Origin of the sequence: Ignatzschineria sp. F8392, from assembly GCF_002252045.1 — a bacterium.
Taxonomy (GTDB): Bacteria; Pseudomonadota; Gammaproteobacteria; order Cardiobacteriales; family Wohlfahrtiimonadaceae; genus Ignatzschineria.
The window spans coordinates 1-57,671 of record NZ_NEFF01000004.1 but is presented as its reverse complement, the minus strand read 5'-3'; the positions used below and the strand labels follow the sequence as shown (position 1 = coordinate 57,671).

Annotated in this window: 50 protein-coding genes, 1 tRNA gene, 3 pseudogenes and 1 riboswitch (1 of these 55 running past the window's edge); of the genes and pseudogenes, 20 read left to right on the top strand and 34 right to left on the bottom strand. The window is 41.4% G+C overall.

Going from position 1 to position 57,671, the window contains the following annotated elements:
- A protein-coding gene (locus B9T19_RS07530) for a CopY/TcrY family copper transport repressor (RefSeq protein ID WP_094568015.1) crosses the window boundary here: on the top strand, positions 1 to 603 show its 3' portion. It extends 24 nt beyond the left edge of the window; the window shows 603 of its 627 coding nt (coding positions 25–627); its start codon lies off the left edge, out of view; it ends in the stop codon at positions 601 to 603.
- A 178-nt stretch (positions 604 to 781) separates the two neighbouring features.
- On the opposite strand, the gene hydA is transcribed toward B9T19_RS07530, so the two are convergent.
- Complete coding sequence (hydA, locus tag B9T19_RS07525) at positions 782 to 2,188, bottom strand: dihydropyrimidinase (RefSeq protein WP_094568014.1); 1,407 nt, start codon at positions 2,186 to 2,188, stop codon at positions 782 to 784.
- 242 nt (positions 2,189 to 2,430) lie between these two features.
- Between hydA and cobB the strand changes: the two genes are divergently transcribed.
- Both cobB and nhaA read left to right on the top strand, forming a co-directional pair.
- A complete protein-coding gene (gene cobB / locus B9T19_RS07520; RefSeq protein WP_094568013.1) occupies positions 2,431 to 3,222 on the top strand; it encodes a Sir2 family NAD+-dependent deacetylase in 792 nt (263 codons plus the stop codon).
- A 225-nt stretch (positions 3,223 to 3,447) separates the two neighbouring features.
- Complete coding sequence (gene nhaA, locus B9T19_RS07515; RefSeq protein WP_094568012.1) at positions 3,448 to 4,611, top strand: Na+/H+ antiporter NhaA; 1,164 nt, start codon at positions 3,448 to 3,450, stop codon at positions 4,609 to 4,611.
- A gap of 385 nt (positions 4,612 to 4,996) precedes the next feature.
- Here nhaA and B9T19_RS07510 read toward each other — a convergent pair whose 3' ends face one another.
- The gene (locus B9T19_RS07510) at positions 4,997 to 6,460 is read right to left on the bottom strand and encodes a catalase (protein WP_094568011.1); all 1,464 of its coding nucleotides are present in this window, start codon (positions 6,458 to 6,460) and stop codon (positions 4,997 to 4,999) included.
- 366 nt (positions 6,461 to 6,826) lie between these two features.
- Between B9T19_RS07510 and B9T19_RS07505 the strand changes: the two genes are divergently transcribed.
- The gene (locus B9T19_RS07505; RefSeq protein ID WP_094568010.1) at positions 6,827 to 7,870 is read left to right on the top strand and encodes a CNNM domain-containing protein; all 1,044 of its coding nucleotides are present in this window, start codon (positions 6,827 to 6,829) and stop codon (positions 7,868 to 7,870) included.
- A 167-nt stretch (positions 7,871 to 8,037) separates the two neighbouring features.
- Here B9T19_RS07505 and B9T19_RS07500 read toward each other — a convergent pair whose 3' ends face one another.
- The 7 genes from B9T19_RS07500 to B9T19_RS07470 form a co-directional block, all read right to left on the bottom strand.
- Complete coding sequence (locus tag B9T19_RS07500; protein WP_094568009.1) at positions 8,038 to 8,256, bottom strand: glycine zipper 2TM domain-containing protein; 219 nt, start codon at positions 8,254 to 8,256, stop codon at positions 8,038 to 8,040.
- Positions 8,257 to 8,502: 246 nt separating this feature from the next.
- Positions 8,503 to 11,178 (bottom strand): aconitate hydratase AcnA, encoded by a 2,676-nt coding sequence (acnA, locus tag B9T19_RS07495; protein ID WP_094568008.1) that lies wholly within the window; start codon positions 11,176 to 11,178, stop codon positions 8,503 to 8,505.
- 179 nt (positions 11,179 to 11,357) lie between these two features.
- Positions 11,358 to 11,822 carry a 6,7-dimethyl-8-ribityllumazine synthase gene (gene ribE / locus B9T19_RS07490; RefSeq protein WP_094568007.1) on the bottom strand — a complete coding sequence of 155 codons (465 nt, stop codon included), beginning with the start codon at positions 11,820 to 11,822 and terminating at the stop codon, positions 11,358 to 11,360.
- A 251-nt stretch (positions 11,823 to 12,073) separates the two neighbouring features.
- The gene (gene ribB / locus B9T19_RS07485; RefSeq protein WP_094568006.1) at positions 12,074 to 13,315 is read right to left on the bottom strand and encodes a 3,4-dihydroxy-2-butanone-4-phosphate synthase; all 1,242 of its coding nucleotides are present in this window, start codon (positions 13,313 to 13,315) and stop codon (positions 12,074 to 12,076) included.
- An 84-nt stretch (positions 13,316 to 13,399) separates the two neighbouring features.
- Positions 13,400 to 14,029 carry a riboflavin synthase gene (locus B9T19_RS07480; RefSeq protein WP_094568005.1) on the bottom strand — a complete coding sequence of 210 codons (630 nt, stop codon included), beginning with the start codon at positions 14,027 to 14,029 and terminating at the stop codon, positions 13,400 to 13,402.
- Positions 14,030 to 15,265 (bottom strand): bifunctional diaminohydroxyphosphoribosylaminopyrimidine deaminase/5-amino-6-(5-phosphoribosylamino)uracil reductase RibD, encoded by a 1,236-nt coding sequence (gene ribD / locus B9T19_RS07475; protein ID WP_094568004.1) that lies wholly within the window; start codon positions 15,263 to 15,265, stop codon positions 14,030 to 14,032.
- 435 nt (positions 15,266 to 15,700) lie between these two features.
- Positions 15,701 to 15,825, bottom strand: a riboswitch (FMN riboswitch).
- A gap of 199 nt (positions 15,826 to 16,024) precedes the next feature.
- Positions 16,025 to 16,564 (bottom strand): HdeD family acid-resistance protein, encoded by a 540-nt coding sequence (locus B9T19_RS07470; RefSeq protein WP_094568003.1) that lies wholly within the window; start codon positions 16,562 to 16,564, stop codon positions 16,025 to 16,027.
- A gap of 583 nt (positions 16,565 to 17,147) precedes the next feature.
- Here B9T19_RS07470 and B9T19_RS07465 point away from each other — a divergent pair.
- Positions 17,148 to 18,491: a DASS family sodium-coupled anion symporter gene (locus B9T19_RS07465; RefSeq protein WP_233146826.1), complete on the top strand. Its 1,344-nt coding sequence runs from the start codon at positions 17,148 to 17,150 to the stop codon at positions 18,489 to 18,491.
- 102 nt (positions 18,492 to 18,593) lie between these two features.
- Here B9T19_RS07465 and B9T19_RS07460 read toward each other — a convergent pair whose 3' ends face one another.
- The 3 genes from B9T19_RS07460 to B9T19_RS07450 form a co-directional block, all read right to left on the bottom strand.
- Positions 18,594 to 19,211: a bifunctional 2-polyprenyl-6-hydroxyphenol methylase/3-demethylubiquinol 3-O-methyltransferase UbiG gene (locus B9T19_RS07460; protein ID WP_094568002.1), complete on the bottom strand. Its 618-nt coding sequence runs from the start codon at positions 19,209 to 19,211 to the stop codon at positions 18,594 to 18,596.
- Between the two features lie 88 nt (positions 19,212 to 19,299).
- Positions 19,300 to 19,761, bottom strand: a complete 462-nt coding sequence (locus tag B9T19_RS07455) for an META domain-containing protein (protein ID WP_094568001.1) — start codon at positions 19,759 to 19,761, stop codon at positions 19,300 to 19,302.
- Positions 19,762 to 20,051: 290 nt separating this feature from the next.
- Positions 20,052 to 20,489, bottom strand: coding sequence for a molybdopterin-binding protein (locus B9T19_RS07450; protein WP_094568000.1), 438 nt, complete (start codon positions 20,487 to 20,489; stop codon positions 20,052 to 20,054).
- 406 nt (positions 20,490 to 20,895) lie between these two features.
- On the opposite strand from B9T19_RS07450, the gene B9T19_RS10935 reads away from it, so the two are divergent.
- Complete coding sequence (locus tag B9T19_RS10935; protein ID WP_369828081.1) at positions 20,896 to 21,579, top strand: response regulator transcription factor; 684 nt, start codon at positions 20,896 to 20,898, stop codon at positions 21,577 to 21,579.
- A 47-nt stretch (positions 21,580 to 21,626) separates the two neighbouring features.
- Here B9T19_RS10935 and B9T19_RS07440 read toward each other — a convergent pair whose 3' ends face one another.
- From B9T19_RS07440 to B9T19_RS07425, 4 genes are all read right to left on the bottom strand, one after another.
- Entirely contained in the window at positions 21,627 to 22,907 is a 1,281-nt protein-coding gene (locus B9T19_RS07440) for a PLP-dependent transferase (RefSeq protein ID WP_094567999.1), read from the bottom strand.
- Positions 22,908 to 23,349: 442 nt separating this feature from the next.
- The gene (gene bioD / locus B9T19_RS07435; RefSeq protein WP_094568136.1) at positions 23,350 to 24,069 is read right to left on the bottom strand and encodes a dethiobiotin synthase; all 720 of its coding nucleotides are present in this window, start codon (positions 24,067 to 24,069) and stop codon (positions 23,350 to 23,352) included.
- A 104-nt stretch (positions 24,070 to 24,173) separates the two neighbouring features.
- Positions 24,174 to 25,136, bottom strand: coding sequence for a methyltransferase domain-containing protein (locus B9T19_RS07430; protein ID WP_094567998.1), 963 nt, complete (start codon positions 25,134 to 25,136; stop codon positions 24,174 to 24,176).
- Positions 25,129 to 26,478, bottom strand: a complete 1,350-nt coding sequence (locus B9T19_RS07425; RefSeq protein ID WP_304441096.1) for an 8-amino-7-oxononanoate synthase — start codon at positions 26,476 to 26,478, stop codon at positions 25,129 to 25,131. The genes B9T19_RS07430 and B9T19_RS07425 overlap by 8 nt, the downstream gene beginning before the upstream one ends.
- A gap of 448 nt (positions 26,479 to 26,926) precedes the next feature.
- Between B9T19_RS07425 and bioA the strand changes: the two genes are divergently transcribed.
- From bioA to B9T19_RS07410, 3 genes are all read left to right on the top strand, one after another.
- Positions 26,927 to 28,300, top strand: coding sequence for an adenosylmethionine--8-amino-7-oxononanoate transaminase (gene bioA, locus B9T19_RS07420; RefSeq protein WP_094568134.1), 1,374 nt, complete (start codon positions 26,927 to 26,929; stop codon positions 28,298 to 28,300).
- Positions 28,301 to 28,454: 154 nt separating this feature from the next.
- On the top strand, positions 28,455 to 29,423 hold the full coding sequence (locus tag B9T19_RS07415; protein WP_158214382.1) for an alpha/beta fold hydrolase: 969 nt from the start codon (positions 28,455 to 28,457) through the stop codon (positions 29,421 to 29,423).
- Positions 29,424 to 29,588: 165 nt separating this feature from the next.
- Positions 29,589 to 31,295 (top strand): amidohydrolase, encoded by a 1,707-nt coding sequence (locus B9T19_RS07410; RefSeq protein ID WP_094567996.1) that lies wholly within the window; start codon positions 29,589 to 29,591, stop codon positions 31,293 to 31,295.
- A 357-nt stretch (positions 31,296 to 31,652) separates the two neighbouring features.
- Here the strand turns inward: B9T19_RS07410 and B9T19_RS07400 are convergent, their stop codons facing one another.
- Positions 31,653 to 31,928 (bottom strand): hypothetical protein, encoded by a 276-nt coding sequence (locus B9T19_RS07400; protein WP_094567994.1) that lies wholly within the window; start codon positions 31,926 to 31,928, stop codon positions 31,653 to 31,655.
- A gap of 116 nt (positions 31,929 to 32,044) precedes the next feature.
- On the bottom strand, positions 32,045 to 32,935 hold the full coding sequence (locus B9T19_RS07395) for a LysR family transcriptional regulator (RefSeq protein WP_094567993.1): 891 nt from the start codon (positions 32,933 to 32,935) through the stop codon (positions 32,045 to 32,047).
- Positions 32,936 to 33,190: 255 nt separating this feature from the next.
- On the opposite strand from B9T19_RS07395, the gene B9T19_RS07390 reads away from it, so the two are divergent.
- Together B9T19_RS07390 and B9T19_RS07385 are read left to right on the top strand one after the other, a co-directional pair.
- Positions 33,191 to 34,297, top strand: coding sequence for a DMT family transporter (locus B9T19_RS07390; RefSeq protein WP_094567992.1), 1,107 nt, complete (start codon positions 33,191 to 33,193; stop codon positions 34,295 to 34,297).
- A gap of 64 nt (positions 34,298 to 34,361) precedes the next feature.
- On the top strand, positions 34,362 to 34,991 hold the full coding sequence (locus B9T19_RS07385; RefSeq protein WP_094567991.1) for a bifunctional 2-polyprenyl-6-hydroxyphenol methylase/3-demethylubiquinol 3-O-methyltransferase UbiG: 630 nt from the start codon (positions 34,362 to 34,364) through the stop codon (positions 34,989 to 34,991).
- Between the two features lie 72 nt (positions 34,992 to 35,063).
- Here the strand turns inward: B9T19_RS07385 and B9T19_RS07380 are convergent, their stop codons facing one another.
- The 11 genes and pseudogenes from B9T19_RS07380 to B9T19_RS07335 all read right to left on the bottom strand — a co-directional run bounded on the left by B9T19_RS07380 (position 35,064) and on the right by B9T19_RS07335 (position 44,897).
- Positions 35,064 to 35,411, bottom strand: coding sequence for an arsenate reductase (locus B9T19_RS07380; protein ID WP_094567990.1), 348 nt, complete (start codon positions 35,409 to 35,411; stop codon positions 35,064 to 35,066).
- Positions 35,412 to 35,533: 122 nt separating this feature from the next.
- Positions 35,534 to 35,610: transfer RNA gene (locus tag B9T19_RS07375), tRNA-Met, on the bottom strand.
- Between the two features lie 79 nt (positions 35,611 to 35,689).
- Entirely contained in the window at positions 35,690 to 36,358 is a 669-nt protein-coding gene (hisIE, locus tag B9T19_RS10930; protein WP_255406358.1) for a bifunctional phosphoribosyl-AMP cyclohydrolase/phosphoribosyl-ATP diphosphatase HisIE, read from the bottom strand.
- Positions 36,356 to 37,120: pseudogene (hisF, locus tag B9T19_RS10925) on the bottom strand (imidazole glycerol phosphate synthase subunit HisF); the annotation flags it as partial. The gene hisIE and the pseudogene hisF, both read right to left, overlap by 3 nt.
- A complete protein-coding gene (gene hisA / locus B9T19_RS07365; RefSeq protein ID WP_094567988.1) occupies positions 37,105 to 37,836 on the bottom strand; it encodes a 1-(5-phosphoribosyl)-5-[(5-phosphoribosylamino)methylideneamino]imidazole-4-carboxamide isomerase in 732 nt (243 codons plus the stop codon). The pseudogene hisF and the gene hisA, both read right to left, overlap by 16 nt.
- 152 nt (positions 37,837 to 37,988) lie before the next feature.
- Positions 37,989 to 39,077, bottom strand: a complete 1,089-nt coding sequence (hisB, locus tag B9T19_RS07360) for a bifunctional histidinol-phosphatase/imidazoleglycerol-phosphate dehydratase HisB (protein ID WP_094567987.1) — start codon at positions 39,075 to 39,077, stop codon at positions 37,989 to 37,991.
- Between the two features lie 58 nt (positions 39,078 to 39,135).
- Positions 39,136 to 40,293, bottom strand: a complete 1,158-nt coding sequence (gene hisC / locus B9T19_RS07355) for a histidinol-phosphate transaminase (protein WP_094567986.1) — start codon at positions 40,291 to 40,293, stop codon at positions 39,136 to 39,138.
- A 200-nt stretch (positions 40,294 to 40,493) separates the two neighbouring features.
- Positions 40,494 to 41,786, bottom strand: coding sequence for a histidinol dehydrogenase (hisD, locus tag B9T19_RS07350; RefSeq protein WP_094567985.1), 1,293 nt, complete (start codon positions 41,784 to 41,786; stop codon positions 40,494 to 40,496).
- A 76-nt stretch (positions 41,787 to 41,862) separates the two neighbouring features.
- Positions 41,863 to 42,759, bottom strand: a complete 897-nt coding sequence (hisG, locus tag B9T19_RS07345; protein ID WP_094567984.1) for an ATP phosphoribosyltransferase — start codon at positions 42,757 to 42,759, stop codon at positions 41,863 to 41,865.
- A gap of 204 nt (positions 42,760 to 42,963) precedes the next feature.
- The gene (locus B9T19_RS07340; protein ID WP_094567983.1) at positions 42,964 to 43,806 is read right to left on the bottom strand and encodes a MetQ/NlpA family ABC transporter substrate-binding protein; all 843 of its coding nucleotides are present in this window, start codon (positions 43,804 to 43,806) and stop codon (positions 42,964 to 42,966) included.
- 386 nt (positions 43,807 to 44,192) lie between these two features.
- A complete protein-coding gene (locus B9T19_RS07335; RefSeq protein ID WP_094567982.1) occupies positions 44,193 to 44,897 on the bottom strand; it encodes a TIGR04211 family SH3 domain-containing protein in 705 nt (234 codons plus the stop codon).
- 239 nt (positions 44,898 to 45,136) lie between these two features.
- Here B9T19_RS07335 and B9T19_RS07330 point away from each other — a divergent pair, with 239 nt between their 5' ends.
- Entirely contained in the window at positions 45,137 to 45,859 is a 723-nt protein-coding gene (locus B9T19_RS07330; RefSeq protein WP_158214381.1) for an SDR family NAD(P)-dependent oxidoreductase, read from the top strand.
- 149 nt (positions 45,860 to 46,008) lie between these two features.
- On the opposite strand, the gene htpG is transcribed toward B9T19_RS07330, so the two are convergent.
- The 4 genes from htpG to B9T19_RS07310 all read right to left on the bottom strand — a co-directional run bounded on the left by htpG (position 46,009) and on the right by B9T19_RS07310 (position 51,047).
- Positions 46,009 to 47,904, bottom strand: coding sequence for a molecular chaperone HtpG (gene htpG / locus B9T19_RS07325; protein ID WP_094567980.1), 1,896 nt, complete (start codon positions 47,902 to 47,904; stop codon positions 46,009 to 46,011).
- Positions 47,905 to 48,524: 620 nt separating this feature from the next.
- Positions 48,525 to 48,803 (bottom strand): hypothetical protein, encoded by a 279-nt coding sequence (locus tag B9T19_RS07320; RefSeq protein ID WP_094567979.1) that lies wholly within the window; start codon positions 48,801 to 48,803, stop codon positions 48,525 to 48,527.
- A gap of 275 nt (positions 48,804 to 49,078) precedes the next feature.
- Positions 49,079 to 50,014 carry a pirin family protein gene (locus B9T19_RS07315; RefSeq protein WP_094567978.1) on the bottom strand — a complete coding sequence of 312 codons (936 nt, stop codon included), beginning with the start codon at positions 50,012 to 50,014 and terminating at the stop codon, positions 49,079 to 49,081.
- A gap of 16 nt (positions 50,015 to 50,030) precedes the next feature.
- Positions 50,031 to 51,047 carry a lipoate--protein ligase gene (locus B9T19_RS07310; RefSeq protein WP_094567977.1) on the bottom strand — a complete coding sequence of 339 codons (1,017 nt, stop codon included), beginning with the start codon at positions 51,045 to 51,047 and terminating at the stop codon, positions 50,031 to 50,033.
- A gap of 92 nt (positions 51,048 to 51,139) precedes the next feature.
- On the opposite strand from B9T19_RS07310, the pseudogene B9T19_RS10920 reads away from it, so the two are divergent.
- The 8 genes and pseudogenes from B9T19_RS10920 to B9T19_RS07275 form a co-directional block, all read left to right on the top strand.
- Positions 51,140 to 51,466: pseudogene (locus B9T19_RS10920) on the top strand (carboxymuconolactone decarboxylase family protein); the annotation flags it as partial.
- A 125-nt stretch (positions 51,467 to 51,591) separates the two neighbouring features.
- Entirely contained in the window at positions 51,592 to 51,909 is a 318-nt protein-coding gene (locus B9T19_RS07305) for an acyl-CoA dehydrogenase family protein (protein ID WP_094567976.1), read from the top strand.
- Positions 51,888 to 52,397, top strand: a pseudogene (locus B9T19_RS07300) (ABC transporter permease); the annotation flags it as partial. The gene B9T19_RS07305 and the pseudogene B9T19_RS07300, both read left to right, overlap by 22 nt.
- A 291-nt stretch (positions 52,398 to 52,688) precedes the next feature.
- Positions 52,689 to 53,348, top strand: coding sequence for an ABC transporter permease subunit (locus tag B9T19_RS07295; RefSeq protein WP_094567974.1), 660 nt, complete (start codon positions 52,689 to 52,691; stop codon positions 53,346 to 53,348).
- On the top strand, positions 53,329 to 54,000 hold the full coding sequence (locus B9T19_RS07290; protein WP_094567973.1) for an amino acid ABC transporter permease: 672 nt from the start codon (positions 53,329 to 53,331) through the stop codon (positions 53,998 to 54,000). The genes B9T19_RS07295 and B9T19_RS07290 overlap by 20 nt, the downstream gene beginning before the upstream one ends.
- A gap of 102 nt (positions 54,001 to 54,102) precedes the next feature.
- Positions 54,103 to 54,837 carry an amino acid ABC transporter ATP-binding protein gene (locus B9T19_RS07285; protein ID WP_094567972.1) on the top strand — a complete coding sequence of 245 codons (735 nt, stop codon included), beginning with the start codon at positions 54,103 to 54,105 and terminating at the stop codon, positions 54,835 to 54,837.
- A gap of 171 nt (positions 54,838 to 55,008) precedes the next feature.
- Entirely contained in the window at positions 55,009 to 55,848 is an 840-nt protein-coding gene (locus B9T19_RS07280; RefSeq protein ID WP_094567971.1) for a cysteine ABC transporter substrate-binding protein, read from the top strand.
- 342 nt (positions 55,849 to 56,190) lie between these two features.
- Complete coding sequence (locus tag B9T19_RS07275; protein WP_094567970.1) at positions 56,191 to 56,826, top strand: hypothetical protein; 636 nt, start codon at positions 56,191 to 56,193, stop codon at positions 56,824 to 56,826.
- Between the two features lie 14 nt (positions 56,827 to 56,840).
- Here the strand turns inward: B9T19_RS07275 and B9T19_RS07270 are convergent, their stop codons facing one another.
- Entirely contained in the window at positions 56,841 to 57,245 is a 405-nt protein-coding gene (locus B9T19_RS07270; RefSeq protein WP_094567969.1) for a hypothetical protein, read from the bottom strand.
- Between the last annotated feature and the right edge of the window lie 426 nt (positions 57,246 to 57,671).

Here is a 57,671-nt window from a genome sequence, read left to right as displayed (position 1 = left end):
GCTGAATATAGCATTATGCAGGTTTTATGGTCCCAAAACCAAGCCACTAGCCAGGAAATGATCACCATTTTAAGCAAATCGACCGACTGGAAACCTAATACGATTCAGGTAATGCTCTCTCGCTTAGTGAGTAAAGGGGTTGTCGGCATTCGAAAACGGGGTCGCTACAATGTCTACTTTCCTACTATTGCCGAAGGTGAGCGCAGTCGCCATATTGGAGAAAATGCCGGCCATATCTGTGCAAGAAAGATTGGAAGCCGTATTGTCGAGATGATTGAGAATAGAGTTCTCTCTTTTGAAGATATTGCCAAGATTGAAAAGGCGCTCGAGGCGAAAAAAGCCTTTGCTGTTGAGGAGGTGATGTGTGATTGCCCGCCGGGAACCTGTACCTGTAAAAATTGTAACTGTAAGCGAGAAGATCGAAAATTTGCCCTAACGCCAGCCAATAGCCAGGTAGAAGATCTTGCTAAAAGTAGCATAGTAGATCAAGGGCTTGCAACGGCATTGATGACAGAGCTAGATAATAGCGCTGGCAATGCGAAAAATAGCGCTGAAAATAATCCCGCAAAAGCAACCGTTAAAAGTAGCTGTTGTGGTGGATAGAGAAAACCCACTTTTGACTATTTTAAGCTTAATCTCCAATAAATCTATTAAGGAATCTATTAAGGAATCTATTAAGGCCATTAAAAACAGATCGAAAGTGGGAGGACTATACTTCTCTTACTCTCTTAAATTAACTTATTACACTTATTGCAAATGATGATGAGATCGAATCATCAAACTAAGTTAGAGGTTCTGGAGAATGTTTTAAGTAATCGAAGCAGCGACCAAAGGGTTTTGCATATTGGCGTTTTCCTTGCCCTTTCTCACCAACAAATTTCCCCTTCTCCGCCATCAATTTTCCCCGAAGGAAAACTTTATCTGCACGCCCTTTAATTTTAAATCCTTCAAATGCAGAATAGTCGATTCCGTGGCAGAGATCGCTATTATGAATCACACCTTCATAATTTTGATCCCAAATTAAAATATCCGCATCACAGCCCACAGCAATACGCCCTTTATGCGGAAGGTTGATCAATTTTGCGGGATTACTTGCCGTAATCTCTACAAATTTTTGCCGGCTAATATGGCCTGCTTCAACACCATAGGTCCAAAGCATCGACATCCGCTCTTGCATGCCGGGAACGCCATTAGGAATTTTTGCAAAATCGCCATATCCCTCCTTCTTCTTCTGAAATCCGCCCACTAAAGCACAGTGATCGGAACTTGCTGCCGTTAACCAACCTCGGCGAAGCCCTTCCCAGAGAGGTGCTTGATTCGATTTATCCCTCAATGGGGGCGCACAGACATATTTAGCACCTTCAAAATAAGGAAGCCCTAAGTAGGACTTATGCAGTGTGAGATAGTGTGTACATGTTTCGCCATAGATCGGATATCCCTTCTGATAGGCATCGCGAATCGCTAACATCGAATCTTCGAGCGTCACATGAACTATAAAGAGCGGCGCTCGTGTTAAGATCGCCATATCGATCCCCCGACGTGTTGCCTCTACCTCAGTAATAGGAAGGCGTGAGTAGTAGTGATCAATTGTCTGTTCCGGATCTTCCTTCTCTAAGATCTCTGTCAAATAGGAGATCATATCGCTATTTTCACAATGGAGCATGGTGGTGATCCCATATTTTCTCGCTTCTCGCATACAGTGCATAATGGTTTCATCATTTGAGTAATACTCACTACCTTTATACCCCATCAATAATTTAATAGTGGAGACCCCATGTTTTGGGAGGTTTTTTATATCATCAAAGAGCCCTTTATGCCCACCGCCCATTACCATTGAGTGAAATGCATAATCACAGCTTGCTATCCCCACCGCTGTTTGATCATGCGCTTCAATCGCATCACTAAATGTTTCACCTTCATGCATCGGTGCAAAATCGATCACCATCGTTGTACCACCAGCAAGTGCGGCATGGGTTGTTTCAAAGCCCATACCACCAAAGGAGCCTAAATGGGTATGCTCATCAATACCGCCGGGAAGGATATACTTTCCCTCGGCATCAATGACTTCATCGGCATTTGGAGTTTGATCAGTAATTGCAATGATCTTCTCCCCTTCAATCAGCAGGTTTGCCCGATACTCATGGTCAGTATCAACAATGATGCCATTTTTAATCAGAATAGTACCCATAACTCTTTTACCCTAATATCTTATAAATTTTAAAAATTTAATAATCTTTGCTCAGAAAATGTCGACATTCTAGACGTTCTTTCAATTAATGTCATTATCCTACATATAAATTTTGATAAATAAAGCTATTAGGTCAATTAAAGTGATTTTAAATCAAATAGATAAAAATGAGTAAAGAAACCATAACAGATGCTAACCTTAATCTAAGATTGAAAAAATGAAATTTAGAAAGGAGAGTCTGTATGGAGAATATGAAGAAGAAAAAGATCAATGACGAAAAGATCAAGAATAAAAAGATCGGTCACGAACAATCTGAAAAACTATTCCCTCAAAAGAAGCCGAGAATCGTTGTTTTGACCGGTGCCGGCATTTCAGCAGAATCTGGTATTCGCACCTTTCGTGCCACCGATGGTTTATGGGAAAATCATCCTATTGAAGAGGTCGCCTCTCCTGCAGGATTTCGGCAAAATCCGCAATTAGTACAACAATTCTATAATGATCGCCGGGCGCAATTACAATCGGAAATGGTAAAGCCCAATGCAGCACATTTTGCGCTCGCTCATTTAGAAGAGCAATTAGGGGATCATTTCCTCCTTGTCACACAAAATGTCGATAATCTCCATGAACGTGCCGGATCAAAGAGATTGATTCATATGCATGGAGAACTACTTAAGGTTCGCTGTTTAACAAGTGGAATGATCTTCGATTGGAAAAGTGCCATAACAGAGGAGAGCCTCTGCCCTTGCTGCCAACGACGAGGTTATCTGCGCCCTCATATCGTTTGGTTTGGGGAGATGCCGCTAGAGATGGAGAGAATCTACCAAGCTTTAGAAGAGGCTGATCTTTTTCTCTCTATTGGTACCTCTGGAAATGTCTATCCTGCTGCCGGCTTTGTAGAGATTGCGAAGATGGTGGGGGCACATAGTGTAGAACTCAACCTCGAACCGACCCAAGGAGCAACGCTCTTTGATGAAGCTTATTATGGACCTGCTTCTGAAATTGTCCCGCAATATTGTAACAAAATCATCAGTTAAGCCTTGTAAAATCGGGAATTTGCATGAGGCATGGATATTCGCTAGCCCCTTCTAGGAGAGTTGAGATGGTCGATTGGATACCATTTTGAGGTTTATATTGCTTAATTTTTAACCATAAACTGTATAAATTTCCATATTTTGTCGCTAAAAATTTTAGTACACTGATTTTTCGCGTTGAAAATATCAATGAAAATTACAAACACCTGACTCACTTTAGGAGCCAAGATGTATCAAAAAATTAAGTACTTTTTCACACTTCCAACTGCAGGCGGCATTATCTTAATGCTTTCAGCAATTATTGGGCTTATTCTCGCCAATAGTGCATTATCAGACCTCTATGTCTCTATTTTAGAGAGCCATATTGCCGGCTTGTCGGTACTTCATTGGATCAATGATGCTTTGATGGCGATCTTCTTTCTCTATGTCGGTCTCGAATTGAAACGAGAATTCATTAGTGGAGAGCTTGCAACAAATACACAGCGTATTTTACCTGGATTAGCGGCTTTTGCAGGGTTAGCAGTTCCGGCATTGATCTACTTTGCGCTTAATAGTGCAGATTCTGTCGCGCTTCACGGCTGGGCAATTCCCACAGCTACAGATATCGCTTTTGCGCTTGGGATTGTGGCACTCTTAGGCAGTCGTGTCCCCGTCTCTCTTAAGATCTTTTTAACCGCTTTAGCCATTATCGATGATTTAGCGGCTATTTTGATTATCGCGATCTTCTACAGTGACTCCTTACAGTTGAGTTATCTCTTAGCGGCGCTTCTCTGTTTGATCATTTTGATCTTCTGTAATTACCGCCGAATTATACAACCATTCGTCTATATCGTTGTGGGCGCTATCCTCTGGTTTGTTGTCTTAAAATCAGGGATTCATGCCACGCTCGCGGGTGTTGTCTTAGCGATGACCATTCCACTCAATGGTGTTAAAGAGAATAAGAAAGGGGAAACACCTCTCATTGCATGGGAACACGCTCTTAGCAATTGGGTCAGCTTCTTAATCATTCCGCTCTTTGGATTAGCCAATGCCGGCGTCTCTCTCAAAGGATTTGATTTCTCCATGTTGACCCATCCTGTTGTTTTAGGGGTAACATTAGGACTCTTTGTCGGAAAACAGATCGGCGTTTTTGGAATGGTCTTTATCGGAGAAAAATTGGGAATTTTCAAGCGCCCAAGTGGTGCGACTTGGTTGCAGGTTTATGGTATCGCCCTACTCTGCGGAATCGGTTTTACGATGAGTCTCTTTATTAGCATGTTGGCCTTCACCTCGGCAGAATTACAAGATCTCAGTAAGATTGGTGTCTTCTTAGGATCTATTCTTTCGGGAGTTTTAGGTTATCTTCTGCTTCGTTTCCACAAAGCGCCAGCAGAAAAGCTCGGAAGCAATTAAAGAGCGACTACAAGTCATTAAATGCCACTATAGATAGACTATTAAAAATCTGAAATGATTTGAAATAATCTAAAGAATCTAAAATAAGCAAAAACAAGCAAATTTAGCTAAAAAAGATGCCCCAATTTCTACTATTAGATCAAAAGATCGAAGGTAGAAATGGGGCATTTCCAATAAGAGATTACAGATATTGCTCTAAGGAGAATACTTAATCCAATGTTAATCCAATGTTAATTCAATGTTAATTCAATGTTTTAAGAATCTGCAATTTAGCAATAGAGACTGTTACCTCTTTCACTCAAATTCAGGTCTAATCTTATCTTTTACCCTCTGCAATAGAAGATTTGGTCAGCGATAAGATTAGAACGGAGTTAGTTTACCTCAATTACGCAGGAATAACACTCTTAATATCGATTCCTAACGCTTCTGCCACACCTTTTCCATAGGCTGGATCTGCTTGATAGCAGTGATAGATATGACGTTTTTTGATCTGCTCTTCGCTATCACCCATATTTCGAGCCGTATTCTCAAAGAGACGTTGCTGCTCTTCAGGTGTCATTAATCGGAAAAGTTTGCCCGGTTGCTCAAAATAGTGATTATCATCTTCATGGAAATCCCAACGCGTTGCCGGTCCGATAAGATCGAGTTCTGGCTCTTCTAAGTGACGAGCTTCAGTCCACTCACTATAACTATTGGGCTCATAAGCAATACGGCGTCCTTGGTTACCATCAACACGCATTGCTCCATCGCGATGGTAGCTATGAACAGGACATTTAGGAGAGTTAACAGGGATCTGATGATGATTAACTCCTAAACGGTAGCGCTGAGCATCCCCGTAAGAGAAGAGTCGACCTTGTAGCATTCTATCTGGTGAGAAACCAATTCCTGGAACAACATGAGCCGGATTGAAGGCTGCTTGCTCAACATCTTGGAAGTAGTTATCAGGATTACGATTAAGCTCAAATGTTCCTACCGGAATCAATGGAAAATCCTTTTTATACCAAACTTTGGTGAGATCAAAGGGGTTGTAAGGCATCTTTTCTGCCTCTTCAAGCGTCATCACCTGGATAAACATATCCCATTTTGGATAATCTCCTTCGGCAATCGCATTGTGTAGATCACGTTGACTCGCTTCCCGATCTTTACCAACAATCTTTTCTGCTTCGCTATCGGTTAAGTTCTCAATCCCTTGACGTGTATGGAAGTGGAATTTTACCCAGAAACGCTCTCTCTCTTTATTGATAAAACTAAAGGTATGGCTTCCAAATCCATGCATATGACGATATGACTTTGGAATACCACGGTCACTCATGGTAATGGTGATTTGATGAAGCGCTTCCGGTAACGATGTCCAGAAATCCCAGTTAGCATTAGGACAGCGCATATTGGTATGTGGATCACGTTTAATGGCATGATTAAGATCAGGGAATTTTAAAGGATCACGGAAAAAGAAGACCGGCGTATTGTTACCGACTAGATCCCAATTTCCCTCTTCGGTGTAGAAACGAAGCGCAAATCCTCGAATATCACGCTCCGTATCAGCCGCACCGCGCTCGCCGGCAACGGTTGAAAAGCGAGCAAACATCTCTGTCTCTTTACCAATTTCTGAGAAGATTTTTGCACTGGTATATTGGGTAATATCATGGGTAACGGTGAATTTCCCGAAAGCTCCCGATCCTTTTGCATGCATCCGTCGCTCAGGAATAACTTCACGATCAAAGTGGGCTAATTTCTCTAAAAACCAGACATCTTGAAGCAACATCGGTCCACGGCGACCTGCGGTTAAAGAATCTTGGTTATTCGCAACGGGGGCACCTGCTGCGGTTGTAAAATATTTTTTATCGCTCATAAAGTTATCCTTCTGCTGAAGTGTTAAACATTGATGTAAGATCCTCTCAATGAAGAATGATCGGATGATGATCGATCCACTCTGCTTAATCGACCCTACCACTGCAGATTAATACTTTTTTGATCATTATGAAAATGAATTATATTAATAGATCTATTTAATCTTATTAAAAAGAGTCTCATCAATTTTTTTTATCACAGTATTACCAACTGGCCTGCTGCCTGAGTAAGATAAAGAGAGAATAAAGAAAAATAAGGTGGAATAAGGTGAAATAAGGCGAAGATGCAGCCTAAAGCGATGATTGCTACAGCAGAGGCATGAATAATTCGTTATAATTGACTCTTCTTTTCTATTTTTAGAGTCATTATGGTTCTACTGACACTTACCGTTATTCTTTCTATTGCCGTCTCGTTTCTCTGTTCGATATTAGAGGCGACGCTACTCTCATTAACGCCCACCTTTATCTCGCAGCAAAAAGAGCGATCACCCCAGCTCTATCTTCGTTTAAAAGCGCTAAGAGATAAGATTGATCGACCACTAGTCGCAATCTTAACACTCAATACTATTGCCCATACGGCTGGTGCTGCCGGTGTTGGTGCTCAAGTAACAGCACTCTATGGAAGCGCTTATTTAGGAGTAGCTTCCGCTGTTATGACGATTCTTATTTTGATCCTTTCAGAGATTATCCCTAAGGTTTTAGGGGCGAAATATTGGCGTCAGATAGCGCCAACCCTACCGGGAATTCTCAATCCGATGATTCTAATTCTTCGCCCTTTTATCTGGCTTTCAGATCGGATTTTGCGCATTATTGGCAATAATAAGGAGGAGATCAATCTTCGTGCTGAAATAAAGGCACTATCACAATTGGCGAAAGAGCTTGGGAAGATTGAGACAAAAGAGCAGCAGGTGATTGCTAACGTATTAGATCTCAATGAGGTTGATATCACCTCAATTATGACTCCGCGTGTTGTAACAACGGCAATTAAGCCGGATATCGATCCTCAAGAATTGACGGATCTTATTGAAAAAAATCAATTTTCACGATATCCCATTATTGATGATGAGGAGAATCCATTAGGTATATTTTTTCGTCATGATCTCCTTAAAGTAGCACAAGGCGGCGAAAAGATTATGGATCTAGCGGAAGAGCCCCTTGTTTTTCCCGATACGATCAGCGTTAAAAATGCTTTTCGTAAACTACTCGATGAGCAACAACACCTTGCCTTTATCTATGATGAGTACGGAACTTGGCTCGGTATTATTACCTTAGAAGATATCTTAGAGAAGCTGATTGGCGAAGAGATTCTCGATGAGCATGATCTTGTTCCCGATATGCGTCTATTGGCCAAAAAGCGCTGGGAGAGCCGGCAAGAGAGTGAATTAGGTAAAATTAAAGGGAAATCCCATTAGCCTATAAAGCTTATACAACTGCACAGCTTCAGGCGGTAGATAATAGATGATAGATAATAAACGATAAAAAACCCGTAGAAAACTACTACTCTACGGGTCTAATTAAAAATTGATGATTACAACTAACGACTAGTAAGCTAGCAAAATTTGTTGCAGATCGCACTAATTTAGAGGGCTTTACCAACTTCGTTACCGATTACACCACCTACAGCAGCGCCAATCCCTGTACCTAAAATCGTATCTGTCACCGCAGCACCAGCGACTGCACCAGCACCTGTACCGATGACCATGCCCTTCTCTTTATTGCTCATTCCATCCCAAGTTGAACAGGCTGTTACAACAGCAACAATCGCAAATAAAGAAGCTACTTTTATGATTAACTTCATCGATTTTCTCCTTATTAAACATCAAAGATATCAACTAAATACCTCTGCGGTACCATGATATAACATCAACTAATATCTTAATTTCTTGCTACCTATCTTATCTAAAATTGTCTGCTAACTTTCTATTAAATTTTCTATTAAATTTTTGTTAACTTTCACTTAGTATTATTACATAAAACAAAAAAAGAGATGCAACAATCTGCATCTCTTTTCGTTTATAAGCATCTACTTATCAATAGCCGATAATTATTTATGCTCTTTGATCATCTCACGAAGAACGTAATGTAAGATACCGCCTGATTTGTAGTAATCTACTTCATTAAGGGTATCGATACGGCAAAGGACAGTGAATTTCACCTCACTACCATCTGCTTTACGTGCTACGACTTCGATATCTTGACCTGGCTTGATATTGTCATCTAACGCAATTGTAAATGACTCTTCACCTGTTAAACCTAAGCTTTCAGCATTTTGACCATCTTTGTACTGAAGTGCAAGGATTCCCATACCGATAAGGTTAGAACGGTGAATACGCTCATAGCTCTCAGCAATAACTGCTTTAACACCTAAAAGGTTTGGACCTTTCGCTGCCCAGTCACGGCTTGAACCTGAACCATACTCTTTACCCGCAAGAACGATTAATGGCGTATTCTCTTCTGCATAGCGTACTGCTGCATCATAGATCGGCATTGTCTCGCCTGATGGGATATGTTTTGTATATCCACCTTCAACATCCGTTAACATCTTGTTACGAATACGGATATTTGCGAATGTACCACGGATCATTACTTCATGGTTACCACGACGTGATCCATAAGAGTTAAAGTCTTTAGGCGCTACACCTTTATCTTGGAGATAGAGACCGGCTGGTGAACCTGCCATAATTACCCCTGCTGGAGAGATATGGTCTGTTGTGATTGAATCACCAAAGTATGCAAGAACGTTTGCATTTTCGATCGATTTAACCGCTTCAACCGGTTGGTCAATCTTCTCAAAGTATGGAGGATGTTGAACATAAGTTGATTTCTCATTCCATTGGAATGTCTCTGTCTTATCAACATCAAGCGCCTGCCAGTGAGCATCACCGTCGAAGACACCTTCATAACCTTTACGGAACATTGTGCCATCAACTTTTGCAACTGCTTCTGCAATCTCATGATTTGAAGGCCAGATATCTTTGAGGTAAACATCATTACCATCTTTATCTTGAGCGATCGGATCTTTTGAGATATCGATACGAGTTGTCCCTGCAATTGCAAATGCAACGACTAATGGTGGTGAAGCGATCCAGTTTGTTTTGATCTGTGGATGGATACGGCCTTCAAAGTTACGGTTACCAGAGATCACAGCAGCCATTGTGAAGTCGTTTTGATCAATCGACTCACCCACTTCTTTAATTAATGGACCTGAGTTACCGATACATGCCGTACAACCATAACCTGTTAAGTTGAAACCAACTTCATCAAGATATTTCGTTAAGCCTGCTTTATCGAGATACTCACTTACAACTTTAGATCCTGGAGCTAAAGAAGTTTTAACCCATGGCTTACGTGTCAAACCAAGTTTTGCCGCTTTTTCTGCAACTAAACCTGCTGCCATCATAACGCTTGGGTTAGAGGTATTGGTACATGAAGTGATTGCTGCGAAAACAACATCCCCTTGATTGAGAGTCTCTGTTTTACCATCTAAAGTGATATCTGCAGAAAGGGTGATATCTTCTTTTGAATCTTCAACAAATTTATCAAATGCTGATTTAAGGTTTGGTAAAGTGACACGGTCTTGAGGACGCTTAGGACCTGCCATGCTAGGCTCTACGCTACCAAGATCAAGTTCAAGCGTATCTGTAAATACCGGCTCATCATGATCATTACCCCAGAAACCTTGCTCTTTTGCATAGCTTTCTGTACGTGCGATAACTTCTTCATCACGACCTGTTAGACGCATATAATCAAGTGTGATTTGATCTACTGGGAAGAAACCAACCGTAGCACCATACTCCGGCGCCATGTTAGAGATTGTTGCGCGGTCTGCTAATGGAAGCTCTTTAAGTCCATCGCCATAATACTCAACAAATTTACCAACAACACCTTTTTTACGGAGCATTTCAACAATTGTTAAAACCAAGTCCGTCGCAGTGACACCCTCTTTCAATTTGCCGGTTAATTTAAAACCGATCACTTCAGGGATCACCATTGAGATAGGCTGACCAAGAATCGCCGCTTCCGCTTCGATACCACCCACACCCCATGCAAGTACTGAAAGACCATTCACCATTGGTGTATGGGAGTCAGTTCCTACACATGTATCTGGCATAATCCAAGTTTTACCATCTTTCTCATTGGTCCATGCCACTTGTGAAAGATACTCAAGGTTAACTTGGTGACAGATTCCTGTTCCGGGTGGAACGACGCGGAAATTATCAAATGCATTTTGACCCCACTTAAGGAACTCATAACGCTCACCATTACGCTCCATCTCGAGCTTAACGTTCTCTTCGAACGCTGAATCTGTACCAAACTTATCGATCATGACTGAGTGGTCGATAACAAGGTCTACTGGTGCTAATGGATTGATATGTTTTGCATCGCCACCTGCTTTAACCATCGCGTCACGCATTGCTGCTAAGTCAACAACAGCAGGTACACCGGTAAAGTCTTGCATTAAAACACGTGCAGGGCGATATTGAATTTCACGCTTAGATGTGCGGTTTTTAGCCCACTCACCAATTGCAGCGATATCGTCAGCATTCACTGTAACATTATCTTCAAAACGGAGTAAGTTCTCTAAAAGAACTTTCATCGATTTTGGTAAACGAGAAAGATCACCTAATTTCTCTTCTGCTTTCTTGATTGAGTGGTAGTGATACTCTTTATCCCCTACTTTTAAGGTAGAGAGAGTATTTAATGAGTTTACATTACTCATGTTGACCTCCTAAGTTAATAAAAAAATAGTCTGCTAAATCCTTTAAAAACTTGATATTAAGGCTTTTATCAATAACTTTGTTTTATTCTCTTTTATTGTTCTTTGTTATTGCACCTTATTCCGCGCTCATGATAGCAAGATTACACAATAAAAGGAAACCTTAAAAACACTCTTGCATGCTAGATGATTTCATCAATAAGGCTTAACATTTCCACAACACCCATCGCCGCAGCAAAACCATTATTCCCTGCTTTTGTACCAGCACGCTCTAACGCTTGTTCAATGGTATCGACTGTTAAAACACCAAACATCACAGGTTTACCACTCTCTAAACCAACACGACTTACCCCTTTTGCAACTTCTCCGGCAACATACTCAAAATGGGCAGTAGCGCCACGAATAACAGCGCCTAAACAGATCACAGCATCAATATCGCTCTTTTCTGCAAATTTTTTCGCAATAAGAGGGATCTCATAGGCTCCAGGAACCCAGGCGAGGGTAATATCTTCTTCAGAGACACCGCTTCGTACTAAGCCATCTCTTGCTCCCTCAATCAACTGCTTGGTAATCAAGCTATTGAAGCGCCCTGCAACAATCGCAATCTTTTTACCTTGAATACTTAATTGACCTTCTAATACTTTCATCTTTTCCTCACTTTTTATATCGAATATTGAATCTCAAATATCTAATCTCTAACTTCTAACTTTTAATATCTAACTTCTAAAAACGAATTTTAATCTCTAGCTCTTGAGCTATCACACTTAATCGATCGTCATTATCGATAGTTGTTATCGATAGTTATTAATATTTAGCTCTCTAATCCCGCTAAAGCACGATACTCTTTATTCAGGGTAATATACTCAAGAGATAAACTTATTATATTTTATTATATTAATTAACGAGTAAGTCCTTTATGTCCCATATGATCTCGCTTAACATCTAAATAATCGCTATTTTCTGCCGTCTCAAATCGAGGTGTCCCCCCTTCTTTAACCTCTATTCCTGCAGTTTTAAGCGCAGCAATTTTATCGGGGTTATTAGTGAGAAGATTGACCTTTTTAACACCAAAAAATTTTAAAATCGCCGCCGCCTCATCATAGGTCCGTTCATCAGCACCATGACCTAAGAGCTGATTTGCGGCAATGGTGTCATACCCCTCTTCTTGCAATTTATAGGCTTTCAGCTTCTCCACAATACCGATTCCTCTTCCCTCTTGTCGCAGATAGAGAAGAATGCCATTCTCCGCTTTTGCTGTCTCTTCTAATCCAAAAGCTAATTGCGCATGGCAATCACATTTGAGTGATGAAAAAACATCTCCCGTTAAACATTCAGAATGGATTCGTACCGTCGCTTCCTGGTGAGCCTTCTCTGTTTGATGTTCTTGAAGAGCTGAACAGAGCGCCATATGAGGCTCTCCCCCATTTTTATTAGGAAAGGAGTAGATCTTAAATGTGCCATACTCCGTGGGTAATGTCGCTTCACTCAATGGCATCAGAAGAGATTCATCTTCTAGCATCAAGCGATAATTCACGATATCTTGAATCGAGATAATCGGTAAGCCATGCTCTTTAGCATATGGAATAAGATCACTCTCGCGAGCCATCTCACCATCCTCTTTTAAAATTTCACAAATAACAGCGGCGGGTTTAAAACCGGCTAAAGTCACAATATCAACAGCAGCTTCTGTATGGCCGCGACGCTCTAAAACGCCACCCTCTTTAGCAATCAGTGGGAAGATATGGCCGGGGCGATTAAAGTCAGCGCCGGTTTTACTCTCATCTGCTAACGCGTTGAGTGTCTCTGTTCTCTCAAATGCCGAGATCCCGGTATGAGTTGTTGCCAAATCGATTGAAACGGTAAATGCGGTTTTATAGGGGTCTCGGTTATCAACCACCATCGGTGCTAATGCTAATCGATCTGCATATGCTTGTGAGATTGGCGCACAGATCAATCCTCCGGCATGGCGAATCATAAAATTGGTATCTTCGGGAGTTACAGTCTCTGCCGGCATAATCAGATCTCCCTCATTTTCTCGAGAGGCATCATCGGTGACAATGATCATCCCCCCTTTCTTCATAAATTCAATTGCTTCTCTCACTTTTGCGACAGAACCGACTTCTTGAAATATTGTTGCCATCTCTTTTCCTACCTAATTTCTATAAAGATCTAGAAAGATCTAATAAGCGATCTATAAAATGAAAATGTTATGCACTAAAAATTCTTAATAACCCCAATTGGAGAGTTGCTCATACTGCAGACTCTTTCGCTCTTGCTGTTGTGCTTTGATATATTTGCCGATCATATCGAACTCAATATTGACTCTGCCCCCAATCTTCAACTTCTCTAAATTGGTATTCTCAAATGTATGAGGGATAATTCCTACTTTAAAGGAGCGATCTGTCACAGAGATAATCGTTAAACTGATCCCATCGATTGCAATAGAGCCTTTAGGGATAATCAGTCCTTCATGGGAATCCTTCAATTCAAAAGTGAGCTCACGAATATCACCAAGATCATCCACTCTTAAGAGCTTTGCCTCACCATCGATATGGCCACTCACCATGTGCCCACCTAAGCGATCGCCCATTCGAAGGGCGCGCTCTAAATTGACAAGGGTTCCCTCCTGATATTGATCAAATCCTGTCCGCTTGAGTGTCTCCGGCATCAAGTCTGCTTTGAAATAATCATCCCCAAACTCTGTCACCGTTAGACAGACGCCATTTACGGCGATGCTATCGCCCAATTTAACATCCCCTAAAACCACTTTTGCACTGAAGGTGAGTCTAGAGATATTGTGATGATGATTCATTGCGATAATTTTTCCACGCTCTTCAATAATTCCTGTAAACATCTAACGTCTCCTTCTTGCGACGGTTAAAAATGATTCTTCAAGTAGTTCAACTGATTCAATTGTTACAAGTGGTGCATCGCTTAATTGCTCGATACTGCTCGATTGCCACAGCTCTAATGCCTCTGAACTTCCAATCAATTTAGGTCCATAGAAGAGAAGATATTGATCAACACAATCGGCGCTGATAAAGGCATCATAAATGCCGGCGCCACCTTCAATAAAGAGACTCATAAAACCGGCATTAAAGATATATTCTAAAACGGATTGAGGGGTGATCTCGGCAAGTGGCACTACTTCAACCCCTTTTGCTTTTAATAGCGCTTCTAATGAGTGGCTAGGAGGATTCCCAGCATCATAGAGAATCAGCGAAGGGGCTAAATTGATATTAAAGAAGTGATATTGAGTGATGATCTCTTCGGTAATGCCCACAAAATTGTTGAGCATCAATAGACGTGTCGGCGCTTTAGTCTCATAACCATAACGTACCGTCAGTGATGGATTATCGGCTAGAAGTGTTCCCTTCCCAATCAATATAAGATCGTGCAATCCTCGATAATAATGCGCTCGTTTACGAGCGGCCTCACCGGTAATCCATTGTGAGTCGCGTCGCTTGGTTGCCAATTTACCATCGAGGCTTAAAGCAGCCTTTAAAGTAACAAAACTCTTTTTATAACGCTGATTGTGGCTAAAAATTTCAATAAGTCTCTCTCCCTGATCAGCAAGAAGATTGGTAACGACCTCAATGCCGGCATCCTGTAAAATTCGATGCCCTTTACCGGCAACAGCGGGATTAGGATCTTCCATCGCCGTGACAACGCGTCGAATTCCACTCTTTAAAATGAGATCGGTACAAGCGCCCGTCTTCCCTCTAAAGCAGCAAGGCTCTAGTGTGACATAGAGTGTTGCTCCCGCGAGTTGATAGCCATGATCAAGCGCATCTTGCACAGCATTCACTTCTGCGTGAGCGCCTCCGGCGTATTGATGATAACCCCGGCCGATGATCTCGCCCTCTTTGACCAGTAATGCCCCGACATAGGGGTTAGGTGAGACTGCACCATAACCACGCTTTGCAAGCTTAACCGCTTCTAAAAGATAGGTACGATCAACCTCTTTTTGACTTAAACTCTGATCGACATTCTGCTCAAACTCTTGCTCTAACGCTTCGCCTGAAGCCTGATATTGCGCCTGATCTCTTTCGACCAATGTCTGATCTGATCTCTGCTCTGATTTCTGCATTAAAAAAGCCCCTTGCAATTCTGCTTGGGGCTTTTAACGATTCGGGATAGATGTCTGTTAAAGTCTCTTATATCTATATCTATAGTTATCGCATAATCTCTAATAGACGATATCGATAACAACAAGTTATGGTCGTTGAGAAGATATCTCTTAGCTAAAACGGCTTAAGATGATTGATCTTATCAGCTGTGAGAGCTGATTATCTCCTAGAGGATCTTACGATAGTATCAGAAAGATCAAGTTCTCTATTGCTCTCTATTACATAATACTCTCTAAGAGCATGGAGAAGATCATACGCTTATTTCAACTCTTTCTGCTATCTCTCATCATGAAAGATGGGCATACAAGATGAGCATTAAGATGAACACTGAAATAACCGATTAAAATAATCTCAACCAAGATACAACTCAATATAAAATGTTACTTTAACAAATCATTTATCTTTTACCATCCAGACTATACTGTCGGTTTTGGAATTGCACCAATATCAGCTTACGCTCGCGGACTATCACCGCCGGTCGGGAATCGAGAAATTCTCTCACCCTGCCCCAAAGATAAATTTAAAACTTCTTCAGGTACTATACCCTTTCTTTTGCTAAAAAAAAAGAGCCTCTTATAGATTAGAGGCTCTTCTTGGTGATTTTTTTAATATCTATCTAAACATCTATCTAAATAACCATCTTGATAACTATCTCTTAATATCACTCAATATCAATCAATATCACTGTGAGATCACTATTAGATAGACCTCTCTATAAACTACGCTCTATGACGACGAATCGCAAAACCGAAGTAGAGACTATAGATCCCGGCAACTAAGGCATATGCGCCAATCAAAGTTGTAATAATCTCGATGCTATTGAGTGGAGAGTAAGACATTGAGAGCCCTAAAAGAAGCCCTAAAATACCAATAACTAATGTTAACCACCAGCTTGCTACCCCCATTTTCTTAAGACTAAATGAGAAGGTAATTGCAGAGATACCGTAAAAGATTAACCAGAACATAAAGAGGAAGATCATCATCATCTCTGGTAGGCCTTCATTAGCATGTTTAATGAGATAGGCTCCGATAAAGACCTGTAAGATCCCCATAATCAAGTTAAAGACCCAACCTTCAACATGTCTATTGGTCAGTGAATAGATCACTTCAAAGATCCCGGTGACAAAGAAGAACGCTACCATAAACTGTGACAAGACAATAAAACTTGTTAAGGGGCTGATAAATAGATAACCACTCATAATGATGTAGAGAATCCCCATCAAGACCCACATCCACCAATTCTTAATTGCTCTTTCCATTTTGTAAAACTCCCTAAGAGTACAGCTGTTATAAAAATGTAGATAAAATGCATATCACGTGCATATAGATCACATACAAATCATATATAAACTACATATAAATGACGTATAAGTCACGTATAAATCGAATATGAAAGATATATAAAAATATTCGTAGATTATAACAATTTATTACAGATATATATATGATAATTCGCGATAATTCTTTTACCTATTACTAATGTCAAACATAGCAGAGATATTGAGGCGAAAGATAAGCTTCGCACCTTATCATAAAGGAGCATAAAGGAGGTGATCTCTCTGCCATAAAACTAATAAAGCCACGCTAAAATTGCACAATATCTCATAGATACTTCGCAAGTTTCTGGCAAATTATTAGATAGATGTTTGCAATCGTGATCACGATCCACTATAAAGATCGATGCTTAAAGCAATAACAATATCTATTTCAATAGAATGATCAGTAAGGTGTGACTATTTTTATACCTATTATTTATTAATATTAAAGGAGTATACTGTGGCAAGTTCCGCACAAAACCCAGACTTGCTAGCTGAGGAGCAATCTCGTTTCAATCTAGCAAAGGTGATTAAATCTGTCGTGGGGATCGCGATTATAGTAGCTATTTGTGCTGTCATCTATCGCTTTCTTCCCTTTACAGAGCAAGCCAATAAAGGGCTTGTGATTCTCTTTTTTATCGGTGCTCTCTGGCTAACAGAGATTGTTCATACCACGATCACAGCACTACTAGTGCCACTTTCTGCAGTTCTATTAGGGGTGCCGGAGTCGATCACTTTAAAAAGCTCATTAACGAGTTTTGCAGATCCTATCATCTTCCTCTTCTTTGGAGGATTCGCCCTAGCAACTGCACTTCATATGCAAAAAATTGATAGAAAGATCGCCCTCTTTATGATTCGTCTCTCAAAAGGACATCTTGGAGTCACCGTCTTCTCTCTCTTCTTTGTCACTGCCGGCTTATCGATGTGGATTAGTAATACGGCAACGGCGGCAATGATGCTTCCACTTGCACTTGGGATTATGAGTAATCTCGATTTCTCTAAAGAGCGCGGGACTTTTATCTTTATCTTGCTCGGAATTGCCTACTCCGCAAATATCGGCGGACTTGGAACATTGGTGGGATCGCCTCCTAATGCGATCGCAGCAAAAGCACTCAACTATAGTTTTGATGATTGGTTCCTAGTAGGAATTCCTATGATGGTTGTCTTGATGCCAGTGATGTTTATTGTGCTCTACATTATCTTTAAGCCAAAGCTCAATATGCGAATCAATGTCACAAATGAGGTTATTCCTTGGACCCTTCCCCGTATTGTTGCCACAGTACTCTTTATCGTCACAGCAATTGCATGGATTAGCGGCTCTTACATTCAAAAGCATCTCGGGATCAGCTCTCCTGATACATATGTTGCAATCACCTGTGCTATTGCAGTAGTAGTTTTAGGCTTAGCTTCGTGGCAAGAGGTTTCTGAAAATACAGATTGGGGAGTTCTCTTCCTCTTTGGCGGGGGATTAACCTTAAGTGCTGTATTAGGAAGCTCAGGCGCTTCAGAGATCTTAGGCAATACAGTTGCTGATCTCTTTGGCCGCTCACATCCTTTAGTGGTCATCTTTATTGTTGTGATCTTTATTATTATCCTTACTGAATTCACCAGTAATACCGCATCAGCTGCACTTTTAGTACCGGTATTTGCCGCAGTAGCTGCAGAGATGGGAATGCCTGAAGAGGTATTAGTATTGATGATCGGCTTAGGTGCTTCATGTGCCTTTATGTTGCCAATAGCAACACCACCAAATGCCATTGTTTTTGGTACCGGTCACTTAAGACAGCGCGATATGATGTTCGCCGGCGGTATCCTCAACCTCTGCTGTGTGGGGATCTTAACAATCTATGCTTACTTCTTCCTTCTTTAGAAAACATAAGAGAGCAGTGATTAATTCTCTGCTATCGATAGTTATTAAATAAAGAGGAGAAATAGAGAGAGGAGCAATATTAAATTTGCTCCTCTTTTTTTATTACGCTTTGCGCAACTGAATCGCAAATTGGATCACGTGGCAGATGCCTCGATGTAATGCTCCCTCTTCACGCATAACCTCTCCGACATAGAAATGGCGAATAAAATCCTCTGCAAAGAGCTTTGTAAAGAGTGAGGGAGAGTAGAGATAATCTTGATTTCGAGGGCCTCCAGATTGATAAGGAATCTGCTCTTCTGAATAGACTTCCCCAACAATCCACCCACCAGATTTAACGCTTTGACGTAAGCCTTGGAAGACCTTTTCTTGCATCTCTTTAGCAAAGTGTCCATAAACACAGATCGCCGCATCATAACGATTTTCCGGCCAGATCACTTCTGTTAAATCCACCTCTCTTGTCTCAATAGGAAGATCCTCCTTGCGTTGATTGATCTTCTCTAGTGCCACATCAGAATAATCCCACACTTCAATTTTGATCGGCTCTTCGGCGACGACAGCCTCTTTAGCGATATAGAGAGCATTTCTTCCCTCTCCCTCTGCGATCGCTAAAATATCCCCTTTAAGATTGATCTTCTGATTGATCTCACGAATAAATTGATTCGGTGCCTTTCCATAGAGATAAGCTTCTTGAGAGAAACGCTCATTCCAATGTGATTTCATATCTACTCCTTCATTGATGAAAAAGGTGATCTATTATAGATCACCTCTCCATTAACTTAACTTTTCCAGCATAAACTAGAAACGATAACTATTTAACTTTATCAACGAGTTTAAACTCTAATTGAGTCGTTGTATTTGATAATCTTAAGAATTGACCATCAGCAGAAACAACCGCTTCAGCACCATTTTCTAAGAGCTGAGCAATGTCGCCATCGAGTTGATTAAGAAGAGGGTCTGTGCAGAGCATACGGGTCATCCCTACACCTTGAGCACGTAAAATACCACGATTAGAGAGCGTTGCTTGACCAAAGAAGTTATTGCACATTGTTCCTGTTACACGCATATCTTGGCTAAATGCAATTGTTGGCGCCGCTTCATTTTTACCTGCTTCGAAGGCTTTACCATTCACAGATACTAATTGATAATCATGATGTTGCAATTCTGGAACTGTTGCAATTTTTGTATCTAATTGGCTCATAGGCGTAATTCCTTTTGATGAACATGCCGCTAAAACAAAGAGAACCGCAGCACCTAATAAAAGCTTTTTCATCTCTGATTCCTTATTAACTCAATATAATTCAATTCGATTCAATCCGATTCAATCCGATTCAATCCGATTCAATTATTTGATCGAATAAAATAGTAGTAACACGCTATCTCTTACTGATCATTAGTGTCGAAAATAGCACCTAAACCGCTAATGCTCTCTAATATTAATATGTAAAGATTGAAGCAATAAAAGATTATACACAATCTCTTTACTTTTTTAGAATCTTTCTCCCCTCTATCCCTACTGTTTTATATTCGCTTTATATTCGCTTTATATTCGCTTTATATTACTTAAGCCTCTTTCTCTGTCGCAACAATAATGCTAGATGCTTTAATAAGGCCGATAACCTTTACGCCCTCTTTAATCTCCATCTCATCAAAGCTCTCATTGGTAATCACTGCTGTTAAACCAAGTCCCTTCTCTGTGACAAAGTGGACAGTACTATTAACCGCGCCTTTCACACACTTCTCAACACGTCCTAAGAACTGATTACGTGCAGAAAAACGAAGATTGCCATCTGCTTGTGCTAAAACAACCCAAGGTGCTTTGATCACGGAGATTACCACTTTACCAGGGACAATTCCCAAAGTTTCACAACTCTGTTTAGTGATAACAGTAACGATCTCATCACCATTATCTAAAGTGATAATCACCTCATTATTAACACTTCCTTCGATAATAGCGCTCACCTTACCACGAAGCTGATTACGGGCAGAAACTGCTCTCATATAAAACCTTCCTTTTCAATCTAATTCGATATAGTACAAAATATAGTACGAGATATCATACAAGTCATTATAATATCATCTCTCTCCCTAATCCCCTATAGATAGATAACGGTCCAATAAGGCTGTTATAGATTGGGAATAATCGGTTATAATGATCCCGCTTTATGACAGAATCGATCGATATCTCATAACTTATGGAAAAAATTGAAGAAATATTGATTTAGAAAAGAGATAGCATAAGAGAGAGGCGCTACTCCAAGATTGTTAAGTTACGAGATGATACTAATAAATAATCTCATAAATGATCTAATGGATAACCTAATAAGTGATCTAATAAATAATTTAAGGAAAATAACCTAAGAAGATTGGAGAGCGATCAATGATAGAGAGGAACCCCAAATTTATTATGAAAAAGAGTGTAGTGATGCAAGAGCCCAAGATTGTTCTAATCGACCCTAATCGTCTCTTTCGTGAACGAATCGACTTTCTTTTAAGAAATGAGATAGAGATCAATAGCCCATCGGTAGTCGTGGCTGAATCCTTAACCTCTCTTCCTGCTACCATGTTTGAGATTGATCTGCTCTTAATCGATGCACACTATCTCAATAGTGCAAAAGAGCGACAGTTATTTGAAAATCTCACCGCTCAATCGCCTGATATGGTCATTATTCTCTGGGTGGAAGGTGTGACAAAGAGATTCTCTATCGGAAACCCACAGAAAAATAGCACCACGGATGCAGCTCATGAGCAGATACTTTCAGAAAAGATACGCCACCAACTAGCACCGATTGAGCGTTACTACACCTTAAGCAGAAGTGTCGATCGGCAAGCCTTTATCGATCTGGTGACTCAAATTTTAACACCACAAGAAGAGAGCTATAAGCACTCCCTCCTAGCGACACTAACCCCCCGTGAAGAGGAGATTTTAGCCTACCTCGTTAAAGGGGATAGCAATAAAGAGATTGCCCGTGCGCTCCATATATCAGAGAGTACCGTAAAGGTTCACGTCCAAAATATCTTAAAGAAATTCTCCGTATCGAGCCGCGTTGAAGCGGCTGTCTATGCGGTTCGTCATGAGCTCATGAAGTAGTCGACATGAAATAATCGGTATGAGGTAATCGGTATAAGGCAACCGACCTATAAAGAGAGTTTTGCGAGCGCAGAAAGAAGATCTGCTTTAAGATCTTCTAACTCTTCTAGCCCCACAGAGAGACGAAGTAGCGTCTCATCAATCCCCATCAACTTTTTCAATTCCGGAGAAAAGGTACCGTAAATGGTCGATTCCGGATGGATAATCAATGTGCGATTATCAAAAAGATTGGTAGCTCTACGGATTATTTTTAAGGCATCCATCAGCTGGAAACAGGCCTCTTTTGAGGCAAGATTGAAGGTTAACATCGCACCGGGATATTTTTTAAAGAATTGATCACTCAAAGCTTTATAAGAAGATGATGGGAGTTTAGGATAATTGACCGCTTTAACCTGCGCCTCCTGCTCTAAAAACTGTGCTAATTGATAAGCGCTCTCCCCCATCGCCTGATAACGTAATTTGAGCGTCTCTAATCCCATAATTTGGGCATAAGCGCTATCTGCATCTAAACATGCCCCAAAATTACGAGCGATCTCTCGCTTAATTTTAAACATAAAAGGGCTAAATGGCGCGGGATTTGTCACTTTGGCTAATCTTCTATTTGCGGACCAATCAAAGATTCCATAATCGAGAATTGCGCCCCCAACACTAGTTGCCCCTCCTGAGATATATTTTGTCGTTGAAACAACCTCAATATCAATCCCCCATGCTCTTGCATCAAAATCACACCAAGGAACAACAGTCGTATCGACAATTAAGGGAACCTTTTTACGGATTAATAGAGGCTTTATCTTGGTTAAATCGGCAATTTCAAGGTGAGGATTGGTCACAAGCTCACAAAAAAATGCTACGGTATTCTCATCGATCGCAGCTTCAATCTCGGCCGGAGAATCTGTATTGACAAAACGAACCTCAACTCCAAACTCCGCCAAAGTAAATTGGAAAAAGGAGAAGCTATTCCCAAAGAGATGGGGAGAGGTGACAATATTACTGCCGGCATAAGCGAGTGCCATAAAAGTATTAGAAATTGCCGCCATGCCACTACTGAGCATCATGACATCTCTCGCCCCGGAGATCGCTTTAATCTTATTCTCTAACGCTTCAACCGTAGGATTACTGATGCGAGAATAGGTATGTGAAGGGGTATGCTCTCGATTTTGGAAAGCAGCAGCAATCGCTTCAGCATTTGGAAATCCATAAGCAGCACTTCGATAGATAGGGGTATTCATTGATCGGTGAATATCGGGATGATTTTTATCACTATTGAGAATTTTACTGGTAAATCCTAATGTGGATACTTGTTGTTCTTTTTCTGTTTGCTTTGTCATTCTTAATATCTCCCCTACTCTCATCCTCAAATGGACTCTATTATTCTATTCATTGTGCCTAATAACCGCTGATTGACAATTGATAATTAATACTCCGTAACCTCCACACATAACTACCGATATCATTTCCTTTAATGAGTAGCGATCGATGAGTAGCGATCGACCGCTGCGCCTATCAGCCCCATCAACCCTATCAATATCAATTCCATCAACGCTGTCAGTCTCCTTTATTAAACGCCCTTTTTCATCCAGAGATGAGCCTCCCGGCCCTATGGCGAGTGAAAGAAAGCGTTATCCAGAGAACTATCTAAAGTATGTGGAATCAATTAAGCATGCAAGTAGTTTTTAAAAAAAGAGCAATAAAATCAACACTATCAATCCTCTTTAAATATCTTTTAAAGATATGTTCACGACTCTATTGATTGCTCTATTGATTGCCCTATCACGCTACTCCCTTCAGTAATGGATCGAGATCGAAATATTGATCTACTTTCTCCATCAATGCCGGATCTGCTGCGGCTTGATAGGGAATTTCCCCAATCATGGGAATATCGGTAAATGCTTGAATGCCGGCAATATAGTTCGATAATGAGGGAGAATCAGAGAGATGATTTGCAATCCAGCCGGTAATCTCTAAACCAGCAGCCTCAATGGCATCAAAGGTTAGACGCGCATGATTGATCACACCAAGCTTTAAACCCACAACAACAATGACAGGGAGCCGATTCTCAATGACCCAATCGCTATAGCTACGCTTGAAGCTCAAAGGTGTATACCAGCCTCCAGCCCCTTCCACCAATGTGATCTTCCCCTTACTCGCAAGAAGCGCTAAACCACGAGTCATCACTTCAAAGTCGATCACTTGCCCCTTTTTATCGGCCAAAATATGGGGCGCTTCCTCTTCAGGAAAGAAGTAAGGATTGACCCATTCATAATCGAGATCACAATAAGAGGCTCTCAGTAATGAATAAGCATCCGGATTTTTAATACCTAATGGCGTTTCAGCGGCACCAGATGCGACAGGTTTATAACCATTCGCTTTTGCCCCCTGCCGATTAAGCGCTTTAAGCAAAAGCGTTGAAACATAGGTCTTACCAATCTCAGTATCGGTACCGGTGATAAACCATTGTTGATGATTCTCTACTTGTTTCTCTTGCGCCATTTTATCTCTCCCTTCTTCCATATTGCTCTTCCATATTGTGATTATCGATATTAACGCTGCTACAACTTAAATTTCTTCGCCTAACTTCTTTTCCTAATCTCAGCCTAATCTCTATCACTACTGCCTGGCAAGATAATTTCAGCCACATGATAAGTTAATTGATACGCGCCAAGTTGCTGGAAATATTGATCGATCTTTAAAAAATCATTTCGTCCCATCAACCCCTTTCGACGCGCCGGCAATGCCGATGCCCCTATTGAACGTAAACTCTTAAAGAGCGCCTTTAAAGTTGGAAAGTACATCACCTTCTCATAATGAATCAACTCTCCGCCCAATTGCGTCACGATATGGTTCGCCTCTTCAAAAGAGACAAAAGGGAGAATATGTTGTTGATCATCAACGGCCTTAAAAGCATTCTCTAATTCTTGTAATGTGCCATCGAGCAATGTTGTCACAAAGAGTCTTTGTTGAGTCACTCCTTGTAATCCGATCAATGCCTGCCGAAGACTATGGCACCACTGCACCGCAAGGCTACTCATTGTAAAATCGAAAGAGGCAGCCGAAAAAGTCTTCCCGATCTGCTCAATATCCCCTTCAACAAATGCCTGATAGCCCCCTTGCGCCTTTGTCATCGATAGCATCTCTGGCGCAAGATCGAAAGCGGTCAATTCTATTTGATGATTCAACAGCGCTTTTGCCGAAGAAGGATCGGTAATAGGTGATTGATCCTTATCTATAACTCCCTCGATATTATTTGCGATACTATTTGAATTTACGATAGGAGCAGTGACCAATGCGGCCCTCAGTGCGCGCCCGAGATAGCCTGTTCCGGCACCGGCATCCAAAATTTTGATGGGATGAGAAGACTCCCTCACCTTATCTTCCCTATTACCGCTCTTACCACTTTTCTTATCACTTAAAGGAAGAAGTGCCGGCAATAGGTATCGAGTCATTAAGCGATCTGCAATTTCCCGTTGAACAACGGCAACAGAATCATATTGTGCCGCATAGGTGCCAAATTTTTTCTGCACCTCAGGCTTTGCTACACGATCTATCAAACTACACATCTAGCACACCCACCGCTTCATCGTTCTGTTGAGTTAAAAGGATAATGAGCGACTCTTCTAATTGATCAATAAGATAATCGATCATCGATTGTTGATGTTCTGCGGTAATAGTAATACGGAGACGCGCACTTTTAGGGGGAACGGTCGGTGGCCGAATCGCCGAAACCCAGATCCCATGATTCTTCAATAGTCTTGATAACTTCAATGCCACTGAATCTTCCCCAATCACTAATGGCTGAATAGCACTCTCGGAGGGAATAAGGTAAGGAAAAGGGAGCGCATTAAACTCATTAACTCCGGGAGATAGCGTAAAATTACGACTAAATCTCTCTTGTAAAGTGGCAAGCATGCCTCCCATACGAGTGCGGAAATAAGCAATATTCGCCACAAGCTTCTGTCGACGCTTCTCCCCTTCATCAGAGCGAATAAGGGTGATCGCCTCATTTAAGATCTCTGCCTGCATAGGTGGAATCGCCGTACTGTAGATTAATGGACGAGAGAATTGAGTAAAGTACTCAGCAAGCTCATCAGAGAGAAGGACCGCCGCACCACTGCAACCAAATGCTTTTCCAAAAGTGACAATAAGAATATCTGGCTTAATGCCGGCTTGATCACAACTTCCTCTCCCTTCATCACCGATAATGCCAATCCCATGTGCATCATCCACCATTAAAAGCGCTCCATAATTAGCCGCTACCTTCGCTATCTCACCAAGAGGAGCGCCATCACCATCCATACTAAAAAGCCCTTCTGTAACGACTAGTTTAAGTGGCGTTTTAAGTGGTGTTGGTAAAGAGGAAGTATCAAGAGATGAAGCGTCAGATGCAGGATCAAATGAAGAAACATTATAACGTTCGAGATAACTCTCTAATGATTGCAGATCATTATGCTTGAAGCGATGCAATCGTCCGGGAGATAAGATAGCAGCCTCCATAAGTGATGCATGAGAGAGTCGATCAGCAATAATGAAATCCCCTTTCTCAATCAGCACCTTGATCACTGCTTGATTAGCTGTAAATCCAGAAGGATAGACAATCGCAGCTTCATACCCCAACCAATCTGCCAATCGCTCTTCCAATAGTGCAAGTGGGCGACTAAATCCTGTTACATGGGGCGAACCACCACTTCCCACACCATAATGTTCTGCACCATAAGCTGCGGCAAGAACTAATTGAGGATGGTGAGCTAAACCGAGATAATCATTAGAAGAGAAGTTGAGATATGTTGCCTCTTTAACTTCAATATTGATGCTACTTCCCTGTGCATGACAGACAACTCTCTGCCGATAACGATCATCGAGTCGTTGTTGCTCGAGCGCTTTTCTAATTCTTTCTTTCCACATAACCATAAAAGCCATTGAGAAAACGCTCTAGCAATCATTGCTAAGGTTTATCAATGGCGATTCCTATCGATTCCTAAAAATATATTATCTTGAATATTATCTTGAAAAACATCTTGATAAGTTATTCCCCCTATAACCTCTTATACCCCTTATAAGTTCTAATGAATCTCTAATGAACCCTTAGGGGATCTTATGGGATCCCTTCATTAACCTACGATGCTCTTCAGGTGAGATTGAAGCCTAAAAGTGTTATCAAAAATCTTATTTATAGTACCATAGAGCTCTATCACTTGAGCTGTAAATCTCATTTAGCTCTCCGCTCTATCAGCAATACACCACTCTTTACAGAGATTGATCATGGAAAGTAAGTGGATAATAAAATAGATAACAGATGGATGATAAGTGGATGATTTATCGCAGCACAAACCATCAACCTAAAGAGAAGAAGATGAAACAAGAGAAAAAATCCTTACAAGGTCACGATACGTGTTTTGATTCTATCGATTTAACATTTGATACCCAACATATCTGGCACCCTTATACCTCAATGAGTGAGCCACTTCCTTGCTATCCGGTTACTTCGGCAGAAGGGGTGAAATTACGCCTAGAAGATGGAAGGGAGCTTATTGATGGGATGTCTTCTTGGTGGGCGGTACTTCATGGCTACAACCATCCTGTGATGAATGAAGCCATTAAAGCACAACTGGAGAAGGTCTCTCATGTGATGTTTGGGGGAATTACCCATCAACCTGCGGTGGACCTTGTTAAAAAATTGATCGAGTTGACACCATCAGCGTTAGAGTGTGTCTTCCTTGCAGATTCTGGCTCAGTTGCTGTTGAAGTTGCGCTTAAGATGGCCTTTCAATATTGGCAAGCCAAAGAGAGCTTAGCCGCAAAGAGTGAAGAAAGAGCTGAAAAACCACGTCATCGCGTTCTCTCACTCTCTCATGCTTACCATGGAGATACCTTTGGTGCGATGTCTGTTTGTGATCCACAAAACTCGATGCACTCTATCTATGGTGATTATCTCCCAAACCACCTCTTTGCAGATACCTTCACCATCGGTTTTGATGAGCCTTGGGATGATTCCGCAGCCGATAATTTGCGAGAGCTCTTTGCAAAACATCATCATGAGCTCTTTGCCGTGATTGCCGAACCGATTGTTCAAGGTGCCGGGGGCATGCGCTTCTACCATCCCAATTATCTTAAAGTCCTTAGGGAGCTCTGTGATGAGAGTGGCGTTTTGCTCATCTTTGATGAGATTGCAACCGGCTTTGGACGTACCGGACGATTCCTTGCAGGAGAACATGCCGGCGTTGTTCCTGATATTATCTGTTTAGGAAAAGCGCTAACAGGTGGCTATTTAACGCTCTCTGCCGTCTTAACTACACGCCATGTTGCTGAAACCATCAGTCAAGGGGATGCTAAATGTTTTATGCATGGCCCCACCTTTATGGGAAATCCTTTAGCCTGTGCCGCAGCGAATGCGAGCCTCTCACTGCTAGAAGGAGGTCATTGGCAAGAGAATGTCTCCCGTATTGAGAAGCAGCTCAAAGAGGAGCTCTTAAATCCATTGAGAGAGAATCCCCATATTGAAGATGTCCGTGTTTTAGGCGCAATAGGCGTTGTCGAGTTAAAACGTCCCGTCAATCAAGCTCGTATTCAGAAATATTTTGTCGATCGCGGCGTTTGGATTCGCCCCTTCAATCGCCTGGTCTATATTATGCCCCCCTTTATTACCAATAAAGAGGAGCTCAGAGAGCTGACATCAGCCTTAGTGGACCTCCTCAATCGGGAAGATTTTTCAGAGTTTGTTGAGTAGTAGTGAGCACTCCCCATGAAATCTGAGTGAATCTATATGAAAAATAATAAGCAACAACCCACCCTCTACAACAGGATAAGGTGGAAGGAAGATGGACGAGAAGTTAACAGAAACCTCAATATCTCAAACATTCATACCTCAAAGAGAAAACGAAATGATTAATGCTAAGACTTTAACAATTGAGATCGATCCTCAAGGCAATCAAGATAGTCAAGATAGTCAAGATGCTCAACATCATCAGCATCTATCCCTCTCCTATCTTCAATGTCAAAGCCATCAACAGGGAGTCAAGAGCGATGAGACGCCGGCACTTCTCTTTCTTCATGGGATATTAGGAGATGCTCGCACATGGCTTCCCTTCCTTTCTGTCTTCCCACAATATGATTGTTATGCATTAACCCTCTCAGGCTTTGGGAAGATCGAGCCGGGGAGTGCTGAAGGGGAGATACTATTTGATACCGATCGCCATGCCGCAGAGGTTGTCGCCTTTTGCCAAGCGCTCAATAAGCAAGAGGGAAAACCTCAGCGGAAATATATTGTTATAGCATGGTCTTATGCCTGTCATGTTGCGCTCTTAGCGGCGGACAAAGATCGATCACAAAACCGCTCACTCTTCTCAGAGCTAATTCTCTATGAACTCATTATCCCTAGTTATGGGATCTCTGAAGAGAAACATCAACAATTTACCCGGGATATCGCTAAGATGATGAGCCCTATCATTCGTGCTTTTCGTCGAAATGAGGAGATGCAGGCAATCGATCACTTTATAGCCGCCTGTAAAAATGCGCCCTTCACTCTCAAAGAACAATCGAAGCATATTCAAGAGATTAAGGAGGAGAATCGACATACCCTCAATAAGCTCTTAACCCAAAAAGATCCCCCTCCTTTTAGCGCAGAGATGTTACAAACACTCAACGAGAGGGTTCCCATCACCATTCTTTGGGGGAAAAATTCACGTGCGATCTTTCAACTGAGCTCTCAAGCTGCCTTTACGGCACTCAATGAAGAGAGTACAACTCTATCTAAAACTGTTAAAGGAGGAGAGATCGATGCTGATCATCTTCTGCCCGAAGAGAATCCTGAAAAGTTGATCCTTCTCCTCAAGGAGCTGATCTCCCAATAGGGATTAATAATTTCTCAAAACAATAGTGTCATCATCAATCAATTCATCATCAACCAATAATAATGAAACTAATGATCATGACGCATAACCCCATAACTAATAGAGTAGAACTCAACAGGTCAAATTAATAGATCAAAACTAATAGATCAACAATAGGGAGACGATATGGCTCAATTCGCAGATAAAATCTACTACAACGGCGCAATCTTTACAGCAGATGCAGCACATCAGATCACCGAAGCAATCGCTTTCAAGGATGGCAAAGTACTTGCTACAGGGACTTTAGATTTGCTCAAACCATATATCAGTACAGAAACAGAGCAGATCGATCTTGCCGGCAAGATGTTAATGCCGGGAATTATCGACTCCCACCTTCATCCTTTCTGGGGTGGACTACAGCTCTCCGGCTGTAATTTAGATTATCAATCACTCTCGGTAGAAGAGACTCTAAAATTTATTCAAGATTATCTCGACCGAGATACACAGAAAGGGGATCGGGATTGGCTCCCTGTCCGGGCCTATCTTCGCCATGCCGTTCTCCCATTAGGATATGATATTACTCGCCGTGATCTTGATCAGCTCGATACCGTACGCCCCGTTATTCTCTTTGCCAATGATTGCCATACCTTAGTTGCAAATAGCCGAGCATTAGAGCTCTTCGGTATTGATGAATCTACTCCGACGCCCAAAGATGGTACGATTCGCCGCTATTCTGATGGGACGCTTAATGGAATCATGGAAGATGCGCCGGCAATGCGTGCTTATGATTCGATTCCAACTCTCGATGCCACCGCGGCTATCCAAGTTGCGGAGAATGTCCAGCAACTCCTTAATCGTCAAGGCGTAACAACGGTGATGGATGCCCGCGCACTGCCTCTGCAATTTGATGCTTTTACTGCAGTTAAAGAGGCAGGTAAATTAACCCTTCGCCTCTTAGGCGCGCGTGAGATTACCCCCGATGATTCCCCAACTGTTGCCGATGTTCCCCGTGCGGTAGAAGAGATGGCGACATTTGCAAAAAAATATAGTGATGCATCATGGGAAGTGTCACCAGGAATTTTTATTCAACATGCCAAATTTTTTGTCGATGGCGTTATGCAAGCACCGATCCATACGGCAGCACTCCTCTCCCCTTACCGTATTAATTATGGGACAAAGAGTGCGCCAGAATATCGCTTATCAGAACAGACTGGGGATCTCTACTATTCAGATCAATTATTAGCTGCTCTCATTACAGAGGTGAGCCAACATGGATTTCATCCCCATATGCATACTGTGGGAGATGGCGCCATTGAAGCGACGCTCAATGCCATTGAGAAGATGCGTGCTCAAGTGAAGGGGGATATTCGCCCAAGTCTTGCCCATAATGAGTTAACTTCTCCCCATCAATATGAGCGTTTTAGAGCACTTGAAGCGATTCCTTGCCTCTCATTTCAATGGGCTGACTACCCACAAGTTTTTGCCGACGAGATGATGGAGATCTTAGGGGATGAGCGCTTTCAATATTTAGAGACGGCGGGTAAATTCTATGATGCCGGTGTGCGAGTTGCCTTCGGTAGTGATTGGCCGATCGATCCTCTCGATGAGTGGTTCGCTTTTAAAGTTGCGGTCACAAGGCGCGGTGATGGCGATGATAACCCAAGACTCAGCACCGATAGAGATCTCACTTTAACCGAAGTTTTACGATCTGCCACGATTGAAGCGGCCTATATGCTCGATGCTGATCGTTATATCGGTTCATTAGAGCCCGGTAAATTTGCAGATTATATTATTCTCGATCGAAATCCATTTGATCAATCGCCTGAAGAGATCGGCACAACTCAAGTGCTCAATACCTTTGTCGGGGGAGAAGAAGTTTATCGCGCGCAATAGCGCTTCTTACCATAGAAGATAGAGCAGCGATAGAATCATCAAAGTAGATTATCGGCATCTTTTCAGTTCTCTTTTTATAGGGCTTTTTAGTACTAAGAAGAGCTGATAAGTTGCCGGATTTTGCTGTTGCACTCTTCTTAAGATCGCGCGCCGGCAAAATGGCTTCTTTTTCTACCCCGTTCCACCAAGTATATTGATTGAGACTTGAGATAAGAGCGATCGATGAGCTACTACCCGCGGGCATGCAGTTGTGATAAGAATGAAATTATTCTCTCCCGCCTATCCGCCGATGATCTTATGCGTTCAGCCAAGTGTAACCAGGTATCTAGTAATCGCGTGAACTTTAGTCCTTCCATCTTAATAGTGCTCTTGATGACTCTTTCCCTTAAAATCGGGCAGTTTAGGAAGCTCGAAACCATCAGTCTGCTGCTCCACCATCTGACGCGCCTCTTTAAAACTCCAGATTCGATAATAATCTAAGACCCAGAGAATAACTCCGAGAAAGATTAAAATCATCACAAGACGCATCACTAATTTAATAAAGACCGAAGCGATCTTTCCAACAAATCCTAAGACAAAACGTAATGCGCTAAAGGCTACTAATATCACTAAAACGATCACTATCGCTTCCATTGCTTCTCCTCTCTACTCAAAAGCCGTTAGAAGTCATTCAAAGCACTCCGAACTACTTAAAATCACTTAATCCTCTTAAACCGCTTAAATTCTTTGAATCTTTTGAATACGTTACATCACTTAAAACGAAAAAAAGGAGAGATGGCATCATCTTTTGCTAACTCAATTGTCTCTACAAAAGCTTGCAATACTGGGCTAATCTCCTCTGTTACGCGATGGATAAAGGTGGTCGTAATCTCACTATATTGAGCCGGCAATTCATGACAGAAAATAAGCCCTTGCTGCTCATAATGTTGCACCGCAGAATAAGGCACATAAGCAATCCCTAAGCCAGAAATCACACTACCCAGAGTCGTCTCTAATGTACCAAGCTCCATATTCTTTGTTGGCTCAAAATGGATCGTCTTTAACCACTCTTGAAACTTTGCTCGATACCCACATCCATCACTAAAACTTAATAGCGGCATCTCGAGCAGTGTCTCAATATCCTCTGCTCGATGATCCGCAATCAATACTAACTTCTCTTCAAAAACATCAATTTCACGCAATTCCGGATGACTTGTAAAGCGACTCTTAGTAACAAATGCCCCATCTAACTTATAATTTAGTACTTTATCTCGTAACTCCGTTGTGACTCCCGTGGCTAAACGAAGATCGACCGTTGGGTAATTTTTATTAAACTTAGAGAGAATAAGCGGCAACTTAATCACCGTCTCAACAGAAGCGATCTCTAACTTCCCGACAGGTTTTCCACCAGAACGAGCAAGCTGCATCATCTTGTCAGAAAGTTCAATAATCTTATAAGCAATATCAATTAATACCTTTCCTTCTGGCGTCAATTGCATTCCCTGCTTACTTCTAAAAAAGAGCGTAACATTGAGATCCTCCTCTAACTTCTGAATCCGAGAACTCACATTTGATTGTACATAATTGAGCTCTTTTGCCGCATGACTAATAGAGCCTAATTCCGCCACTTTTGTAAATATCCGTAGATCACGACCATTCATAGCTACCCGCCTCCTCTTTGGTTCAATAGCGAAGATATTATATCCATCACTAAAAATGATCGCAACTAATATAATTAATCGTTTTACAAGATATGAAAAGAGGTTTAAATTGAGTCACATTGCGAAGAGATGCCTGCCTTGTGGTAATAGGGGCTTCAGAAGAGGCTTCAGAGGCAATGCTCAACGCACAGAGAACAATGAACAGATAACAACGAAAAAATAGTGGAATAATCGACAAGGATGGGGTGAATTATTATGGCAAGTCGGCATAGTCTAATTTATGGAGTAATTTTACTGATCATCGCAAGTGCATCTTGGGGCGCAATGTTCCCTGTTGCCGCGGAGATCTTTAAGGTGATGAATCCTTACTACTTCACACTCCTACGCTATCTTCCAGTGGCGTTAATTTTATCGCTTCTCCTTCTCTATAAAGAGGGAGCTTCCGCCTTTAAAACTGAAGGGCATACCTTCATGATCTGGTTTTTTGGATCGATGGGCTTTACCGTCTACAATCTTTTGATGTTTATCGGGCAAGATCAATTGGGTGATCCCGGCGTTCTTATCGCCTCAATTATGGAAGCTGCCGTTCCGATCATCTCTGCCATTGTGATCTGGGCTTACTATCGCTCAAGACCGAGCAACTTCACACTTGGAACGATCATTATCGCTTTCTTCGGCGTCACGCTAGTTGTCACTAATGGTGATTTCTCAACACTCTTTAGTGGTGATCGTCTCCTCCCCCTCTTTTTGCTCTTCTTAGCGGCATTAGGCTGGGCGCTCTACACAATCGGTGGCTCCCGCCTTCCAAAATGGTCGGTGTTACGTTACTCCACACTCTCAATTATCTATGGAATGGCAACTACCTTTATCGTAGTGATGATCGGCACAATCTTTGGCACAATCACACCGCCCACATTGCCGGAGATCTACTCTGTTAAGTATGAGCTTCTCTTTATGATCTTCCTCCCCGGGCTCTTTGCGCTCATTGGCTGGAATAAAGGGGTGCAGATCTTAACACCGATCAATGCGGTACTCTTTATCAACTTTGCACCTGTAACAACGATCATTATTCGGATGTTCCAAGGACACACCATCGAAGTAGTAGAATTGCTCGGCGTTGTGATCGTCTGTGGTATGATTATAGCGAACAATCTCCATAATCGTTTTCAACAGAAAAGACGCTTTCCTAAAAAAAAGAGTGCTAAGAGCGCTGAAGTAGCTCTCCATGATGTTACAACAGAGAGTACCACTGCCGTAAGCGCCATAAGTGCAAAAAATATGCCGGCAAAAGATGTTGCGAATATCGAAAGCGTGGAGAGTGAGAAATGTCATATTGCAGATGAGGGCTTAACCGCACGTTAATTGTTGGGCCTAGAACTCATCTACAAGTTAGTTAACATAGTTAAAGAGTTAAAAGAGTCATAATATGGTCCACCCTTCTGCTGATTATCTTCCTATCATCTATAAGCGCTATGCGAAAGCATGGCGCAAATTACGTGCAGATGCACCCTTTATCGAGAAAGCTTGGCTCGATCGATTTCTCTCGATGATTCCAAAAGCGGAAAGTGCAGCGGAGCGTGAAATTTTAGATCTTGGATCGGGTGATGGCTACCCTATTGCTCACTATCTTATAGAGGAAGGCTATTCTGTTACAGGGGTTGATATCACAAAAGCATTTATCAAAGCGGCTCAAAAGAATTTTAAGGGAATGCCGGCAGAGTGGGTTCTAGCAGATATGCGCGATATTACTTTCGATAAAACGTTCTCCGGCATCATCGCTTGGGATAGCTACTTCCATCTTCCCCCTAATGATCAAGTTGCGCTATTTAAAAAATTTGAGCGCTACTGCGCCCCAGGAGCACCACTTCTTATAACAACAGGGGCAGATGCCGGCGAAGCTATTGGGGAATTTAATGGGCATGATCTCTATCATGCAAGCCTCTCTCCCGATCACTACCGGCAACTCTTTATTGATCACGGCTTTGGCCTGATTCAATATCAGATTGAGGACCAAAGCTGTGGCGGACGAACAATCTGGTTAGCTAAGAAACGCTAACCAGATTATTTTTGACTTATCCATTTTTATCCATTTAGGATTTAACTTTTGACTGTCTCTTTTTTATCTTTTTTATTTTAAAAAAGTTTCACTATAGAGCGCATCTGAAAAACCAACGAATGCCTGATCAGCCGTCACTACGACAGGACGTTTAATCAATGTTGGATGTGCTTGTAAAATCGCTACAGCCTCTGATCGCTCCATCACTGACTTCTTCTCACTCTCTGAAAGTGCGCGCCAAGAAGTACTCCGTTTATTGACTAATTGATCGAGCCCAATCTTATCGATCAACTCTAATAAGGTCTCTGCCGGCAATGGGGGATTACGATAATCCTGAAATTGATAATCGATTTTATGATTATCTAACCATGTAAAAGCTTTCTTCATCGTATCGCAATTTTTAATACCATAAACAATCATTAAGGTCTCCTTATATCATCAATACTCTAAAAATCTAAGAATCCAAATTAGAGTTAGAGTTAGAGTTAGGAATAATAGAATAACAAAAAGCCTACTAACAATCGTTAGTAGGCTTCTCAATTTGGTTGCGGGGGCCGGATTTGAACCAACGACCTTCGGGTTATGAGCCCGACGAGCTACCAGACTGCTCCACCCCGCGCTAATTGATTTAGTAATTATAGAGCCTTTTCAAAAAAAGACAAGCATTATGTTAAATATTTTCAAAAACATCTCAATGCTTAACGATTTCGCTCTTCCAACTTCGCCAAAACATCGCTCCAAGAGAGCCCTTGATCCTGAAGTAAGACAGTTGCGTGGTAGAGCAGATCAGCCATTTCGGAGATTACTTCTTCGGCATCATGAACTGTTGCGGCTAAGGCAACTTCAACCCCTTCTTCCCCCACTTTTTGGGCAATGCGCTTTGTACCCTTTGCATAGAGTGAAGCGGTATACGACTCTGCAGGATCTCCCCCTTTTCGTGATGCTAAGAGAGACTCTAGGCGAGAGAAGAAGACCCAAGGAACCTCTTTAGAGCAAGATTCAAAACAGCTGATCTCCCCTAAATGACAGGTAGGCCCTTCTGGCTTAGCAAGAATGAGAAGAGTATCTTGATCGCAGTCGAGTGCATAATCAACAATGGTTAAGTAATTTCCCGAGGATTCCCCTTTTGTCCAGAGACGCTCTTTCGTCCGGGAATAGAAGGTGACTCGCCCTTGCGTTAAACTCTCTTCTAAAGCTTCGGCATTCATATAGCCTAACATCAAGACTTCGGCAGAATAGTAATCTTGCACAATCACCGGGAGAAGATGCTCTACCTTCTGCCAATCTACCGATGCAATAAGTTCTTGAGCTGCCTCTATCGAGATCTTTCTCTCCCCCTGCTGCTGAGCAGTTTTTACAGGAATCACCTCAATCCCCGCTGCGACAAGATACTCTTTAAGCGCGGTGATATTGATCAGCTCTTTATGAAATGCTGACGCACCTAAAGTGCCATCAACTCCGGCAATAAGATAGGCATCTCGAAAATGCTCCATCTTTCCTGCGCCGCCTGAAGCGATCAATTTAGCTCGCTTACAAACAGCTTTAACTGCCTTTAACTGCTCAAGATCATAACCATCTCGCACGCCATCTTGATTCATCATATTAAGGACAATCTCACCGGCACCTCGGCTCTCAACCTCGGCAACCCAATCTAAGGTACGCCATTGAGTCTTCGCTGTTGTCGCCTCATCTCCCGTTAACGTATAGACAAAATAATCATCTAGCGCTTTGTCATAGTAAGAATCGATCCCAACAACAATCTTATCACTCCCAAAAGCTGCTACTAACTCATTAATCAGATGAGGATTTGCCAGTGCCGGTGAATTGATTGAGATTTTATCAGCCCCATTGGCAAAGAGCGCTGCAGCATCTTCGATCGAGCGAATGCCACCTGCCACACAGAGCGGAATATCGATCAATGCTTTAATCTCTTTTACCCATGATTTATCAACCACCTCCCCTTTGCTCGAAGCGGTAATATCATAAATCACCAATTCATCGGCCCCCTCTTGGGAGTAACGCTTCGCTAAAAGTGCCGCATCTCCCATCGTTTCATGGTTCCGAAATTGCGTCCCTTTAACCACAACGCCATCTTTAATATCTAAACATGCTACTATTTTTGCCAACATCTGATCGCCTCCTCAGCGGTAAATTTTCCTTCTAATAGTGCGCGTCCCACAATAACACCCGCGACTTGACTCTCCTTTAAGGCTTCAATATCCGCCAGAGAGCCAATACCGCCTGAGGATTGAAATGCAATATGGGGATACTCGGTCGAAAGCTCCTGATAGAGCGGAACATTCGATCCTGACAACATACCATCGCGCGAGATATCAGTGCATAAAACATGCTTTAAACCATAAGGCGCATAGAGAGCAATTAACTCCTCTAAACTACGCTCACTTGTCTCTAACCAACCACTGAGAGCAACCTTTTTAACGCCCTCTTCGATACGAATATCGAGCGCTAAAACAATACGATCACCTCCAAATTGTTGAAACCAACGGATCACTTCATCAGGATTTGTAACAGCTGTAGAGCCGACAACAACTCGAGAGACACCGATATTGAGTAAGTTTTTAATATCCGCTTCAGTTCTAATCCCGCCGCCAACTTGAATTGGTGCTTTCACCTCTTCAACAATCTTTGCAATCAATGGAAGCTGCCTAGCCGCAGGATCTTTAGCGCCATCTAGATCCACAAGATGGAGATATTCTGCGCCTGCATCAACATAGTGTTGAAACTGCTCAACGGGTGAGTATGAGAAGGTGGTCTGGCGCTGATAGTCACCCTGTTGGAGACGTACAACTTCGCCATTAATAAGATCTAAAGCGGGAATAATCATGGGCTACTCCTTGTAGCAATAGGTTATTGATAAGTTATTGATAAGTTGTTGATGCGTTATTGTTATTAATTAAGATAGCTTAATATGACTCAAGACGACTCAAGATAACTTAAGATAGATTCAGATTGGTCAATAAGATGGGACAAGATTGATTAAAGTAGACCTTTCGAGCTCGGCAATAGATCCCCCTCTACCTTAATTGCTTGACGCAATGTCCGCCCAAATACCTTAAAGAGTGATTCAATTTTATGGTGTGTATTGACCCCTTCTGCCTTCAAGTGGAGCGTACAGCCTAATGCGTAAGCTAAGGAGCGGAAGAAGTGAGGAACCATCTCAGTACTAAAGGTGCCGATCATATCGCGATTAAAGGTTGCTTCAAAATCGATATGGGGACGGCCAGAGAGATCTAATGTACAAAATGCACGACACTCATCCATCGGTAGAACAAAGCCAAAACGGGCAATACCTCGCTTATCTCCTAATGCAGCACGAAGCGCTTCACCAAGTGCAATCCCAGTATCTTCTACAGTATGGTGATCATCAATCTCTAGATCACCATCAACCGCAACATTCATCCGAAAACCGCCATGAGTTGCGATCTGATCGAGCATATGGTTGAAAAAAGGAATACCGGTCTCAATCGTACTACTACCGGTCTCATCTAAAAAGAGCTCAATCTGAATATCAGTCTCTTTTGTCTTACGCTCGATCTTTGCACTGCGAGCTTGATGCCCTTCTCTAACAATTCCTTTGTCGATCAATCGCTCAACAATCAAGGGCCAATCCATCTTCTCGCGATCATACAGAATTCCCTCAATCCCCATATTTTCAGCAAGACCAAGATCGGTCTCTCGATCACCAATCACATAGCTATTTTCAGGATTAAAGAGCTTCTCCTCTAAGTAGCGAGTCACCATACCGGTCTTTGGCTTACGACACTCACAACCATCTTCCGGAAAATGGGGACAGAGTAAAACATCATCAAAGAGAATGCCTTGTGAAGCAAAGGTCTCCATCATTCGCTCATGCACAAGATCAAACTTATCTTGTGGATTACTCGGCGTTCCTAAACCATCTTGATTAGAGACAATCACAAAGCGATAGCCTGCATTTTGTAACTCTAAAAGTGCCGGAATTACTTTAGGTTCAAATAGCAATTTCTCTAATGAATCTACCTGAAAATCACTCTTTGGCTCATCAATTAAAGTTCCGTCTCGATCAATAAATAGAATGTTCTGCATTAAAATCCTCTTCTTCCTCAATTTTTATAATCTTTTATAATCTGTTAAATCATTAAAGTTAAATCGTTAAACTCTCCGCATAGCGATTCATTGCGGCAATTAAAGCATCATTCTCTTCCGGCAATCCGACAGAGATTCGTAACATATTCGCAAGTGCCGGCAAACTTTGATAGCGGACAAAGATTCCCTCCTTAGAGAGATAATCAAAGAGTGATTGGGAGTCCTGCACTTTCACCAATAAGAAATTGGCTGCCGATGGATAGATTCGCTCAACAATAGAGATTTCAGCTAATCTTTCTTTTAATGCCTCTCGACTCTTTAATATCTTCGCTCGGCTCTCCTTCATAGTAGCGATCCCTTCTGCTGTAAGCGTCGCCTCTGCCGCGGCAATTGCCGGTACTGGAAGCGGATAAGGCGCAATCACTCGGCGTAGGATATCGATCAATCCTCGATCAGCAACTACAAAGCCCATCCGAATACCCGCTAAAGCAAAAGCTTTAGAGAGTGTCCGCACTAAAGCAAGATGAGGATACTCTTTAACTCGGGTAACGAAGGAGGCTTGATCACTAAATTCAATATAAGCTTCATCAAGGACCACGATCGTCTTATTGCGCGTTGCCTCCAAAATAGCCTCAATCTCCTTCGTGGGAATCACATTGCCGGTGGGATTATTGGGGCTACAGAGAAAAAGCATCTTAATACCATCGAGCTTTGCAAGAAGCGCCTCTAGATCGAGCGAGAAATCCTCCCGGAGCGGCACCATCACCGTCTCGACATCATAAAGATCACAGGTAACTTGATACATTCCGAAGGTGGGAGGAAGGTAGAGTAACTTATCCTCTTTCGGCTCACAAAAAGCTTTAATCAAAAGCTCAATGGCAGAATCCCCCCCTAATGTTGCCAGAATCTCTTCTTGATCAACACCGAGATATTCCGCATAGCGTGCAATCACCTGCTCCGGTTGTGAGTCGGGATAGCGATTCATCATGAGCTCCAGCGAGATCGGCATAGCATAGGGGTTTTCATTAGCATCGAGATAGATCTCACGACCACTATAATCTCTTGCTGGGGCGATATAAGGCTCACATTTCTGTACAGATCGGCGGCTCAAACGTTGAGCGATATCGTTCGACTCTTTTGATAAAAAATCGTCTAAATGACCCTTCTTTTGCGCCACTTCCACGTCAATCTTAGCTTCAACCCTATTCTCACTCATATCTCCCCCTATCGATCTCTGATTACTTTCTTGTTGGTTTCTTATTAATGACCTATTAATAAATAACCAATTAATAGATAATTAATAGACAATTAATAGAATTATCTATTAGCCGTATTGCTTGTTTGTAGATCCTATATCAATAACTCATATCAATAACTCATTGCATCGATCTCTATTGAATGGATCTCTTCTATCATCTACTCTCTTGCTAATGCTTGCAAGCGAACATCTACTGCCAATTTATGAGCATCTAATTGCTCCTTTTCTGCAAGGAGTGCAACCGTCGGTCCTAAGCGTGAAAATCCCTCTTTCGTTAAGCGTTGAACAGTCATTCGCTTACTAAAATCGGCTAAACCTAAACTGGAATAGGTTCTAGCATATCCATAGGTCGGTAACACATGATTAGTACCCGATGCGTAATCTCCCATCGACTCTGGAGAGTAAGCCCCCAAAAAGAGTGAGCCAGCATGCATAATCTGATCAACCCATCTCTCCGGCGTTTCTGTCTGAATGATTAGATGCTCCGGCGCATAACGATTACTCACCTCAATAGCTTCTGTTAAGTTTTCAACCAAGATAGAACGGCTATGTTCCAATGCGGCCCTCGCTGTCTCTGCACGTCCTAGTTGTTGCAGCTGCTTCTCAATCTCACGCTCTACTGCATCGATCAAGGGCGCTGAAGGGGTCACTAAGATCACCTGGGAGTCAGCACCATGCTCTGCTTGAGAGAGAAGATCTGCCGCTACAAAGGCGGGATTAGCAAATTGATCCGCGATAATTAAGACTTCGGATGGTCCTGCCGGCATATCGATGGCAGCGCCTCCCGGCATCTGACTAATTTGACGCTTTGCTTCTGTTACAAAGCTGTTGCCGGGACCAAAGATCTTATCAACCTTTGTAATGCTCTCGCTTCCTAAGCCTAAGGCAAAGATCGCTTGTGCGCCTCCCATCTGATAGATCTTATCGATTCCACAAAGTTGTGCTGCATAGAGAATCTCATCTGCAATCGGGGGCGGAGAGGCAAGAACAATCTCACCACATCCAGCAATTTTAGCGGGAATTGCCAACATCAAGACTGTTGAAAAGAGTGGCGCTGTCCCCCCTGGAATATAGAGGCCGACAGATTCAATCGCTCGTGTTAAGACCTCACAATAGACACCCTCTTCTGTCTCTACTGCAATCTTCGGTTGCTTTTGAGCCTCATGAAATTTCTTGATATTGCGATACGCTCGTTCAATCGCCTGTTTAAACTCAGAAGATAGGCGTGATTCTGCAGCGGCAAATGCCTCTTGCTCTACTGCCAATTGTGTCACTGAAACTTTATCAAACTCTTCTGTTAACGCAATGATTGCCTGATCACCTTCAGTTTTTACTCTTTCGCCAATCTTGGCAACAATCTCTTTAATCTCTTTCGCAGATCGCTCTGCAGGTCTCTCTAATGCTTTTTTTCGCTCTGCTTCTGTCAGAGAATTCCAGATAATTTTCTCCATTGATTTGCTCTCTTTTTCACTCAATCTGCCATTGATGATGCTCTGCCACGCTAGAGCACCGACCCAATAATTTCGATTACTCCATCATCTTCTCAATAGGAAGAACTAAGATAGAGCTAGCACCTTTTGCTTTCAGTGCTTCCATCGTCTCCCAAAAGAGAACTTCGCTACTGACCACATGAACAGCAACGCGAGATTGATCTGTTGCTAATGGTAAAATAGTGGGATTTTCAGCACCCGGAAGAAGCTCGGTAATCTCTTTTAGACGATCTTTAGGCGCATGGAGCATAATATATTTTGATTCATTTGCTTGAATAACACTCTGTATTCTCGGCATAATTTTAGCGATTAAGGCCTCTTTTTCTGGGCTCATCTCAACATTTGTCTCGATTAAACAAGCTTTAGAGCGGAATATAACCTCAACCTCTTTTAAGCCATTTGCCTCTAATGTTGCGCCTGAAGAGACCAGATCACATATCGCATCTGCTAATCCCGCTCTTGGGGCAACCTCTACAGATCCCGTTAAAAGAGAGCTCTTATAATTGATTCCCTTCTCCTTTAAATAACGATCTAAAAGATTGGGAAAAGAGGTGGCAACACGAAGCCCTTGAAAATCTTCAATTCCCTGATAGTCACAACTCTTAGGAAGTGCTAAAGAGAGGCGACATCCCCCAAAGGGGAGAATTTGTTTCACACGATAGAGGGAATCGATCGATTCTTGACGCCCTAAAGCTACCTCTTCTAGTACATTTTGACCAACAATTCCTAGATCGACAACACCATCAAACACTAATCCCGGAATATCATCATCACGAACTCGTAGAATATCGATCGGCATATTTTCTACATGAGCGATCAACTTATCCTTGGTCATATTGATCTTAAGTCCACTCTTCTCAAGTAATTCTTGAGACTCTTCACTTAAACGTCCTGACTTCTGGATAGCGATTTTTAAGCGACTACTTTTCATCATTGTCGATGCCTCTTTTCTACGATTTCAATCTGGTTATAAAAATAAAAAAGAGAGGCTTTTATCATAGTAACGCCTCCCTCCTCTGTGTTAGCGTAGTAGTACAATAATACAATTTAATAGAGATTACAATTCTTTTTTCACTATATCTAAACTATATCTAAACTATATCTAAAAAAAGCGGTCATATTGACCGCTCTCTTCTCTCTATTGTTGAGACTCATCATCACTCCAGGTTGCAGGATATTTATATCCGGCAAATCGTTCAGCGGCGTAAACCTTAAAAGCATCGGAGTTATAGGCTTCTTTAACATCTTTGACCCAAGGCGCATCTACATCTTTACTCTTCACAGCAGCCCAATTGATAAAAGCAAATCCAGGGTCTGTAAAGAGCGCATCACTAAAAGGAATCTTTGAACTTGCAGCATAATTCCCTGGAATAATGACATAATCGAGATCATCACGAACGCGCGGTAATTGCGGCGCTTCAATCATCACTAATTCAATCTTATGGGGATTTTCTGCAATATCTGCCGCAACTGCTTTGAGTGAATCTGTTCCCGGCTTTAACGTAATCAAGCCCGCATCCACTAAGAGTGCAAGTGAACGAGAAAAGTTACTAGGATCATTCGGCACAGCAAATTTAGCCCCCTCCTCTAATTGATCTAAACTCTTCTTCTTTCCGCTATAGATGCCTAATGGCCCCGTCGGGATCTGAAAAACCTCTGTGATATCGAGCTTATGGAGTGTCTTAAAAGAGTTGAGGTAAGGCAGATGTTGGAAAGTGTTGATCTCGATCGAACCATCTGCTAGTGCATGGTTAGGAAGGACATAATCGGTAAAGACCACCAGATCTACTTGATATCCCTTCGCTTCCAATTGAGGCTTAACAGAATCGGTGACCATATCAGCAAAATCACCCACAGTTGTGCCGATGCGAATTTTTTTACGATCTCCATTGTCACTCTGATCATCAGAATTACATCCGGCTAAAACTAATGAGCCCCCGATTAGCGATATAAATGCTAATTTTTTTAAAACTACTTTCATCGATTCTGTTCCTTCTCTCTGTAATGAATTTATAAATCTATCGTTTCTGTTAAATGTGTTGAATATATTGAATGTGTTAAATGTGTTAGGCTGAATCTATTTTAAATTTCTTCAAAAATAAAAAAGCCCGTAACCTAAAAGGTACGGGCTATTTGGCTAATTCTGGTATAGAGGCTTAGAGTCTACTTAGATCTAACTCATCTTCTATATCACGCTTTAGCTGTTTATTGCCCGCAAGCTGTGTCAAATCGGCATTCTTTATTAAAACGGGTATTAGCAATAGTGTCAATACCCTCGATTAAAAAAGTCTTAAAAGTCTTAAAAGTCTTAAAAGTCTTAAAAAGAGCTACATCTCTCAAAAGTAACTCAAGAAAGAATTAAACTCTCTAAAAATCCCAAGTTCTCTTACGGCGTGTTTTCGCAAAGAGTCGCGGTAAGATAGAGGTTCCTAAAATAATCCCTCCGAGAAGAATCAATGCTCCTGCTGTCCATTCACTACTTCGATTGACCGACTGAAGACGCGCATTTTCCTGCTTTAATGTTGTAATCTCCACTTTTTGAACATGATCACGACGATTTAGCGCGTCATTCTCTTGTGCTAATTCGATCTCTCTGGCATTGAGCGTACGTAACTCCACAATCTCCGATTGTAGCGCTTGATTTTCAGCAGTTAAGACCTCCAACTCATTTAAGAGTGCTTCTTTATCTTGATTAGCACGATTAAGGGCTTGAGTCTGCGCCTCTTTTAATCGCTCAATCTCCTCTTCTAATGCCCTATTCTCTTGCAGTAGTGGCTCATAACGATTCTTAGCCTCTTCAATATAGTTACGCGCACTCGGCTCATTCATCAAAAAAGTATTATAGATCCAACCGGTCTTATTTCCATCGTAACGAATCTGATAGTACCCATTCCGCTCTGCTAATTTAACAACGGGTTCGCCGGCATTAATCATCTTTGTGATTCGGTAATTATCGCCGGCACCGGCTCTAATAGGGGCTTGTAGTTTATCGCTAATATAGAGCTGCTCTGCCATTGCAAAAGATGCAAGCCAGAAGAGTGCTGTCGTTAGTAAGCGCTTCGATCTTTTCATAACTCATTCCACCTATTGTTGATTGTGACCTCGGAAGATCCTCTATAATTTTTGATTGATATCTTTAGTTGATATTTTCGGTTGACATAAAAAATCTTATTATACATGAAAGAGGGATTGCAAAAATGGGGTGCTTTAAATAACTTCAGCCGATATAAGGTATAAAAATAGTCTGAAGTTCCCTACAATGATAGGAACAGAAAACTACTAACCCTCAACAAATGAAAAGGAGTCTATTGATGAAAATCTATATTATTACTGGTGGATCAAGAGGGATTGGCCACGCGTTGGCTACCTTATTAGAAGCAGAAGGCTATAAGGTACTACGTGTCTCTCGCAGCAATCCTGAGCAGCTCCCTAATCATCTTGCTCTCGATCTTACCCAGCCCGAGGCAGCAGATCATGTCATTGAGTGGTTAAAGCCTTACCTCTCTCTTGCGACAGAGATTACTCTGATCAATAATGCCGGCGTTGTACAGCCTATTGAACAAGTTGGGAGATTAGGAAATGAAGCAATTGCAAAAGCGATCGATATCAATATTAAAGTGCCTATTGAGCTGAGTAATCAATTTGTCGCTGCAACGCAGAATCTCCCCATTATGAAGCGTATCGTTAATATCTCATCTGGTGCAGGACGACATGTCTACTCTGGCTGGTCAATCTATTGTGCTACAAAGGCAGCCATCGATCATTTTAGCCGAGCACTCCATTTAGAGCAGAAGCAACAAGCGCATCCCATCTACGTTACAGCCCTTGCTCCCGGCGTTATCGATACCGACATGCAGGTGGAGATTCGAGCAAGTTCTCCTGAAGCCTTTCCCCATATTGACCGCTTTTTACAACTTAAAGCGCAGAATCAATTACTCTCCCCCCATCAGGCAGCAGAAGCAATTATTCGTTACTTTAACTCGCCACTCATGATCGGTGATGAACCGATTGCTGATATTCGGGATTTGAGATAAATACAATACAGATTGATCGTCAACCACAAAAAAGTCCTTTATAGCAGCAATAGATCACCGCTATAAAGGACTTTATCTATAACTATTCGCTAAAACCTAGTTAAGATTAACCAATCTTAACCAGTTTCAGACTCAACTACTGCCGGCGCTTATGCATTCATAAGACGATTGAGTCGTGCGACAAATTCAGAAGGATTATCGAGCTGTGCGCCCTCTAATAGTTGCGCCTCTTCATAGACTAACATTGCGATATCTTCTTCCATCTTCGCATCATTCGTCTCACTCAATTTCACTAAGAGAGGATGCTTTGGATTGATCTCTAACCATGGTTTAGTTGAAGGAACGTCATGACCTGCCTCTTTCAGCATCTTTTCAAAATGCCCACTCAGTGCATGTTCATTACGAACTAAAACGGAAGCTGAGTCGGTGAGGCGCTTCGAGATCTTAACACTCTCAACACGATCGCCTAATACCTTCTCTACGCGGTCGATCAGTTTTACTTCATCTTCACTTGCCGCAGGCTTCTCTTCTGCTTCCTTCTCCTTATCAAGCTCAATATCACCTTTAGCCACATTCACCATCGGTGTGCCATCAAACTCATGGAGGAAACCTGTCATCCAATCATCAATCACATCGGTCATGAGAATCACTTCAATACCTTTCGACTTAAAGATCTCTAAGTGAGGGCTATTTTTCGCGGTATTGAGGGAATCTGCCGTAATATAGTAGATCTTATCCTGTCCCTCTTGCATACGCTCTTTATAAGCTTTAAGAGAAACAGTCTCTTCATCGGTGGTTGTTGAAGCAAAACGTAGTAAGTTTGCAATCTTCTCTCGATTGGAGAAATCTTCCCCTAATCCTTCTTTTAAGACGCGACCAAATGCGGCCCAGAATTTTTGGTACTTCTCCTCATCTTGGCTGAGTGTCTCTAACATTGAGAGACTTCTGCGTGTCAATCCTTGACGAATGGTATCGATTGTTCTTGAGTTTTGGAGAATCTCTCGGGAGATATTGAGTGGCAGATCTTGCGTATCAACAACCCCTTGGATAAAGCGGAGATAGCGAGGAATTAACTTATCGGAACCCTCCATAATAAAGACACGCTGAACATAGAGATCGATACCATATTTTACCTCTTGATCCCACAGGCCACGCGGCGCCACCGCAGGAACATAGAGCAGCGAGGTATAGGTCGTATTACCTTCAACGCGATTATGACTCCAAGAGAGAGGATCGGTATAGTCATGCGTTAACTCTTTATAAAAAGCGATATACTCCTCATCACTAATCTCAGAACGCTCTCTCTGCCAGAGAGATTCTGCAGAGTTAATCTGCTCAATTACAATCTCATGCTTAAGATCGTCTGCCTCTTCCCCCTCTTTCGGTGGAATAGGCTTCTCAACCCCCATCATAATGGGATAGGCGATATGATCTGAATATTTCTTCACAATATCGCGAATTGACCACTCATTGAGAAGATCAAGATCATCTTCACGCATATGGAGAATGACAGTTGTTCCCGCTTTATCACGTGTTGTCTTTATCAGGGTGAATTCCCCTTCCCCTTTTGACTGCCAATGTGTTGCTTCATCCTCATTTGTACCGGCTTTGCGCGTAATTAATTCAATCTCATGCGCTACGATGAATGCAGAATAGAAACCAACCCCAAACTGCCCTATCAATTGCGATGCATTTTTTTGATCCGCTTCTAAACGCTCCAAAAATGCCTTTGTTCCTGATTTTGCGATTGTTCCAATATTCTCAATCACCTCTTCACGGGTCATACCAATACCATTATCGGTGATTGTTAAGGTCTTCGCTTCCTTATCAAACGCAAGATCGATCTGTGGCGTTCCTTGCCCATCAATCAATTTGGTATCAGTAAGCCCTTCAAAACGACGCTTATCTAAAGCATCTGAAGCATTTGAGATCAATTCACGAAGGAAGATTTCACGATTAGAGTAGAGAGAGTGGATCATTAAATTTAAAAGCTGATTCACCTCAGTCTGAAACTGCATTGTTTCTGCATGTGTCTCTTTTGTCATAACTATTTTGACTCCATTAAACAATGATTAAATAACGTGATAGATCTGAGCACTATAAAGCTTCATCTATAACTATCTATCTTGTATATCTATTTGGTAGATCCTATGAGATAAAACTAGGTAATAAGAATTATCTAAATAGAATCTGAATAGATAATAGATGGAGTTCCAAATTAGAAATTCAAGGTGAAAACCATTCTTGAGTGAAAAATAACCATAAAAAAAGCCCTCTTAGCAATCGCTAAAAGGGCTATTAAAAGGTGTGAATATGATAAATTATCAACTTATCATGAGGGTGATCTTAACAAGAGATCCTGATAAATACTAGCTCACTAAATAAGGTCAGAGTGTTGGAAAAAGCAATTAGGTACAACCTTAAAAGATAACTCTTTCATTTTTATAGAGTATCCCATGATGGATGATCTCACTTATCATCCATAAAAAAGAGCTATTGAGAAAATAATCCCAATAACTCTTCTATCTATACTTCTATTTATGCTTCTATCTTTTTTTATAAATCCATATCCCCAAGACACACTCCCTTTAGAGGGAATTTAAGTATCTACAGAAATATTTGAAATATTTATAGAAGATAATTACATAAATAATTACATTTATAATTACATTTTTTGAATCTTATCATTTGCCACTTTTGATAACTCTTTCGCTTTCTCTTTTAAAGCTTCAATCTTCTCATCTAATGTCTTTTTAGCATCATCAGCATTATCTGAGAGAGAGTCACGCTTTGCTTTCAAAGCAACAATCTGATCATCAATAGCACGTTTTGCTTCATGGGTTTTAACAACCGTCTCATCTGTTAATTTAGCAGCAACATTACCCAACTTTTCAGCTGCTTTTGTGATGCTCTCTTTAACGATATCACCTTTTGTTTTACTCATTTTTTATCTCCTATTTTATAGAATCACTGACAAAATTATTGATAATTTCAACCTTAACTTTAAATCTCAATCTAGCGAACCAAAATGACTCAACAATAGTATTTGAGTTCCAGCTCCAAGCTACTCTCACAATTCATTCTAACGAATTATTGCAATTACTTATCACTTACTTATAGTCACTAACTGACTGACTATTAATTACAAAAATAAAATATTTCTATAATTTATTATACCTTATTTACAAAATGAAATAGCGTTAATAATGGCGCAGGGTTCTATAGTTCGCCAAATTTCCCACTCATAAAATCGAGAGATGCTTGCTTAATCTCTTCCCGTGTATTCATCACAAAAGGGCCATGTCCGACAACGGGTTCATCAATTATCTCGCCACTCAAAATTAGAATACTCGATTCGTTGATCGCCTCTAATGTTGTCTTATTGCCCTCTCTTTCTAATATTGCAAGATCAGTCTCTTTGAAAACTTCCCCATTGCAGCGAACTTCCCCCTTCAGTACAACGATACCAACATAACGATTTTCAGGTAAGAGGATCTCTGCCTTTACCCCTTTTTGCAATACAAGATCCCATAGGTCAACCGGCGTGGCCGTATTAGCTGGACCTTGATAATATTGTGGCTCTTGTTGTGGCACTTGCTCCCTATTCTCAATAGAATCGTCGAATAGATTAGGTGGGTATTGGCCAGCAATAATCCGCATCAACCCCCCTTCTACAACTGAAAATTGAGGGATATCTGTAGCGATAATCTGCTGATATCGGGGAGAATCCATCTTTTTTTCCGCAGGCAGATTGACCCAAAGCTGCACCATATCGAGTACGCCTCCTTTCTGAGAGAAGGACTCTGAAAGCATCTCTTCATGGAGGATACCTCGTGCTGCCGTCATCCACTGAACATCACCGGCACCTATCGTTCCGCCCTCTCCAGTAGAATCACGATGAGCAACCACTCCTTCATAGACGAGTGTCACTGTCTCAAAGCCTCGATGGGGATGAGAGCCGACACCACGGATCTTATCGCTAGCTTCAAATTTTGTTGGCCCCGCACGATCTAAGAGCAAAAAAGGATTAAGATAACGTCCATGATTGTTATAGGTAAAGAGAGAGCGAACATGAAATGCATCTCCCACCCAATGAGCTGCTGGCGCATGATAAACCCCTAATAACGCCTTATTACGCTTATTAATCTCTTTCATAGTCTCTCCTCTCTCTTTATCTAATTGCAGCAATAAACCAGTCACTAAACTGTTGCCACTCTTCTCTAAATTGGGGATATTGCTCTCCAATATTGGCCAATTGGGTAGCAATCTCATCTCCATGATAGCGCACTCCCACCAATGCTATTGCTAAGCGCTCAAATGGCTCGACAAAGAGGCTATCTGTGAAAATTTTCGCCTGTTCGATTCGCCCGCCTCTAGGAATATCGAGATGAATCTCGACACCACCCCACGGAAAACGCTCATCAAGAAGATGGGAGAAATGAAGTGCTTGACCAAAGTTCCAATCCCAACTCTTCTGCTTCTCATAGATCGCTTCAAACCCGGGAATCTGGGGGGGATTCTCCTCTGAGATATATTCAATCGCCTCGATCTCCCCAAATTTCTTCCTAAATTGTGCCTCGATCGCACGGCAGATCACTTCATGATTCAATTCGGGCTTAAATTCTACTAAATTGGCAACGCGTGAACGCACAGAGCTGATCCCTTTCGCCTGTAGCTTTTTAGGATCAGGATTGAGATAACGGCTCAATCGACCAAAATCGACATCGATAAGGAGCGTCCCATGATGGAAGCCACGATCTTTAGTCTCCCGGTAAGCCGATCCAGAAATCTTTCTTATCTCGCCATCTTGCTCAACAATAATATCATTACGCCCAGAGCTCTGAGCTTCAATTCCAAGCGTATGGAGCGCCTCTAAAATCAGAGTCGTTGAACTCTCCTTATCATAGCCAGGCTTGCCGGCCATAAAGGTGAAATTGGTATTTCCTAAATCATGATAGACAGCACCTCCGCCACTGCTTCTTCGCGCTAATGTGATACCATCTTCCTCCATTTTTTGGGTGTTACACTCTTTCCAAGGATTTTGTCCACGACCAATCACAACGGTCTGATCATTACGCCATAAAAAGAGAACCTGTTGCGAAGCATCCATCGTCTGAAAGATCGCATCTTCAACCGCTAAATTAAAGAGTGGATTGACGCTTTCAGATATCAAAAGACGTGGTTTCATGTTCTATATTCCTTCTGTTTGTGCTCTGACTTAATCTCTCATTTAATGGGGTTTAAGAATGAGATTACAACCCTCTCAAAAAAACTTAAGTTAATGAATGTGCTTTTTGCGTTGCAGGTCATACCAAAATTGCAGTCGCAAAAAAACTCTTTAGCGATGAGATTCTTACAGCAATACGAACCCTTACCCCCTTTCGAGAAGAAGATCAAAAATTAGATGCTCTTGCGCGTTTCACTATTGCCGTCATGATCAATAAAGGGGCTGTGAGTGATGAAGCGTTACAAGAGTTCTTTGCTGCAGGTTATAACGAACAACAGGCCGTTGAAGTTATCTTAGGAATTGCCCTAGCTACACTCTGCAACTACACCAATAATCTTGCTCAAAATAGCATCAATCAAGAGCTACTCCCTTTTGCCTAAAGATCTGCTGAGATATCGAAGATCTCAGAGATCCCTGGTTTTAAAAGATTGGTAGCAATAGGTCAATATTCCCTTAATTACCCCATAAATATTCCCCTTGAAAAGTAGATAGCAGAGGTTAAATCATGAGTACCCCTTTTCTAGAAACAATTAAGCTTCATGCCCAGCAAAATTTGCGTCCTCTTGTAACCAAGATCGATCAAGAGGGCTTATATCCCAAAGATTATTTAATGGAGCTTGGCAAATTAGGTGGATTTTCAGCATTATCAGATCAAAAAGATGAAAATTCAGGATTAGCTAATCAGATCGCAGTTATTCAAGCTGTCGGGAGAGAGTGTGGTGCAACAGCTTTCTCTGTATGGTGCCAAAGTGCATGTGCTTGGTATCTTTACAATACCTCTCGCCCAGCTGTACGAGAAAAATACCTATCGGAATTATTTTAGGACATTCTCGATTATTGGAATCACTTAGTAGTGCGCCCTTCCAATTACTGCGTATGATTTCTCCCCTATCCTGGATGCCGATCGTTGTGATGCTTCTTGGTATTGGTAACGCCCCTATCTATTTTCTTTTAACCTTTTCTGCTATTTGGCCCATTATTTTCAGCACAATATCTGGGGTCAAAAGCATTGATCCCTCTTGGTTACAATTGGGTAATTCTCTCGCAGCGACAAAGTATGAGATGTTAAAAAACATCATCTTTCCTGCTATTTTTCAATCTATCGGAAATGGCTTACGTTTGGCAATAGGGGTTGTCTGGATTGTTCTTGTTCCTTGTGAAATGTTAGGTGTCAACGAAGGTCTTGGCTACTTTATTTTAGATACCCGTGATCGCTTAGCCTACTCAGAGCTGATGGCCGCTATTTTACTCATCGGCATGATCGGTTGGTCATTAGATGCATTTGCAAGAGCATTTATCAGCAGAAAATAGGCACCATCTCTCCCAAAAAAGATCTTTAAATAGAAGTACTACTCAATATTATTGGTAAATAGATTGACGAAGTGAAAATTTTACTCTAATCTCAACACTCATCAAGACAAAACATATATGACTAGTTTAGATGGATAAGTTGGTACTGAAAAATAATAAAAATCATCCGTAAAATTTTTCAGCCAGAAACTATTTTCATTCAATAATTCCCTTATCTATCGCTCACTCTAGTCAAGATATACTCAATACCTATTCAATATCTACCTCAGGGAGTAACCAGAATTTATCGCCATGTTGCAATACTTACAAGAAATCTTTCCGCTTTTGGAGTCCGCTTTCTGGTTAACCCTAAAAATCTCCTTTTTAGGGATTCTGAATGCATTAATATTGGGATTAATAATAAGCTTAACAATCTTTTTCAAGATCCCTCTATTAGCGCCCATTAGTAATGCATTTGTAGCATTTTTCCGCAATACCCCACTCCTTTTACACCTCTTTTTTCTCTACTTTGGATTACCAAGAATGTTTGGCATACTACTGAGCTTTGAGACAACAGCGCTTCTAGGTCTATCACTATTAGGTGCCGCATATATGGCTGAGGCCTTTAAAGGCGGGATCGCACAGATCGCTTCTTCACAATTAGAAAGTGGCAAAGCAATAGGTCTCAATCGCCTTCAGATAGCACGTTATATTGTCATTCCTCAAGCACTTTCATATAGCATTCCTGCGCTTGGTGCAAATGCAATCTTTCTTTTTAAGGAGACTTCTGTCTTTACAGCCATTGCCGGAACCGACATCACAACTGTAGTAATCAACTTAATTAGCAATGTTGGTCACACCAATGAGAATCTTACCCTCTTAGTCGTCGCGTATGCCATCGTCATTATTCCTTTTACCCTTCTTCTCTCACAACTTGAAAGGAGATTGCGCTATGCAGAATTTGGGGCTTGATATTTTAGATTGGATTACGATAAAGCGTTTGGCAACAGGCTTCTATTTTACATTAGAAGTGGCATTTATCGCGATTCTCCTCACTTGGATCTTAGGAACTTTAATCGGCATTATTCGTACATCTCAACATCTAGCAGTACGGATTCCTTGCAAAATCTATTTAGAGATCGTCAGGGTTTTACCGACTTTAGTGCTGCTCTACTTGCTTTACTATATTTTGCCAACCGTTATCCCGATCGATCTTAATGGCCGAACCGTAGGGGTGATCGCCTTTACCTTTTGGGGAGCTGCAGAGATGAGCGATATTATTCGCAGTGCGATTCTCTCCCTTCCAAAGCATCAGCGTGAATCTGCTACGGCAATCGGCTTAAATACTCGTCAAATTTTCTACTATGTCTTGCTACCCCAAGCTTTACGAAATGCGGTAGGTCCCGCCTTAAACCTTACCGCAAGAATTATTATGACAACCTCTCTGCTTGTGCTGATTGGTGTGCAAGATGTCACTAAGGTGGGTAAAGAGATTATAGAGTATGCCGCGATGATGAATAATCCGTTAGCACCCTTTTGGATCTATGGATTAATTTTATTGCTCTTCTTTGCGATCTGTTACCCCATCTCTAAATTAGCGACTTACTATAGTCGACGTACTTAGTAACGTATAGAACGATGTATAGAGCAATACGCATAAACTTCAATATTCATAAACCCCAATATTTCCCCTATTTCTAGATAGCCCTAAAGAGATATCCTTATCATGACCACCCTATTACAAATTTCAGATCTTTATAAATCTTTTGCTCAAAAAGAGGTTCTCAAAGATATCAACCTGCAAGTAAAAAAGGGTGAAGTGATCGTTATTCTTGGTCCTTCAGGATGTGGTAAATCGACACTACTCAGAACAATCAATGGATTAGAAAAAATCGATTCAGGATCAATCTTATTTGAAAATAGCGAATTAAATCACCCAAAAACGGATTGGACAGCGGTGAGAAGCAAAATCGGAATGGTATTTCAAAGCTACGATCTCTTCCCCAATATGACTGTTCTGGACAATCTTTTATTAGGTCCCTTAAAAGTAGAAAAGAGAAGACGAAATGAAGCATTAAAGCAGATAGATCAGCTCTTAACTCGGGTGGGTCTACTCGATCGAAAAAATGCCTATCCACGAGAGTTATCCGGCGGACAGAAGCAGCGTATTGCAATTGTTAGAGCTTTAGCGATGAATCCTCAAATTATGCTCTTTGATGAGGTAACAGCATCGCTTGATCCTGAAATGGTCAGAGAAGTTTTAGAGGTTATTTTAGAGTTAGCCGCCAGTGGGATGACAATGCTAATTGTGACCCATGAGCTCAATTTTGCACAAAAGGTTGCTGACAAAATTATCTTTATGGAAGCGGGTTCTATCTTAGAGATTACAGACCCTGAAATCTTTTTTAACAAGCCCAAAACTCAACGAGCCCAGCAATTTTTAACGGTTTTTGACTTTTAAAAATCTTAAATCAATAAACCCATGATATGCAGATTCGATCTTATCTATTGAACCCTATTAACAACTACAAATAACAACCGATAACTATCAGTATTTATCAATCAATATCTATCAACCTACCAATAACTATTGACAGTTATTGACCATTATTAATTAATCAAGGAGTTAAATATGAATGGATTATCTAAAACACTTAGCATTGCCTTCTTTGGTATCTCAACCCTTTTTACAAGCCTCTCATTTGCAACAGAGACAGATCACAGCCTAGAAAAGGTAAAGGAGAGTGGAAAGTTACGTGTCGCAGTATTCAGCGATAAGCCCCCTTTTGGCTACGTCGATCGCGAAGGAAATAGCCAAGGTTACGATATCGAACTAGCAAAAGCATTAGGAAAAAACCTTTTTGGAAATGAAGAAAGCGTCACCTTTGTTCTCACTGAAGCTCAAAATCGTATCAATGTCTTAGATGCTAATAAGGTGGATCTAACCTTAGCGAACTTTACAGTCACCCCCGAGCGTAGCAAACAGGTGGATTTTGCTGAACCTTATATGAAAGTCGCTATTGGTCTGGTAACGCCTGAAGGAGCCCCTATTACAGATCTTGCTCAATTAGATGGCAAAACTGTGATTGTTAATAAGGGGACAACAGCAGAAACTTACTTTGAGAAAAATCATCCTCAAGTAAAACTGCAAAAATATGATCATAACTCAGAAGCTTTTGCCGCATTAAGAGATGGTAGAGCTGTAGGGTTAGCGCATGATAATGCCCTACTCTATGCTTGGGCGAATAATAATCCTGAATTTGTTGTCGCTATTCAGAAAATTGGACCCGAAGATGTTATTGCCCCAGCCATTAAGAGAGGAAATGAAACCTTACTCAATTGGGTTAATGAGCAGATAGAAGCACTTCAAGCAGAAGAATTTTTCCATCAAGCTTATGATAAAGCTGTACGCCCCTTCTATGGTGATAAAATAGATCCTGATAATATCGTGATTGACCAGAGTAATCGCTAGATAAGCGCTATTCGATAGCAGTTGCTATTCATCACTCATTTTAAAAAATAGGAAAGTAAAAAAAACAGAAAATGGAGTCACTAGGAATTAACACTCTTAGTGACTTTTTTATTGAGTATTAGAAATAGCGATATTACAAAATATTAAAGACAGATCTCCTTTATAAATCAACAACAGAGACAAATAGAATAAAGCTAAATAAAAAGTAATTTGATATCAATCATAATCGATAGTGATTCAATAATATCGACGCCTCTCACAAGATTATCTGTCTACTCAATTTTCTAACGATTGTGATAAAATTGAACTTACCAAACTCTATATTCTCAAGGAATAGAATCGATGAAAAGAACCTTTTTGACACTCTCCATCGCCCTTATTTTAGGATCAGCTCAATTAGCGACCGCCAAAATGCCGGCATTAACGACCCCCTCAATGAGTGATCAAGAGTATGCTGAAACATTAGGATTTGAGCTGAAAAAGGAGGATTCTGAGTCTGACAAGAGTGCCTCATCAGAGAAAGAGGCGCCAGCAACGGTAGAGGCTCACCAAGATAATCTTAAAGAGCAGGAACAATCAGCGATAGTAGATAATCAAAATACAAATAATGCCGAGACAGAAAAAGAAAATGCGCGTCCCCAAATAGAGCTTAAAAAACTTGTCTATCGTTGTGATATCTCGCTTTCACAACCCTTCCCTCTTAAAAATCCAGAAAAAGTAGAGCTTGCTTTAGGGAATCTCTCAAATGATGAAGAGATGGTAATTAAATTAAAAAATATGCCGATCAAGTTAGAGAGAACCCATTTTGAGCCTGAACATCTCTATATCTGGAGTAATACAGATAATAATGTCTTAATGACACTTGAAGTTGATGAGGTATATGAAGATAACTTTGTCAAAGCACAAACCGGCACCTTAACGATCTTAACGCCAAAGCTCAAAGAGGAGTATCGAGCTGTTCATAGCTGTCGCCGCTAAATAGGTAAAAATGGTTAAAGGTATCGAATAATCTCTAACGACTCAAATGAAGGGGTACTGATCATCGGTATCCCTTCTCTCTCTTTAATTGTGCCAAAGATACAGGCTTCTGCTCCCAAGTGATGCTGAAGCGCTTCAATATCTTCCACCGCAATCTTCTTCTTTAAGTTTCCTACTTCCACAATAAATTGTGGTTTCCCCTTCCGCTGTTCAAAAAGAATCTCTAATTGATTATTTTCACTCTTAAAACCTGTGATTAAGCCACAAACACGCTTCTCATCGCCAATATAGTATCGAGCATCTTGCACAAAGAGATAATTTGAGGCGAATGTTGGTAGCTGAGTTAACCCCAATAATGTGCTCACAATTAAGAATTTCCCCCAACGCACCTTTCTCTTCCCAACTTTTTCGACCCTCATATTAATCTCCTTCTCAATTTTTGCGCGATACCTAAGTGATAAGATTGATCCGTACCATAACGCATCATCGATTGATGCTATTATCGGTTATCTCATCGTTACTACTCCACAATGCTACCACACAAACCTGCATATCAGGGGAATCCTGTTGAGAACCAGCATTGTGATATCAGTATTAAGATATAATGGATATAGTAGCGCTCTATCAAAGCAGATATCTCAAAATGATTCATCAATACCCATTGATATATACATTATATTTATTAATAATAATTAACGTTTATTGGTTATTATTGTTACTTGAATTCTAATTCCTAACGCAACAGTTAATGTTTAGTCATCTGAGTAGCTTCATATTCCTTGTGAAATAGTTCTGTAATAACTTCGATAGGCGACCTAAAATTAAAGCGTTTTCGAGGTCTACTG

What these genes read in the sequence shown, in the direction of transcription:
- B9T19_RS07500 (WP_094568009.1), bottom strand. Translation starts at nt 8,256, where the DNA reads ATGAAGTTAATCATAAAAGTAGCTTCTTTATTTGCGATTGTTGCTGTT.
- htpG (WP_094567980.1), bottom strand. Translation starts at nt 47,904, where the DNA reads ATGACAAAAGAGACACATGCAGAAACAATGCAGTTTCAGACTGAGGTG.
- B9T19_RS07410 (WP_094567996.1), top strand. Translation starts at nt 29,589, where the DNA reads ATGGCTCAATTCGCAGATAAAATCTACTACAACGGCGCAATCTTTACA.
- B9T19_RS07315 (WP_094567978.1), bottom strand. Translation starts at nt 50,014, where the DNA reads ATGAAAGAGATTAATAAGCGTAATAAGGCGTTATTAGGGGTTTATCAT.
- B9T19_RS07390 (WP_094567992.1), top strand. Translation starts at nt 33,191, where the DNA reads ATGGCAAGTCGGCATAGTCTAATTTATGGAGTAATTTTACTGATCATC.
- B9T19_RS07295 (WP_094567974.1), top strand. Translation starts at nt 52,689, where the DNA reads ATGTTGCAATACTTACAAGAAATCTTTCCGCTTTTGGAGTCCGCTTTC.
- cobB (WP_094568013.1), top strand. Translation starts at nt 2,431, where the DNA reads ATGGAGAATATGAAGAAGAAAAAGATCAATGACGAAAAGATCAAGAAT.
- ribB (WP_094568006.1), bottom strand. Translation starts at nt 13,315, where the DNA reads ATGGCAACAATATTTCAAGAAGTCGGTTCTGTCGCAAAAGTGAGAGAA.
- hydA (WP_094568014.1), bottom strand. Translation starts at nt 2,188, where the DNA reads ATGGGTACTATTCTGATTAAAAATGGCATCATTGTTGATACTGACCAT.
- B9T19_RS07385 (WP_094567991.1), top strand. Translation starts at nt 34,362, where the DNA reads ATGGTCCACCCTTCTGCTGATTATCTTCCTATCATCTATAAGCGCTAT.
- B9T19_RS07460 (WP_094568002.1), bottom strand. Translation starts at nt 19,211, where the DNA reads ATGAAATCACATTGGAATGAGCGTTTCTCTCAAGAAGCTTATCTCTAT.
- B9T19_RS07480 (WP_094568005.1), bottom strand. Translation starts at nt 14,029, where the DNA reads ATGTTTACAGGAATTATTGAAGAGCGTGGAAAAATTATCGCAATGAAT.
- nhaA (WP_094568012.1), top strand. Translation starts at nt 3,448, where the DNA reads ATGTATCAAAAAATTAAGTACTTTTTCACACTTCCAACTGCAGGCGGC.
- B9T19_RS07430 (WP_094567998.1), bottom strand. Translation starts at nt 25,136, where the DNA reads ATGTGTAGTTTGATAGATCGTGTAGCAAAGCCTGAGGTGCAGAAAAAA.
- hisB (WP_094567987.1), bottom strand. Translation starts at nt 39,077, where the DNA reads ATGCAGAACATTCTATTTATTGATCGAGACGGAACTTTAATTGATGAG.
- B9T19_RS07335 (WP_094567982.1), bottom strand. Translation starts at nt 44,897, where the DNA reads ATGAAAAGATCGAAGCGCTTACTAACGACAGCACTCTTCTGGCTTGCA.
- bioD (WP_094568136.1), bottom strand. Translation starts at nt 24,069, where the DNA reads ATGGCGCAAGAGAAACAAGTAGAGAATCATCAACAATGGTTTATCACC.
- B9T19_RS07285 (WP_094567972.1), top strand. Translation starts at nt 54,103, where the DNA reads ATGACCACCCTATTACAAATTTCAGATCTTTATAAATCTTTTGCTCAA.
- hisC (WP_094567986.1), bottom strand. Translation starts at nt 40,293, where the DNA reads ATGAGTGAGAATAGGGTTGAAGCTAAGATTGACGTGGAAGTGGCGCAA.
- B9T19_RS07425 (WP_304441096.1), bottom strand. Translation starts at nt 26,478, where the DNA reads ATGTGGAAAGAAAGAATTAGAAAAGCGCTCGAGCAACAACGACTCGAT.
- B9T19_RS07290 (WP_094567973.1), top strand. Translation starts at nt 53,329, where the DNA reads ATGCAGAATTTGGGGCTTGATATTTTAGATTGGATTACGATAAAGCGT.
- B9T19_RS07305 (WP_094567976.1), top strand. Translation starts at nt 51,592, where the DNA reads ATGAGTACCCCTTTTCTAGAAACAATTAAGCTTCATGCCCAGCAAAAT.
- B9T19_RS07400 (WP_094567994.1), bottom strand. Translation starts at nt 31,928, where the DNA reads ATGGAAGCGATAGTGATCGTTTTAGTGATATTAGTAGCCTTTAGCGCA.
- B9T19_RS07275 (WP_094567970.1), top strand. Translation starts at nt 56,191, where the DNA reads ATGAAAAGAACCTTTTTGACACTCTCCATCGCCCTTATTTTAGGATCA.
- acnA (WP_094568008.1), bottom strand. Translation starts at nt 11,178, where the DNA reads ATGAGTAATGTAAACTCATTAAATACTCTCTCTACCTTAAAAGTAGGG.
- B9T19_RS07440 (WP_094567999.1), bottom strand. Translation starts at nt 22,907, where the DNA reads ATGACAAAGCAAACAGAAAAAGAACAACAAGTATCCACATTAGGATTT.
- B9T19_RS10935 (WP_369828081.1), top strand. Translation starts at nt 20,896, where the DNA reads ATGAAAAAGAGTGTAGTGATGCAAGAGCCCAAGATTGTTCTAATCGAC.
- B9T19_RS07415 (WP_158214382.1), top strand. Translation starts at nt 28,455, where the DNA reads ATGATTAATGCTAAGACTTTAACAATTGAGATCGATCCTCAAGGCAAT.
- B9T19_RS07395 (WP_094567993.1), bottom strand. Translation starts at nt 32,935, where the DNA reads ATGAATGGTCGTGATCTACGGATATTTACAAAAGTGGCGGAATTAGGC.
- hisD (WP_094567985.1), bottom strand. Translation starts at nt 41,786, where the DNA reads ATGGAGAAAATTATCTGGAATTCTCTGACAGAAGCAGAGCGAAAAAAA.
- bioA (WP_094568134.1), top strand. Translation starts at nt 26,927, where the DNA reads ATGAAACAAGAGAAAAAATCCTTACAAGGTCACGATACGTGTTTTGAT.
- B9T19_RS07510 (WP_094568011.1), bottom strand. Translation starts at nt 6,460, where the DNA reads ATGAGCGATAAAAAATATTTTACAACCGCAGCAGGTGCCCCCGTTGCG.
- B9T19_RS07505 (WP_094568010.1), top strand. Translation starts at nt 6,827, where the DNA reads ATGGTTCTACTGACACTTACCGTTATTCTTTCTATTGCCGTCTCGTTT.
- B9T19_RS07330 (WP_158214381.1), top strand. Translation starts at nt 45,137, where the DNA reads ATGAAAATCTATATTATTACTGGTGGATCAAGAGGGATTGGCCACGCG.
- B9T19_RS07380 (WP_094567990.1), bottom strand. Translation starts at nt 35,411, where the DNA reads ATGATTGTTTATGGTATTAAAAATTGCGATACGATGAAGAAAGCTTTT.
- B9T19_RS07470 (WP_094568003.1), bottom strand. Translation starts at nt 16,564, where the DNA reads ATGGAAAGAGCAATTAAGAATTGGTGGATGTGGGTCTTGATGGGGATT.
- B9T19_RS07270 (WP_094567969.1), bottom strand. Translation starts at nt 57,245, where the DNA reads ATGAGGGTCGAAAAAGTTGGGAAGAGAAAGGTGCGTTGGGGGAAATTC.
- hisA (WP_094567988.1), bottom strand. Translation starts at nt 37,836, where the DNA reads ATGATTATTCCCGCTTTAGATCTTATTAATGGCGAAGTTGTACGTCTC.
- B9T19_RS07320 (WP_094567979.1), bottom strand. Translation starts at nt 48,803, where the DNA reads ATGAGTAAAACAAAAGGTGATATCGTTAAAGAGAGCATCACAAAAGCA.
- B9T19_RS07310 (WP_094567977.1), bottom strand. Translation starts at nt 51,047, where the DNA reads ATGAAACCACGTCTTTTGATATCTGAAAGCGTCAATCCACTCTTTAAT.
- B9T19_RS07450 (WP_094568000.1), bottom strand. Translation starts at nt 20,489, where the DNA reads ATGAGAGCAGTTTCTGCCCGTAATCAGCTTCGTGGTAAGGTGAGCGCT.
- B9T19_RS07340 (WP_094567983.1), bottom strand. Translation starts at nt 43,806, where the DNA reads ATGAAAGTAGTTTTAAAAAAATTAGCATTTATATCGCTAATCGGGGGC.
- ribE (WP_094568007.1), bottom strand. Translation starts at nt 11,822, where the DNA reads ATGAAAGTATTAGAAGGTCAATTAAGTATTCAAGGTAAAAAGATTGCG.
- hisG (WP_094567984.1), bottom strand. Translation starts at nt 42,759, where the DNA reads ATGATGAAAAGTAGTCGCTTAAAAATCGCTATCCAGAAGTCAGGACGT.
- B9T19_RS07280 (WP_094567971.1), top strand. Translation starts at nt 55,009, where the DNA reads ATGAATGGATTATCTAAAACACTTAGCATTGCCTTCTTTGGTATCTCA.
- ribD (WP_094568004.1), bottom strand. Translation starts at nt 15,265, where the DNA reads ATGCAGAAATCAGAGCAGAGATCAGATCAGACATTGGTCGAAAGAGAT.
- B9T19_RS07455 (WP_094568001.1), bottom strand. Translation starts at nt 19,761, where the DNA reads ATGAAAAAGCTTTTATTAGGTGCTGCGGTTCTCTTTGTTTTAGCGGCA.